General features: G+C 37.5%; 43 protein-coding genes and 1 pseudogene. 14 read left to right on the forward strand and 30 right to left on the reverse strand.

The features are described 5' to 3' along the window. The first annotated feature begins 184 nt into the window (after window positions 1–184). The gene (locus tag CSEC_RS00005; RefSeq protein WP_041016377.1) at window positions 185–658 is read left to right on the forward strand and encodes a hypothetical protein; all 474 of its coding nucleotides are present in this window, start codon (window positions 185–187) and stop codon (window positions 656–658) included. Between the two features lie 35 nt (window positions 659–693). Here CSEC_RS00005 and CSEC_RS00010 read toward each other — a convergent pair whose 3' ends face one another. The 9 genes from CSEC_RS00010 to CSEC_RS00050 form a co-directional block, all read right to left on the reverse strand. Beyond that, window positions 694–1791, reverse strand: a complete 1098-nt coding sequence (locus CSEC_RS00010) for a hypothetical protein (RefSeq protein WP_041016378.1) — start codon at window positions 1789–1791, stop codon at window positions 694–696. 144 nt (window positions 1792–1935) lie between these two features. After that, window positions 1936–3393, reverse strand: coding sequence for an aminomethyl-transferring glycine dehydrogenase subunit GcvPB (gene gcvPB / locus CSEC_RS00015; protein ID WP_041016379.1), 1458 nt, complete (start codon window positions 3391–3393; stop codon window positions 1936–1938). Between the two features lie 17 nt (window positions 3394–3410). Next, the gene (gcvPA, locus tag CSEC_RS00020; RefSeq protein WP_041016380.1) at window positions 3411–4754 is read right to left on the reverse strand and encodes an aminomethyl-transferring glycine dehydrogenase subunit GcvPA; all 1344 of its coding nucleotides are present in this window, start codon (window positions 4752–4754) and stop codon (window positions 3411–3413) included. A gap of 27 nt (window positions 4755–4781) precedes the next feature. After that, window positions 4782–5156 carry a glycine cleavage system protein GcvH gene (gcvH, locus tag CSEC_RS00025; RefSeq protein WP_041016381.1) on the reverse strand — a complete coding sequence of 125 codons (375 nt, stop codon included), beginning with the start codon at window positions 5154–5156 and terminating at the stop codon, window positions 4782–4784. After that, a complete protein-coding gene (gene gcvT / locus CSEC_RS00030; protein WP_041016382.1) occupies window positions 5156–6244 on the reverse strand; it encodes a glycine cleavage system aminomethyltransferase GcvT in 1089 nt (362 codons plus the stop codon). The genes gcvH and gcvT overlap by 1 nt, the downstream gene beginning before the upstream one ends. A gap of 202 nt (window positions 6245–6446) precedes the next feature. Further along, window positions 6447–6749 carry a putative quinol monooxygenase gene (locus tag CSEC_RS00035; protein WP_041016383.1) on the reverse strand — a complete coding sequence of 101 codons (303 nt, stop codon included), beginning with the start codon at window positions 6747–6749 and terminating at the stop codon, window positions 6447–6449. A 224-nt stretch (window positions 6750–6973) separates the two neighbouring features. After that, complete coding sequence (locus CSEC_RS00040) at window positions 6974–7657, reverse strand: DOMON domain-containing protein (protein ID WP_041016384.1); 684 nt, start codon at window positions 7655–7657, stop codon at window positions 6974–6976. Beyond that, window positions 7641–10010 carry a hypothetical protein gene (locus CSEC_RS00045; RefSeq protein ID WP_041016385.1) on the reverse strand — a complete coding sequence of 790 codons (2370 nt, stop codon included), beginning with the start codon at window positions 10008–10010 and terminating at the stop codon, window positions 7641–7643. Before CSEC_RS00045 ends, CSEC_RS00040 begins: the two co-directional genes overlap by 17 nt. A 248-nt stretch (window positions 10011–10258) precedes the next feature. Continuing rightward, window positions 10259–11365, reverse strand: a complete 1107-nt coding sequence (locus tag CSEC_RS00050; protein WP_041016386.1) for a LicD family protein — start codon at window positions 11363–11365, stop codon at window positions 10259–10261. A 191-nt stretch (window positions 11366–11556) separates the two neighbouring features. Here CSEC_RS00050 and CSEC_RS00055 point away from each other — a divergent pair, with 191 nt between their 5' ends. Together CSEC_RS00055 and CSEC_RS00060 are read left to right on the forward strand one after the other, a co-directional pair. Further along, the gene (locus CSEC_RS00055) at window positions 11557–12171 is read left to right on the forward strand and encodes a DUF8085 domain-containing protein (RefSeq protein WP_041016387.1); all 615 of its coding nucleotides are present in this window, start codon (window positions 11557–11559) and stop codon (window positions 12169–12171) included. 253 nt (window positions 12172–12424) lie between these two features. Then, complete coding sequence (locus CSEC_RS00060) at window positions 12425–13093, forward strand: hypothetical protein (RefSeq protein WP_154017585.1); 669 nt, start codon at window positions 12425–12427, stop codon at window positions 13091–13093. A gap of 40 nt (window positions 13094–13133) precedes the next feature. Here CSEC_RS00060 and CSEC_RS00065 read toward each other — a convergent pair whose 3' ends face one another. From CSEC_RS00065 to CSEC_RS00080, 4 genes are all read right to left on the reverse strand, one after another. After that, on the reverse strand, window positions 13134–13931 hold the full coding sequence (locus CSEC_RS00065; RefSeq protein ID WP_041016389.1) for a caspase family protein: 798 nt from the start codon (window positions 13929–13931) through the stop codon (window positions 13134–13136). Window positions 13932–13947: 16 nt separating this feature from the next. Beyond that, the gene (locus CSEC_RS00070; protein ID WP_041016390.1) at window positions 13948–14424 is read right to left on the reverse strand and encodes a hypothetical protein; all 477 of its coding nucleotides are present in this window, start codon (window positions 14422–14424) and stop codon (window positions 13948–13950) included. Window positions 14425–14518: 94 nt separating this feature from the next. Continuing rightward, window positions 14519–15280, reverse strand: a complete 762-nt coding sequence (locus CSEC_RS00075; RefSeq protein ID WP_041016391.1) for a caspase family protein — start codon at window positions 15278–15280, stop codon at window positions 14519–14521. Between the two features lie 171 nt (window positions 15281–15451). Beyond that, window positions 15452–16048, reverse strand: a complete 597-nt coding sequence (locus CSEC_RS00080) for an NADAR family protein (protein ID WP_053331641.1) — start codon at window positions 16046–16048, stop codon at window positions 15452–15454. Window positions 16049–16118: 70 nt separating this feature from the next. On the opposite strand from CSEC_RS00080, the gene CSEC_RS00085 reads away from it, so the two are divergent. Next, complete coding sequence (locus CSEC_RS00085; protein WP_041016392.1) at window positions 16119–17255, forward strand: glycosyltransferase family protein; 1137 nt, start codon at window positions 16119–16121, stop codon at window positions 17253–17255. Window positions 17256–17266: 11 nt separating this feature from the next. On the opposite strand, the gene CSEC_RS00090 is transcribed toward CSEC_RS00085, so the two are convergent. Both CSEC_RS00090 and CSEC_RS00095 read right to left on the reverse strand, forming a co-directional pair. After that, window positions 17267–17971, reverse strand: coding sequence for a lipoyl protein ligase domain-containing protein (locus CSEC_RS00090; protein WP_053331642.1), 705 nt, complete (start codon window positions 17969–17971; stop codon window positions 17267–17269). A gap of 8 nt (window positions 17972–17979) precedes the next feature. Continuing rightward, entirely contained in the window at window positions 17980–18669 is a 690-nt protein-coding gene (locus CSEC_RS00095) for a hypothetical protein (RefSeq protein ID WP_041016393.1), read from the reverse strand. A 214-nt stretch (window positions 18670–18883) separates the two neighbouring features. Between CSEC_RS00095 and rnc the strand changes: the two genes are divergently transcribed. Next, window positions 18884–19600 carry a ribonuclease III gene (gene rnc / locus CSEC_RS00100; protein ID WP_041016394.1) on the forward strand — a complete coding sequence of 239 codons (717 nt, stop codon included), beginning with the start codon at window positions 18884–18886 and terminating at the stop codon, window positions 19598–19600. 27 nt (window positions 19601–19627) lie between these two features. Here the strand turns inward: rnc and hemB are convergent, their stop codons facing one another. From hemB to hemC, 3 genes are read right to left on the reverse strand one after another with little or no spacing between them, the layout of a single operon-like run. Continuing rightward, entirely contained in the window at window positions 19628–20605 is a 978-nt protein-coding gene (gene hemB, locus CSEC_RS00105) for a porphobilinogen synthase (RefSeq protein WP_041016395.1), read from the reverse strand. Then, window positions 20602–21399 carry a uroporphyrinogen-III synthase gene (locus CSEC_RS00110; RefSeq protein ID WP_041016396.1) on the reverse strand — a complete coding sequence of 266 codons (798 nt, stop codon included), beginning with the start codon at window positions 21397–21399 and terminating at the stop codon, window positions 20602–20604. Before CSEC_RS00110 ends, hemB begins: the two co-directional genes overlap by 4 nt. Beyond that, entirely contained in the window at window positions 21396–22358 is a 963-nt protein-coding gene (hemC, locus tag CSEC_RS00115; RefSeq protein WP_053331643.1) for a hydroxymethylbilane synthase, read from the reverse strand. Before hemC ends, CSEC_RS00110 begins: the two co-directional genes overlap by 4 nt. A 213-nt stretch (window positions 22359–22571) precedes the next feature. Between hemC and radA the strand changes: the two genes are divergently transcribed. Beyond that, window positions 22572–23948 carry a DNA repair protein RadA gene (gene radA / locus CSEC_RS00120; protein WP_041016675.1) on the forward strand — a complete coding sequence of 459 codons (1377 nt, stop codon included), beginning with the start codon at window positions 22572–22574 and terminating at the stop codon, window positions 23946–23948. A 14-nt stretch (window positions 23949–23962) separates the two neighbouring features. Here radA and CSEC_RS00125 read toward each other — a convergent pair whose 3' ends face one another. Together CSEC_RS00125 and CSEC_RS00130 are read right to left on the reverse strand one after the other, a co-directional pair. After that, window positions 23963–24952, reverse strand: a complete 990-nt coding sequence (locus tag CSEC_RS00125; protein ID WP_237559181.1) for a M48 family metallopeptidase — start codon at window positions 24950–24952, stop codon at window positions 23963–23965. 66 nt (window positions 24953–25018) lie between these two features. Next, complete coding sequence (locus CSEC_RS00130) at window positions 25019–27238, reverse strand: PP2C family serine/threonine-protein phosphatase (protein ID WP_041016397.1); 2220 nt, start codon at window positions 27236–27238, stop codon at window positions 25019–25021. A gap of 207 nt (window positions 27239–27445) precedes the next feature. Here CSEC_RS00130 and CSEC_RS00135 point away from each other — a divergent pair, with 207 nt between their 5' ends. The 5 genes from CSEC_RS00135 (at window position 27446) to CSEC_RS00155 (ending at window position 31111) form a co-directional block, all read left to right on the forward strand. Continuing rightward, on the forward strand, window positions 27446–28060 hold the full coding sequence (locus tag CSEC_RS00135; RefSeq protein ID WP_041016398.1) for a Fe-Mn family superoxide dismutase: 615 nt from the start codon (window positions 27446–27448) through the stop codon (window positions 28058–28060). Between the two features lie 197 nt (window positions 28061–28257). After that, window positions 28258–29112, forward strand: a complete 855-nt coding sequence (gene accD, locus CSEC_RS00140) for an acetyl-CoA carboxylase, carboxyltransferase subunit beta (protein WP_041016399.1) — start codon at window positions 28258–28260, stop codon at window positions 29110–29112. A 95-nt stretch (window positions 29113–29207) separates the two neighbouring features. Next, window positions 29208–29669, forward strand: a complete 462-nt coding sequence (dut, locus tag CSEC_RS00145) for a dUTP diphosphatase (protein ID WP_041016400.1) — start codon at window positions 29208–29210, stop codon at window positions 29667–29669. Between the two features lie 188 nt (window positions 29670–29857). Next, complete coding sequence (locus tag CSEC_RS00150) at window positions 29858–30307, forward strand: PTS sugar transporter subunit IIA (protein WP_041016401.1); 450 nt, start codon at window positions 29858–29860, stop codon at window positions 30305–30307. A gap of 120 nt (window positions 30308–30427) precedes the next feature. Next, entirely contained in the window at window positions 30428–31111 is a 684-nt protein-coding gene (locus tag CSEC_RS00155; RefSeq protein WP_041016402.1) for a PTS sugar transporter subunit IIA, read from the forward strand. 365 nt (window positions 31112–31476) lie between these two features. On the opposite strand, the pseudogene CSEC_RS00160 reads toward CSEC_RS00155, so the two are convergent. Both CSEC_RS00160 and CSEC_RS00165 read right to left on the reverse strand, forming a co-directional pair. Further along, window positions 31477–33909: pseudogene (locus CSEC_RS00160) on the reverse strand (ATP-dependent Clp protease ATP-binding subunit); the annotation flags it as partial. 493 nt (window positions 33910–34402) lie between these two features. Beyond that, window positions 34403–35272 (reverse strand): hypothetical protein, encoded by an 870-nt coding sequence (locus CSEC_RS00165; protein WP_041016404.1) that lies wholly within the window; start codon window positions 35270–35272, stop codon window positions 34403–34405. Between the two features lie 305 nt (window positions 35273–35577). Here CSEC_RS00165 and CSEC_RS00170 point away from each other — a divergent pair, with 305 nt between their 5' ends. Beyond that, a complete protein-coding gene (locus tag CSEC_RS00170) occupies window positions 35578–36600 on the forward strand; it encodes a glycosyltransferase family 4 protein (RefSeq protein ID WP_161780933.1) in 1023 nt (340 codons plus the stop codon). Between the two features lie 279 nt (window positions 36601–36879). Here CSEC_RS00170 and hemG read toward each other — a convergent pair whose 3' ends face one another. Genes hemG through tkt form a run of 3 tightly spaced genes read right to left on the reverse strand, consistent with a single transcriptional unit; the run spans window position 36880 to window position 41323 of the window. Beyond that, window positions 36880–38265 (reverse strand): protoporphyrinogen oxidase, encoded by a 1386-nt coding sequence (hemG, locus tag CSEC_RS00175; RefSeq protein WP_041016406.1) that lies wholly within the window; start codon window positions 38263–38265, stop codon window positions 36880–36882. After that, window positions 38262–39275, reverse strand: a complete 1014-nt coding sequence (hemE, locus tag CSEC_RS00180) for a uroporphyrinogen decarboxylase (protein WP_041016407.1) — start codon at window positions 39273–39275, stop codon at window positions 38262–38264. The genes hemG and hemE overlap by 4 nt, the downstream gene beginning before the upstream one ends. 8 nt (window positions 39276–39283) lie before the next feature. After that, window positions 39284–41323, reverse strand: a complete 2040-nt coding sequence (gene tkt / locus CSEC_RS00185) for a transketolase (protein WP_079977911.1) — start codon at window positions 41321–41323, stop codon at window positions 39284–39286. A 438-nt stretch (window positions 41324–41761) separates the two neighbouring features. On the opposite strand from tkt, the gene CSEC_RS00190 reads away from it, so the two are divergent. Both CSEC_RS00190 and CSEC_RS00195 read left to right on the forward strand, forming a co-directional pair. Beyond that, window positions 41762–42835, forward strand: coding sequence for a hypothetical protein (locus CSEC_RS00190; RefSeq protein ID WP_041016408.1), 1074 nt, complete (start codon window positions 41762–41764; stop codon window positions 42833–42835). Between the two features lie 206 nt (window positions 42836–43041). After that, the gene (locus CSEC_RS00195) at window positions 43042–44208 is read left to right on the forward strand and encodes a glycosyltransferase family protein (protein WP_041016409.1); all 1167 of its coding nucleotides are present in this window, start codon (window positions 43042–43044) and stop codon (window positions 44206–44208) included. Between the two features lie 291 nt (window positions 44209–44499). Here CSEC_RS00195 and CSEC_RS00205 read toward each other — a convergent pair whose 3' ends face one another. The 5 genes from CSEC_RS00205 to CSEC_RS00225 all read right to left on the reverse strand — a co-directional run bounded on the left by CSEC_RS00205 (window position 44500) and on the right by CSEC_RS00225 (window position 49808). After that, entirely contained in the window at window positions 44500–45198 is a 699-nt protein-coding gene (locus tag CSEC_RS00205) for a hypothetical protein (RefSeq protein WP_041016411.1), read from the reverse strand. A gap of 204 nt (window positions 45199–45402) precedes the next feature. Further along, window positions 45403–46095, reverse strand: a complete 693-nt coding sequence (locus CSEC_RS00210; RefSeq protein ID WP_041016412.1) for a hypothetical protein — start codon at window positions 46093–46095, stop codon at window positions 45403–45405. A 15-nt stretch (window positions 46096–46110) separates the two neighbouring features. After that, window positions 46111–46557 carry a biopolymer transporter ExbD gene (locus CSEC_RS00215; RefSeq protein ID WP_041016413.1) on the reverse strand — a complete coding sequence of 149 codons (447 nt, stop codon included), beginning with the start codon at window positions 46555–46557 and terminating at the stop codon, window positions 46111–46113. Between the two features lies 1 nt (window position 46558). Beyond that, window positions 46559–47203: a MotA/TolQ/ExbB proton channel family protein gene (locus CSEC_RS00220; protein WP_041016414.1), complete on the reverse strand. Its 645-nt coding sequence runs from the start codon at window positions 47201–47203 to the stop codon at window positions 46559–46561. Then, window positions 47181–49808, reverse strand: coding sequence for a tetratricopeptide repeat protein (locus CSEC_RS00225; protein ID WP_041016415.1), 2628 nt, complete (start codon window positions 49806–49808; stop codon window positions 47181–47183). The genes CSEC_RS00220 and CSEC_RS00225 overlap by 23 nt, the downstream gene beginning before the upstream one ends. Window positions 49809–50189: the final 381 nt, after the last annotated feature.

Below are 50189 nucleotides of genomic sequence, written 5' to 3' on the forward strand. Positions count from 1 at the left end.
GTTCTCTGTAAGGGCTTTTTTTTTCCCTAAATCTCCTCTTTTTTTTGCTTATAATTATTACTATCACGCTAATAATCAAATTCCTATATTTGTTTTCTAAGATTAAAGTTTTCCTTTTGCATTGGAATGCTTAAATGTTTAAATTGTCCGGAAATTGTATCCAATTTAACAGGGGAGACTGACAATGAATGTTGATAATAATGTAATGGGAAAAATTTGGATGCTATCGCTAAATGCCTCAATGAGATTACCGGCTTATGCCATGAATGCGACAGCTCTTGCATTAACTGCTGAAGCGGTCTTAAGATTTTTAGAAGCTTTACCAATCCGACCTGCCTTAGAATATAACACAAGTCCGGGAAGCCTAGCTGGTAGAGTTAAAGATTGGGCTCGTCCTATTACCGAGTCTTATGTGATGAAAAATGTTTCTCTTAGACCTTTTGGAGAAAAGAATGATACAGGCGAGTATAAAATACCGAACGCTACTATCGTTATCAGCGCAGGCGTTGGTTTAGCTCTAAGCGCTGCTTTATGTGAAATTTTAAGAGTTTCAATTGGCGAGCCGTCCCAACTTATGAATAGAGTGCTTGAGTTTGTAAGCCCTTTTCGTATAGGAGAAGGCGCTTTAAAAACTACCGAGCTTCTCTTTAAAAAATAGAGAAAAGGGCCAAGTCAAAAGACTTGGCCTTAAATTTAAACTTTAATAAAGGCTGCTTTTGTTTGCCCAAGAAGAGCTGTTACCATCTGTCTTGGCTGATTTCTAAATCTTTGAAATAAAAGTTCCATACCATCTGCTTGGCGGACGGCGACTTTTTCAACTTTTAGGCCATTAGCATTAGAATGCTGAGAAATGACCGTTTCTTTACCCGTTTGAGGGTATTTTTGAGCCGTTTCTTGGCGCTCCGGGGCAGGTTTTGGCTTATTGGATTCTTCATCAGCAAGAAATTTTGCTAAAGCTTCATCTTGTAAAAACTGCTCTGTTAAACGCTCATTTTCTAAGCTTTCTAGTAAATCTTCAAAAGTTATTCCAACCTCCTGTTGGGCCAACTCTCTAGCTATAGTTGAATCGGAGACATCGTCCTTATTCCCCGTTTCTAGAAAAGGGAGCGCCGTAGGCTGAGTCTCCTTTTCTTTTACATTTTCTGTATGGCTTCTTCTTGAAGGAAGACGTCTTGTCCCTTCTTGAATTTGCGGTCTTCCTTTTTGAAGAATTTCAGGTTTTCGTGTTTTTGGCTTATTTAACACTGATAAAAGAGAGAGTTTCTCAACTTCGTTTGTCTGAACGCTTTCTTCCGCCGCCGGAATCTGCAGCTCTTTTTTCTCTGCAATAGAGGGTTTAGGAGCCTCATCTTTTTTTAGTTCTATGGTAGGGGGCGAGGATAAATCAGGCTCAGGGTTAGGGTCTTTATTAGCGGTTAAATCAGCTGCTTTGTCAGTATCTTCTTTAGAAGGCAATGGGGGTTGAGGGGGATCTCCTGGGTTTTCGTCTTTAGTGCCATCCGGTTTTTTCAACTTGTTGGCAATAAATATCCCGAGAAAGACAGTTCCAATGGCAGCTGCAATAGAGGCTATCGCTGCACAAGTGTACCTCGCCGGTTTGGAATTCCAAATGGCTTGGGCTGTATTTTTAAGAAAGTTAAAAATAGCCATAGCTGCTTTTATAATAAAATCTTTCACAGCCACAACTGCGACTTTAATACCATTCCAGGTTACTGAAGCCGCATTCGCGATATTTTCTCCAAGTCCTGGCGACGAGGTTGCCGGAACCGAGGGGGCAGCGGGTGACGTCATACCTTCTCCTTAGTTTAGTTTTGAGAGCTTTAAAATATTTACTATTTTAAGCCATCTTGAATTAAATAATTAAGTTCAAGTAAGTCTATCTGGCAAATATTAATAACTCATAAGGATCTTTTAAATTTTTATAATTAAAAAAAACTATTGGATGGTGTGTTTGAGAATAGGGTTTCTGGCCGCCCGAACCTCATCTAAACGTCTAACAGGTGTGTTTAAAGGGGCATTTCGCAATAGGTCCGGATTATTTTTGGCCTCTTCGACAATCTTTTCCATAATTTGAATAAAAGCATCGAGGGTGGATTTGGATTCCGTTTCAGTCGGCTCGATTAAAAGAGATTCTTTAATAATCAGAGGGAAATAAATGGTTGGAGCATAAATACCATAATCGAGCATCCTTTTAGCTATATCTAAAGCTTTTATCCTAGAGTCTAAAAAGCGGTCGGCTTGCAGTACAAATTCGTGCATGCAGAATCGATCTTTAAAGGGATCTTTGAAAAGAGGGGATATTTTTGTTTTTAAATAATTAGCATTTAAAACCGCATTTTCTGAAACCTTTCGAAGACCATAAAAGCCGTGAATAATAAAATAAAGATAGGCTTTTACAAAAACGCCAAAATTTCCATTAAAAAATGAAATTTGACCCATACTCGTCTTGCTTTCCCGGATCAAATGAAACAGGCCATCTTCTTTTTTTTGAACCCAAGGCAACGGTAAATAAGGGCTTAAGCTTTCTTTACATAAGATAGGGCCGGAGCCAGGGCCGCCTCCGCCATGAGGTGTTGAAAAAGTTTTATGTAAATTTAGATGCATCACATCAAATCCCATAAGGCCGGGTTTCACAATTTCCATAATGGCATTTAAATTTGCCCCATCGTAGTAAAGAAGGCCGCCCTTTTCATGAATAATTTCTGCGATAGATAGAATTCTACGGCTGAATAACCCGAGAGTGTTTGGGTTGGTAAGCATAAGTCCAGCAGTTTTTGAACTTGTTTTATTCCTTAAGTCGTCTAAATTAATGTCTCCATCTTCATCACTTTCAATGGAAATGGTTTTATACCCTGCCATGGCAGCTGTAGCGGGATTGGTTCCATGAGCGCTGTCCGGTATGATAATTTCATTTCGAAAAGATTCATTTCTTTCTTCAAAATATTTTTTTATCATCAAAATTCCGGTTAACTCGCCTTGGGCGCCGGCGCTAGGAGATAAGCTTCCTTGATCCATCCCCGATAGCTCGCATAAAAGACGAATAAGTTCATGCATGATGAAAAGAGACCCTTGTACCGTTTCATCCGGCGCCAAAGGATGGCAGTTAGCAAAACCGCTAAAGGAGGCGCACTCCTCATTAATCCTTGGATTAAATTTCATAGTGCAGCTCCCAAGCGGGTAAAAATGGGTATCGATCCCCATATTGTCCTTGGCAAGCTGACTAAAATGCCTTGTGATCGAGAGCTCGGAAGCTTCAGGTAAATGAATTTCTTCTTTTCTTCTAAAGGTAGGAGGCAATTCAATTTGAGAAATAGGCGTTTCTTCTTTAGGCAAACTCCAAGCTTTTTGCCCCGGAATGCTTTTCTCAAAGAGTGTCTTTCTTAAATTGGCCATAACTTGGATCACTTGTGTTATTTAAAAAGATTTTTAGCTTTAAAAAGGTAGTTTTCAAGTTGTGTTAGATTTTTTTTCTCCGTCACATTGACAAGCCACCCTTTTTTTGTTCCCTTATAAAGAGAGCTAATAGAGGCTCCAGGAATAATTTTCTCTGCCATAAAATGTTCAATTACCTTTTTGTCTTCTATGGGAAAAAGAACCGGAAATTCATTAAAGTAGACGCCTTCAGTTGGAAGCGTTAGTCCCGAAATATGAGATAATTGATTTTTTAGATAATTGGCCTTTTTAAAATTTGTTTCAGCAAGCTTTTTAAGGCCTTCTTTACCATACCATAGCAAGGTTAATAAACTTGCTAAAGCATTTAACGATTGGCTCGTACATATGTTAGAGGTGGCTTTTTCCCGTCTAATATGCTGCTCTCTTGCTTGAAGAGTTAAGATAAAACCCCTTTTTCCCTCGCTATCGACTGTTTCACCGACTATTCTTGCAGGCATCTGCCTTATTAAATCTTGTGTGCAAGCCATGTAGCCGGCGTAAGGTCCCCCGAATTGAGGGGGGATTCCAAGTGGCTGCATCTCCCCTGCCGCGATATCGGCTCCAACTTCTTTAGCTGAAGAAAATAGACCGTAAGCTATAGGGTTAGAAAGATGTATCGCTAGGCTCTCGAATCGTTTCGCTTCCTCAAAAATGCCTTTAGCGTCTTCTAACCGTCCAAAAAAATTGGGGCTTTGAATAATAACGCCGGCAATCGTTTCATTTATTTCTTTCCTGAAAGTTTCTAAGTCGCACTTTCCCATATTGTCGCAAGGGATTGTTTTAATTTTAAAGCCTTGCGAGAGCACATACTGACAAATGACCGCTTGAACAAGCGGGTGAATCGATTCAAATAAAATGAGAGTGTCTCGAGATTTTTTGACGCGAAGCGCCATTAAAGCGCTTTCTCCGGCAGCTGTAGCCCCATCATAAACAGAAGCATTAGCTGCATCAAGCCCGGTTAAAGCTGCAATCGAAGACTGGAATTCAAACAAAGCTTGCAGCATTCCTTGAGAGGCTTCTGCTTGATAAGGCGTGTAGCTTGTCAAAAACTCAGACTTTTGACAGATAGCCCGAACAAAAGAGGGGATATAATGGTCATAGCTGCCGGCTCCCAAATAACTATCAAATGAGGGGTAGCTATTTTTATCGGCTAATTTTTGCATCCAGACTTTGGCTTCAAGCTCAGATAATCCATCATCAAGCCCTCTTTTTTTTAACAAGAGTTTTTTAGGAATATCTTCAAAAAGATCTTCTATAGATTGGATACCGATGGCTTTTGCCATCTCCTCACGTTCTTTATCCGTGTTCGAAATATAATCCATTTTCTTTTTCTATTAAAAATTTAAGTCTTAAGGTTTTTTATGGCTGATTAAACGCTCATAGCCCTCTGCATCAAGAAGGGTCTTTAATTCCTCTAAATTAGAAAGTTCTATTTTAAACAACCAACCCTCCTTTTCAGGAGATGTATTAATCAATTCGGCTTTCTCTTTTAAGTTTTGATTCACTTCGATAATTTTTCCGCTTAATGGAGTGTAAACATCAGCGGCAGCTTTTGTCGATTCTAGCACGGCAATTTCAGACCCTGCTTGCACACTTTTTCCAACTTCCGGCAATTCCACATAAACAATGTCCCCGAGTTCTTGCTGAGCAAAATTACTCACTCCAATTGTCGCGCTTCGGCCATGAGCTTCTACCCATTCGTGTGTGATTGTGTAATATTTCATTAAAAGGATCCTCCCTTGATTGAAGATTTAACAAAAGGCAAGCGGACGACTTTGCCTGAAATTTCCTTATCTTTGACTTTAGCTTTGCAGAGGGTGCCTATGGGAAATTTTTGTGAAAATAATCCGATGGCTATAGGACAGTTTAAAGTCGGAGAAAAATTACCTGAGGTTACGACACCCACTTCTTTATTATCAAAATAAAGAGGGGTGCCTTCCCTTGAAATCCGACCTTCTTCAAAAAGAATTCCTTGTTCGTAGCGTTTGCTAAGAGACCGGTTAAGGGCAGCCAATGCATCTTTTCCAATAAAATCATGTTTGTCTAGATGCACAGTCCAGGAAGAGACGCTTTCAATCGGGGCAATCGTTTCACTAAGTTCATGACCATATAAGGCATACCCCATTTCTAATCGTAGAGTGTCCCTTGCTCCAAGTCCAATCGGTTTAATTCTTGAATCAAGGGAAAGAATTTGTTCGAAGACTCGCGGTATAAGAGAAACTGGGGCCACAATTTCGTAGCCAAGCGCACCTGTGTAGCCGGTTCTTGAGAGCAAAATGGGTTTCTTCTCATAATTTTCCATAGTGAATTGAAATGGCTCTAACCTAAGAATCGAGGGGAATAATTTTGATAAGGCCTCCCTTGAAAGGGGGCCTTGAAGGGCGAGAGTTCCTAACTCCTGAAATAGGGGACTAACAGTTACTTTGAAAGCCTTCTTATGGCGCAAAAGATGCTCTAAATCTTTCTCTTTGCAAGAAGCATTGACTATCAAATAGAAGTGATTTTCAGATAATTTAAAAATAAGAAGGTCATCCACTGTGCCCCCTTTTTCATTGGCGAATAGGGTATAGATGGCTGTATTCTCAAGTTTATCAGAAAGAGGAGTGACTGATAAATAATCAAGAAATTTTAGAGCTTCCTCTCCTTTAACTTCGATCACACCCATGTGGGTCACATCAAAAAGACCTGCTTTGTCTCGAACTTGCTTATGTTCTTCTAAGACGCTTGTATAAAAAAGAGGCATGTCAAAGCCATGGAATGAAAAAAAATGAGCTCCCAATGCTTTATGGCTGTCATAAAGAACAGTTTTCATTTTGTTAAATCTCCAAAAAACGGCTTTTTCTTTTATAGCCTAAAGCAAAAGATTTGTCTTTAAAATCTTTAAAACTTGGATGGAAAAAAGATTTTTTCGGGGATGAAAAATGAATGCAAATCTTCTTTGGAAGCAGTTGTTGCCGGGTTAAGAAATCAAAAGCCACCTTGCTTTAAGTAAGACGGCTTTTGATGAAAACTTCTTATTTAGGGAGTTTATCTGCTAACACATCAACTTTTTGAATGGAAGGTGGTTTCGAAAATAGGTCTTTTGCTTTAGCCATCAGGGCTTTAGCAACATCTCCTGTTAAATGAGCCTCTCTTCCTGAATCGCTTGGAAAAGCATCAAATATTCCGAAGGTAGTCGGCCCAAGACGGATGGCGAACCATGCTGTGGTCTCAGTTTCTTTTTGGACAGTAGGCAAGGCGCTTTTAAGAAAATCCTCAACTTCTTTAACTTTCTCAGGTTTAGCTTCTAATATTACCAATAAAGCAACTTTAACCATTTTATTACTCCTACCTTAAATGCTTTGATTAGGTTATCCTATGCTTTCAAAATTTATCAAAAAATCTGCACAAAAGCAGCTCATTTTTCAATCAAAGCGAATTTCGAAAGAAGTCCGGTATTTTTAAATATTAAAAATGAAGGGAAGTTTTATCCCTTGGTAAAGAGTATCTTGAGTGAGGTATATGGCAGCTTTTGAAAAAATTGACGGCGAGTTGCTGCAACTTATTGATGTTCTCGTGTTTGAGATTGTTTAAGGGTCAAGCTACTCCAAAGGGAAGGCTGATCTTCAACTTTAAACTCATCTGAAAGAACTGTAAAGTGCTGAGAGGCTTCTTGGGGTCTATTGATCCGGTAGGTAAAACCTATTCTATCAAATTCAACAGGGTCAAAACCATAAAGACAATGGGAAGGAATAAAAATTTCGAGGGTATAATTTTTTTTGGTCGTGTGGATTTTCAAAGACAATTCGTTATGGTCTGCAATAGGATGGCTTTCTTCTCCTCGAAATCTTGTGATTTCGCCTGCTTTTCTTCCGTCCACAAGTTCCGGTAAAAAGAAAAAGTGATGGCAAAAACGTGTGGCATAGCCGGTTGTTTTTAAGTCTCGTGTGTCGATGAAAACTTCAAAGCTATCGCCCTCTCTTATTTCAGGATAGAAAACTCTCTCCACCGGTTTTTGAACTTCTACTCGAAGCGCAATCCCTTCCAAATTATATCCAAGCCCTATAGAGGCAAAAGTCTCTTCTCCGGTTAAAAAATCCGGACTTGGCAAAGTAAATTTCTTCCCTTCTTTAGAAGTTAAAGAAGGGAGATTTTTTCCGCTTAAAAAAGGGACTTCATAAGAAACTTCAAAAAAATTCGCGGGGGAGAGCTCAAAATAGCTCTCATCATCATCCCTTGTAAGCATTAAGGGCGACCTCTGTTTTATCATTCTCGGATTCTAGAAAAAGGGATTCTAGAGATTGCTTTTCTTTAATTTGATGAAGAAAAACCTCAAAAAAGTTTCTGAGCGCCTCATTTCCAATTAACTCTTGAACTGAAAGGGCAGTTTCAATAGATCCTGTTGCCGTATTTGGATTAATAGCTCCTCCAATGACAAAGAAATAAGGACCCTCTGATGCTTGAAAAAAGACTTTTGAAGGGGAGGATTGAGATTCTTGCAAATCCTTATGTTCCGGAATGCCGGGATTTCTTCTATCTCTTTTAAAGGAGGTTTTGACAATTTTAAATTGACTTTCCAACCGATTGGGGTTTTCAGAAGAGGGTTCTTCAAAATTTTGAAATTGTCCGGATTTAAACTCTTCTAAAGATTGTTTCATGTAACTTAAGAATCTATAAGGATATAGCGCTTTAACTTCTTTTGGTAAGCCTTTATATTCATCGCCTAAGCCCGTTACCTCTTTTTGAATTAAAGATAAGACTTTCGCAAAATAACTATCCGCTACTTTAAATTCCACCTCAGCTAAACTTTTCCAATTGCCATCTTCTCCCTTATAGGTTTTAGGATCTGTTTCACGGATTTTTTCGTAATGGCTTTTAAGTTTTTTATTTAAGATAGTTTCTAAAACCCCTTTTTCTTTCGCTTCATTGAAGGTAAGAATTTGAGGGTCATGAGATTTATCCAATAACCGTATTTGAAAGTGCTTTTTCTTATCTTTTGACTGCAAAGATGCGGTAGCTGAAGTTTCTTTTGTTTTTAGGGCATCGATGGCTTCTTTAAGGGCTTTAGCCTCGATTTGAGGAAACTCAGAGCTTTCTCCCAACATATTGATATGAAGCGTTAATGGATTGAATTCAAGGCTTGCAAAAGTTTCCTCCACCCACTCAGGATGGTTTTTCAAAATTTCTTTCTTTGCGTAATAATCCACTCGTGATCGTGTTTCAGAAGATAGCTCATCAAGGGCTGCAACTCTCTCTTCTTGAGAAGTTGGTTTTTTTAAGCCAAGTTCAGGAAATTCTTTTACAAGAAGAGGCCAATTTTCCGATTGGGACTCCCAATTCCAAGTATCTTTTAGAGTAATTTTTCCCATTAAATTTAGAGTGTCCACTTCAGCATACTCTACTTTAACTTCCGTTTCGACAAGAGCTGGAGCTTCTTTTGCAACTTCCAAAGGCGTTTTAAACGTGTCTTTCAATAATAAATTTTGGGATTTTGGATCTATTTTCTGTATTTGGGATAGATAAATTTCAAAAAGCTCAAATTCTTTTGGAGTATCAAATTTAAGTTCTTTTTTCAAAGTAAAGAGCTCGCCTTCCGTTCCTTCCGTCGCATACTCTGTAAATGAATTAAAAGGAAGAGAGGAGACAAACACCGATCTTGAAACATTGTTGATATAACGACGGAAAAGAAGAACTTTTTGCCATAATTTTACGGCTTGGTTTTTGTCTAAACCAAGGCGGCGAAGCTCTTCTTGAAAGTAATCATCGACATTTTTAGCAGGATGAGTCCCTTGCTTTTGAGCTTCCTTGAAACTTTCAGCTGCGTTTTTTTTAAGTTCTGCGAGGGCTTCCTCTTTGGAAACATGGTAGCCGGCTTTTAAGGCGGCATCACTTGCGTTTAGGATGACTGCGCTGATAAGTTTGATAAAGCGGGGTCCAAACCAATCGTCAAAGGTATGATAATTGAAAAGAGCAAGGTCTTGGTATTCTAAATCTCTATCAGGTTTAACCCAGCTGTATTGAGCTTGCTGATAGCGTAAAAATTGTTTAAAAAAAGCGTAAGGGAATTCTCTTTCCCTATTGTATAACGAAACTCTAGCCTTAAAAGATTCTTCCGAAAGCGGGTCATCATTTTTTTTAAGGGTACGGTAATTTTGCGCCATATCCTTTGCAAAATAGTTCCAGGTATTCTCGACACTAATAAAAGGCGCTTCCTTATGGGTATAGAGATTGAAATGTTTTTCTTTGGCAGCTCTTGATTCCAAATCTGCCTTCAAAGGTTCTTTAAAATTTTCAAGCAAGACATACGCTAAACCAGTCTTCAAGAAATCATTCGCGATAACCCCATCATTTAAAAAATTAGGGCCGCCATAACCTTGGTACCTTAGAGAATCCGTTTTATCAGTAGAAATGAAAAGGGCCATTTCATTTAAGTCTCTATGCTTAACTGTGGTTCCGCTTGTTGTTTTAAACACAGGCTCGTCATAATTTTGCATGGAATCGATAACGCCTGCTGTTCCAAAGAAGGAAAATGAAATAATGATAACAACTGTCACAACTAAATAAATGTACTGTTGATATTTGCGGAAATGATGAAGCATTGGAACAAAAACCCCTTCTACAGAACTTTGATGATTTTGACCTAAAAAACCTTAAACAACATTAAAAAATCTTCTTTTAAACTGCCCGTAAATGACTAAAAGGCATCGAGAATAAGATTCAGGAAATTCTCGTTAAAATTAATTTTTAATTTATTTAGGTTTAAAAAACCTTTTAAAGAAAATGCTAGCAGAAGAAATTTAAAGATGGAAGGGTTTTATCTAACCTTCATTCTCATAAAGAACAAAAACTATGTAGCCGACCAGTAAGGATGGTTTAAATCTTTAATATAGGATTGTGTTTTTGGATCGTAGATCATATTAGGCTCAATATTTTCCCCGTATCTTTTTTTTAGGAATTCTTCAGTTTTATTGGGGAGCATGACACTTATGCCGTCAAAGGTACCTCTTCTTAGGGGAAAGACTAAATCAAAGCTGATCGGTTCTTTATAAATCCGTTCTTTCTCTTTCCATTCCTTAGTAAGAAAAATATTATCTTCATTGGAGAGAATATATTTTAAAGTTCGATTTTCGTAGTCGATGATATATGTATAAATATCAATAAGGGAAGCTGATTCTTTCACATAAACTTTTAGATAGGAATCTTGCTTGCCCCTTGAAGACCAGTCATCGACAAGATAAAGATTGGGGTCGAGATTTGCTTTTAAAACCCGTTTAACATTTTCAAAGTCAGGGTTTAAAATGGCGATATCCACATCATTATCCCAAGGAATAACCCCTCCATAGCGATAAGCCCCTAAACAAGTGCCGCAATCAACAAAATAGAAAATATTCTCTTTTTCCAGGATGGCAACAATTTCTTTTAAAGCTTCCTTTTCTTTTTTTAAGTGATTTTCATCGCCGGGTCTTCTTTCGCAATAATCCTTGGTTAAAACAAGCGTTTCATCCTTAAATTCAGGCATTCCGATTTCACGATAATAAGCCTCATTTGAATGAAGATCTCTACATTCAAGACATCTTTTTATTTCTTGAAATTGACTTCTTTGATCCTGAAATAAGAACGAAAGGGCATTTAAAAAAACACCTTCATAAAAGGTTTTAGGCAAAAGAAATAAAAAAGCCGTTAACTTCAGCTCAAACCCGTCCTCATAATTGAATCTTTCTTTAAAGGTATAGCGTTCTTTTACATCTTCAGGTGTTTTTAAACCTTTTTTTCCATCAATAATATAATGATAAGGGCTTAAGAGATGCGCCCCCATTTGATGGAAGGCATTTCCGTCTTCTATGTAGATGCTAAGAAAGGGGTTTTCAACTGTTTTCAAATAAAAATGCACGAAAGGAAGGCCGAAAACTAAAAAAAAGGATGCGACAAGAGTGATTGCTTTATCAACGGTCATAGGTCTACAATGCTTTCCATTTTAAGGTTCTTTTCAATCAAGAGTTTCAAAAAAAATCTAAGAACTCAAACAGCCAATAGTTATCTTGCATGCCACATTCTTGATCTTTTGCAAAGTTATTTCGTAAAACATTCTTTTAAAATATTCCATATTCGTTATGATCCATTTTTTTACCTATAAAGGAAAAGTATATGAGATCGACTTTTAATTTATTTGCTTTGGGATGTGGAGTATTTTTCTTTAGCGCCGGTGTTTTAAACGCCAAAAATTCGGATTCTTTCGGCGATGAAACTTCGTTTCTTGCCTATAATGAAAAAGGCATTGCCAAGTCAGAAGAGCCGAGAAAAAAAGCCAAAATGATACGGCCCTATTGGATAGAAACAAGCCAAGAGCAAATCGATGGCATCCGATTTATTGTCCTTACTCTTGGCAAGGAGCCTTTGCTAAAATTAAAAAAATTAGAAAATGATTTAAACAGGGCTGCCGATAAATTTGAAAGAGTCCACCCGTTAAATGTTTGGAGAATTATTTTTTCAAACAATGAAACGATTAGCGCCCTTCACAATATAAAGAACCGAAAGTTAATCTGGAAAAAATTCATGAAGGGGATGGGCGAGAGCTTTGATGAAGCCCGCGATTTTAATGACCTTAAAGATGAGTATATTCACGATTTTGCAAACAGATTGTCGCTCCCGGAGCCTGAAATTAAAAAGTTATTGCTCTCTGAAAATTGGAATGGCTTCGTGGAATACCTTTTGGCAAGCTTTAAAGCGCCTCAAGAAACTTCCGGCAAATACAATCAATAAAAGAGAATGAATTCTTAAAAAGTGCTTTTTTGCAGTTGTCTTTTTTCTATCCTGCAAAGATAAAATTAGCTAGAGTATGAGCTTTATCAAAATTTGAGAAAAATAGTCCCTTTTCATGAGTTTAAAATTTTCTAAAGGCTTTTTTCTTTTTTTTACTCTCGTGTTTTTCTTTGGTTTTATAAGTGATGCCTATTCATTCTCGTTCTCTCTAAGAGAAGGGCATTCGGTAACCTTATCATGTCAAGCTTATTGGATGAGACGGACAAGAGAAGGAGGCAGCGAGCAGTCCGGTGTATTGAAGGGATTTTGGACAGAATATGAAAGATTTGCAAGGGAGCGCCTTTACTGGTCTGTTCATTTTTATAACGCCAAAGGAATCCTGGATGGCCATACAGGTTCTGATGCAAGGTTAAAGTCCAATAAAAAGGAAAGTGAAGTGGAAGGCAGGATTGGCTACTGCTTTACTTTGAAGAGATACCCAAATTTTTGTATTGCGCCTTTTATCGGGTTTGGAGCTTTTACAGGAAACAATCAATTCATAGAGCCCTCTCCTCTTGAATTTACGATGGAGACGCACTTTTTATTTACAGGCCTTGGCTTTAAAAGCCAATACTCTTTCACTCCTTATATTTCTCTTGGCCTTCAGATAGAGGTTAAAATCCCTTATGATGTCCATTGTAAAATCAAAAATTTTGATGAACTTGAAAATGTCACTCAATTTATCAAAGAAAAAGCCGGGGTAGAAGTAGAGCTTCCTTTCCAGGTTAAATTGCCAAAAAGAAGCTGCTTTCAGATTGGAGCTGCGGTTGTCCCATTTTATAGGTATAGGAAATATGGGGCGCAATCAAACTATCCCTTTGACTATCCTAAAACTAGTTTTCAGATAGCCGGAGCCCGAATGGAGCTTAAAGCCTTTTTTTAAAAAAAATTAAGGATTATTCTGAGCTTTCTTTCTTGTTTTTTTAAGAAGAGGATACTTTTATTTCATATTGGGGCGTCTGCCCTAATTTTTTCATATGGACCCTGAGAGAGGATTGAGAGAGGATAACTTCCCAATCAGCAGGCTCTGATTTTTTGACTTGTTCGTTAAAAATTTTAATGAACTCTTGAGTGTAGATGCCGCCGCCGATAGCCGTGCCCCAAGCATAGTCTCCAGGAATAGAACTTGAAATAACAATAGAGCCCTTGGTTTCCAAAAATAGCTTTCTATAATTTTGCTCGATCCAGCTCTGTTTTCCACCCTTATAATGAATCTGCTTTTCCATAGGCAGCGGGGCTAACTTATCCGGAATGATATTATTGCAGCAGTCCGCCATAGAAAACATCAATTGCGCTTTCTTTCTTTTTAAGATATCAATGATTTCTTGATAATCAAGCCCTCTTTGCAAAGGGGTTAAAAAAAGATAAGGCCACTGATTAGCTCCTTTTGAAGGTGTTCTATAACCATGGCCCGAGAAAAAGAAAAAAACGATGTCGTCTGAATTTGATGAGATCTTTTCAATTTGATCTGAAATGTTTTCTGTAATATTAGGGGCTAAAAAATAGTGCTGGTCAATTTTAAGATGGGTTTTATCGCCAATCTCTTTTAAAAAGGATTGAATTTGGCTAAAGTCTTTTTGGACAGAGTCACTGATGTGAATGGCTTTGGTATCGCAAACCAAAATCGCATGGATGACTCTCGCATGAAGTTTTGGACTTTGATAAAAAAGAAAAACAAAAAGACTTAGGGCTAAGGCCAGTTTTTTTTTTGAGTACAGCACTATTAATCCTTAAAGCTTAATTCTTATTTGAGAGTGCTTTAAAATCTTCATTCACAGGATCAATATCCAAAATGAAATTTTTTCTTGGTGTTGTAATTTTGATCTGCTTGCAATAGGAGCTATAGAGAACAACGACATCCTCTTTTCCTTTAAATCTCCACCCTTCAGTCGGCAAAAATAAGCAGGATTTGGTCCGATCAAATATATAGCTGTCATCTTCTAGGAGAACTTCTTTCAAACGATTGGAAACATCATTTGATAAGGCGGCTTCTTCAACTGTGCTAAAGCCATTTTTTCCGTCCGGTTTTATTTGCAAAGTCAAAATATTGCTCGAGGATTGCAAATAGAAAACCGTATCCTTGCCGATTCTATCTTCTAGCTTGGCAACTTTTCTCGGAGTGAAAGAAGAGTCCTCTCTTGAGCAGCTCGTGATAAAAAAACAAGCGGCAAGAACAAGAGCTGCAAGGCTTATTTTAAATAGCGGTGTTGTCATATTAATTTACCTATGGTTATTAAAGTGATTAGATCAAAACCTTCATATAATGGTCTTATAAATAACAAGCAAGTTGAAGAGTTAAAATATAATTTTAATTCAGGGGTATGATTTCGTATTGAGGCTTTTGCATATCCTCAAGTTCAGCTTTTGTTTTTGCTAAAATCAAATACCAGTCAGGCTCTTGATTAGAAGATAAAGCAAGGTCAATATTTTTAAGCAGCGTGCTCGAGAAAAATCCCCCTACATAATCGTTACAGTAAGAAAAATAGGTAGGGCTTGAGCCGGAAGCCATAATAAAAAGAGATTGATTTAAGAATAGTTTTTTTAGATTTTCTTTTTCATGTTTTGTAGAGGATAGAGCTTTTGTTTTGAGAAGGATAGGCGCCCACTCATCAGGTATGACGTTATTGCAAGCGTCGGCAATCGAAAGAAGAAAAAATGGTTTTTTATTGAGGAAAACTTCTGTTAGGGCATGATGGCTGATCCCTCTCCATTCATTCTTAAGGGCGATATTTGGCCAAGGAGTTTCAGTCGAATCAGATCTATAGCCATGGCCGGAATAGTAAATGAAAACGAGGTCGTCTTCATTAACTTCAACTTTTGATAAAATTTCAATGAGCGTGTCAGACTGGAAAGCGTCATCTTTAATAATCGTTTTTTTAAGTGTAATCTCTAGCTTTTTGGCAAGAGCATCTACTTTTTTCTCCATTCGTTTAAGATCCAATTGGACAGAATTGCCGATGGAGTCATCTAAAGTATCGCCTATCAAGACTGCAATAAATTCCTGTGATTGAAGAGGGTGAAAAAAGAAATTAAGAAAAGTTAGAAGATATAGTAAATAGTAGTTTTTCATAATCTATGTCTTTTATTTATAATTTTTAATATTTTATAATTTAGTTGCTTAATTTACAGTAAATAAATTTGTGCGGGTTAGTTTAATTTTAGACTTCTTTCGAAATTTCATTCGATTATTTAAAAGACTCTTCTTAACATTTTTTTTACTAAATTTTTCAATCATATGCAGTTATATGCTTTCATTTCGGATGTCTTTTCGTATTTTCATTAACAGACGTCCTAGCTGATTTTTGCCTTTTCCATCGAATCCCCGACCCCAGTAACTATCAATTTTAGAGTCTTCTACAAGTCTTGCATCTTCTGTCTCGAGTAATTTATTTTGAAGATCTTTATGTCTTGTAAATTTATCTTTTAAAACTGCGAGCATGATTTTATCTTTTAAACTGCTACCTGTCTCATCGGCTTTATGCCAACTTGGAATCACAAAACTTCGATACTTTTCAGCAAGTTCGGCAGCAAGCCTTGGAGTTGGGGCGCTAACTACATGATAATAAGCTCGATTTACTTTTGGAATAAGAGACGGGTCGCTAGGGGTGTAATTAAATTTTTGAGCTTGATAGGCGTGTTCTGCGGTCTTATAAAAAGTTCCTTTATACCAAGCATCCCTTGGATAAAAATTGCTGAACTCAAAATTTTCAGGATGAGACTTTCTATCGTAAAAGTAAACTCGAGTATGGCCTTTTGAAAATTGAGGAGGATTCACTTTTGAATGAGAGGAAAGAAAAATATTTAGAAAAGTGAAGTATAAAATAATTTTATAAAGCATGAATTCCCTATACTCAGAATTTGAATCAATTTAAGCAACCGAATGTGAATTTTGTATAAGGAATTTGTAAATGAATCCCATACAACGTATCGATTTTTTAATGCCGGCCACAAGTCAGTATGAAGTGATTCATCATTTTACTCATGCCCTTTTTAAAGCAGGTGTAGAGGCCGGCTACACAACACGTTTACTTTACGGCGAAGATAGAGTGGAAGTCCCTTATAAGACCCCTCCTGACCTAACGATCTGTTTTAATGGAGCGCCTTCTCTTGCTGATGGCAGATGGTTAAGCGATGTGATAAATGTGCCGCATATTTCCTGGCTGCTAGACCCTCCCTATCGATTTTGGGACAAGACAAGAAGTGAAAAGATTTGGATCGCTTGCGATGATCAATTCGGCTGCCGAATGTTAAATAATGCCCATATGGAACGAAACCTTTTTTTGCCTCATGCTTCAGATAAAGATTTTCTCTTTCCTTTTAGTAAGTCAAAAAAATATGAAATTGTCCTCCTTGCCACTTACATTGATGCGGAGGGCAGACGAAAAAAATGGAGGGAGCGATTTGGAAACTTTATTTTTGAAGGCATGGAAAAAGCCATTTTTTCTTTTACCAATAATCTGAGGCCTTCGTTTATTGAAGTGCTCTATGAAAATATTAGGTTAAATCCAAAGCCGCTTCAAGAAGAGGAAGCAAGGCAAATTTTTGAAGAGTTTGAACTGTACATCAAAGGAATGGAAAGGATCAATCTGGTTAGAAGCTTGAATCCCCTTAAAATAGATATTTTTGGGGGAACGATAGATGAAAAAACTTGGGAGAATGAATTTGGAGATGCAAAAAATGTAACCTTGCATCGAGAGGTGAACTTTAAAGAGGCTCTTGAGATAATGAAAAATAGTAAGATTCTTTTAAATACTAGCATAAAAAATAGGGCCGGAGCGCATGAGAGGATTTTTTATGGCTTTAGCGCAGGATGCTTGGTGGCAACTTCTGAAAATCCTTATTTAAAAGAAATTCTTGGGGAGTTGCCTCTTTATTTCGATTTTACAAACAAAGATGGCTTTAAAGAAACTCTTTTAGAAGCCTTAAAAAGGCCTGCGGATCAGCAAAGTAGAATTGAGAAAGCTCAAAAGATTATCCAAAAAGAACATACTTGGGGCAATCGTCTGGAAAAAATTGTTAAAACTATTGAAGGAAGTAATGAATGACCTTCTCGCTTTTAGGAATTGAAAAAAGCTTCTTTCAAGGTCTCTTTTAAAAGAGTTTTAAACTCCAATCGATCTTTCGGGGTGAGGCTTAAAAAAAGGGAACTTGAGTTTGTTTGTATAGCCTTTTTTAATGTTTCATCTTCAAACACCCTATGATGCCAATCCATCCAAGGGGGGAGAATATTTATAGTCGCTTGATGGAGCATTCCGAACTTAACTCTTCTCTCCGCTGCCCCTCCAATTTTCCTGCCATCAAAAAAAAGATCAAACTTTGTCGGCTTGGCCATACAGAAGTTTTTAAAAAATTTTAGAGCTTCATCTTCTTTGGCAAAGAGTTCGAGGGCTGATTTTTTTGTTATTTTTTTAAGACTATCAAGAACAAGTCCGTTGATTTTATTATAGCTTTCAAGAGGGTTTTGGCTATAGAAACCATGGGTTTCAGGAATGGCTATTGAAAAAGTAAAATCTTGGCCATGAAGTAAAAATCCTCCTCCCGTCGGCCTTTTAGCGATATCTACATTAAGCTCGTTTAAGGTTTGTTCTGAAAGGAGTTCAAAAGGTTTAATAAAATAGCCATAAGTGGCTGATTTTTCCGAAAATTCGTAGAAATGAAGGGACGGTTTTTTTGTTTCAGAAACCTTTTCAAGCATTTCCGAATCAAAGGCCATATTTTGGGCAGCAAGATTTAGACCTCTATCGTAGGCAAGCCACTCCATTTTTTCCCCTATCGGATTAATATGGGATGGTCTTCGTCAGAGAGCTTGTCTCCAAAATTATATCCTTTTTGCTTAAGGTGATGAGTGAGCTCATCCGCTTCTTTATGCACATAAACAGACTTTGGATTCGCATAATTAAGCAAAAGGTAGGAAGCTCCTTCTAAATTTGGGTCTTGAAGCGCTCTTTCGTCAAATTGATACGTTTTAGAAATAAAAACGAGGTTCCCTTTAATTCCTGTAAAGGGCGATTGTATGAGATGCTCAACTCCAAGTTCTGCCGGTTTCTCCACTTTAGAATCTAAACAAATCAAAACACCGATTTCAATTCCCTGAATAGAAAAAGAAGATTCAAAAGGGGATTTCAATTTAGTTAGATTTTCCCTTAAGAAAAGCTGATCCAAGCCATAGCGAAGAATTCTTGATTTAGAAAGCTCGGCTGCAAGGGTGGCAATTGATCTTTTAAAAAGAATTCGGCTTAGAGCCTTAGAGTCTTGGCTTAAGTTACGCCCTTTTTGGAAAAGTTGAAGAGGCGATAGAGCTTGCAAACCCTTATCTGTAACATTAAAACGTCTTTTTAATTCAATCTGGAGGGCTTCGTTTAAGACTTTTAAATCTTTTTCGCTTAAGCAACCTTCAAATTCAACGGCGCCTATAGTTTCAAAAAAATGCCGTTGTTCCTTAGTGATTGCAAATTCCATATAACCGGTACATTTTATTTTAGAAATGAGGAAAAATTATCACTTTTTTGTCTATTTAAAGCAAAGCAATAAACTTTTTAACTTAGGGCTTTTCAAAACCATCTTATTCATAAAAAGATTTTTTTTCATTTTTTAAAAATTATTCTATTATATTTTTTTGTGAAATTTTTTATTTTATTGGATCAAAGATAAAGTTTAGCTATGATGAACTCTTATGACACCGCATGAAATTTTAAAAACAAAAATTCCTGATATAGAACGGAAACTCGAGTACCATTTTAAGGACCCGGATTTGCTTTTTCTAGCTTTTGTTCATAGGTCGTATGTCAATGAATTTAAGCAAGTCTCAGAGCATAACGAGCGCCTTGAGTTTTTAGGAGATGCAGTCTTAGGCCTTATTGTTTCAGAGCATTTATTTCGAAATTTCCCAAATATTCCAGAAGGCAAGCTTTCAGCTTTAAGGTCAAGGCTTGTCGAGGCTTCCTCCTGTATGGAATATGTAAAAAAATTAGCGATGAATCCGTATTTGCTTCTTGGAAAAGGAGAGAGAACAAACGATGGCAAGGGTCGTGAATCGATTTTAGCAGACCTTTTTGAAGCCATTATTGGCGCAATTTTTTTAGATGGAGGCCTTGATGCGGTAAGAATCTTTTTTTTCGGACATTTTCTGGATGATATCGAAGGGAGGCTTAATAACCCTGAATCCAATTGGAAAGCAATCCTTCAAGACTACTGCCAAAAAAAATATCAGAAAACCCCCGTGTATGAAGTTCTTGAAGAAACAGGGCCTGACCATCACAAGGCTTTTCGTATTGCCGTCCTAACCAATGACTCAATTGCAGGCATTGGCGAGGGAATGTCCAAAAAAGAGGCGCAGCAAAAAGCGGCCTTTGATGCTCTTCAAAAAATAGATCCCGACACCTACAGTTAAGGATCCAAAAGATTAAAAAGTCTTTTCTTAAGGGATAACCTTGGCTATTTCATCGGCGTAATAGCTAATGATAAGGTCTGCGCCTGCCCTTTTCATAGAAATAAGCGTTTCTCTAAAAGCTTCCCTCTCATCTGCAAGCATCCCTTGAGAGAAAGCCGCCTTTATCATGGCATACTCACCTGATGTGTTGTAAGCAACCAAAGGGAGCAGTGTTTCTTCTTTTATGGTTTTAATGATGTCAAGATAGGAAAGTGCAGGTTTTACAATTAGGAAATCAGCTCCTTCTTCAACATCTAAAAGCGCTTCTCTAAGGGCTTCATTTTTTTGGGTAGGGGGTAATTGGTGGGCTTTTCTATCTCCTTTAAAATTGTGGATAGAGCCTCCGGCTTCTCTAAAAGGCCCATAGAACTGGGAGGCATATTTCACAGCATAAGACATCACAGAAACCATTTCAAAATGATGGGTATCAAGTACGCTTCTTATCGCTTGAATCATCCCATCCATCATGCCTGAAGGAGCTATAATGTCAGCTCCGCTTTCAGCATAGGAAAGAGCTGTTTTTTCTAAAATTTTTAAAGTCTTGTCATTATCAATACGATGATTATTAAGAAGCCCGCAATGGCCGTGCGAGGTGTATTCGCAAAGACAGCAATCGGCTATGACAACTATTTGAGGAAAGGATTCTTTTATTAGCCGAATAGCGCTTTGTATAATGCCCTTCGGTTCGAAACTTGAGCTTCCCATTTCATCCTTATGATTTGGGATCCCAAATAAAATAACAGACCCGATTCCGATTTGGCATATCCTTTCAACCTCTTTATGAAGTGTTTTCAAGCTATGCTGATAAAACCCGGGCATCAAGTTAATCGCTTTTTTTTCACTTAGGCCTTCATGAATAAAAATCGGAAATATTAAATTCGATTTGGTGAGACTGGTCTCGGCTAAAATATTTCTAAAATGAGGGGTTTGTCTATATCTTTGCATTCTAATTGTTGGAAAAGTCATAAAATCGTCTCATTTAGTGTTTTTTTGATTAGATAGTTTTCAATGCAATGGATTAAAGCAGTTTCAGTGGCTTCAAGCGAAACAAATATGTTTTCCTTTAAATATTCTTGCACTTTAGAAGCTGTTAGATTCCCTATGCAAAAAGCAATAATGCGCTCTTGATGATAACTTTCGTCATTAAAGAAATGATGGGCCGTTGAGGGGCTTGTAAAAACGACCAAATCACCATCCTTAATAGAAATTTTTTCTGTTTTGGGTTTGACCGATCTATAAATTTTTAATAGTTCCACGTAAGCCCCTTTTTGAGTTAATTCTTTAAAAAGAAGCTCTCTTGGTGCTTCTGCGCAAGGGATTAAAATGCGGGAATTGGAAAGATCTTGATCAAATAGCTCCAAAATGCCCTCAGAGCAAAATTTTGAAGGAATTTTATCTATGGGCAGCCCATGGGATTTTAGAACTTCTTCCGTCTTGGAACCGACAGCAATGATTTGCAAGCGGGAAAGCGCATCTGTATTAAGACCTCTTTCCTTTAGGGCCTCAATAAAAATCGGGATGGCATTTGAACTTGTAAAAATAATCTTATTAAATTCATTAAGATAAGGTTGAGTGATTTTTTTTGCGTTTTCTTTTTGGGGGATAATCTCAATGAGAGGCCGGATAATGACTTCTCCCCCTAATTTTTCAAGTTTGCCGGCTATGCTTTGGCATTGATGACGGGCCCTAAGAAGAAGGATTCTAAAAGGTTTTCGAAGGGGAGTTTCGATTTCGGCAACAAGGGAGTCTTTTTTTTTCATGTTGATTTACGCCAATTTAAGAAGAGTTCGCTTAAAACTTTTGCAGCGTCAAGTCTCTCTTCTATGGGAAAGCAAAGGGTTTCTTCAATATAACGATCCATTTTTTCACTCGCTAAAAACCCAAATAGCTTTATATGTTCTTTACCTTCTAGATAGGCATAAAGACCAAGCGGCGCACTGCAATCAAAATGAACCCTTTCTAAAAATGAAAGCTCGGTCTTTGATTTTATAGCTTGGTTTTTGTCATTTATTGAGTCGCATAAACCTTCAATAAAAAAATCTTCGACACGAGTTTCCAAAGCGATTACGCCTTGACCTGGGGCCGGACAAAAAGTAAAAGGATCGAATCGATAGGAAATCAAATTTTGAAGGCCAAGACGGAGAAGGCCTGCTTCAGACAAAATAAGACCGTCAAAAGTCTCGTTTTCAAGCTTTTCAATTCGTGTCAGAACATTTCCTCTGATATCCAAAGTTTGAAGATCAGGTCTAATTTTTTTTAAAAGAGCCCTTCGTCTCATACTTCCTGTCGCAATCCTTGAACCTAAAGGAAGCTCATCTAAAGAATCTAATTTTTTTTTAGTGAGAAGAACATCATTTACTGCTTCCGCTTGTAAAAAAGCTGAAAGTTTAAGCTCCGGCATAAGAGAGGAGGTAATGTCTTTAAGGCTGTGAACCGCAATATCAATCCGATTTTCCAATAAGGCCCATTCAAGCTCTTTTATAAAGACATTTTTTCCACCTATCTCGGATAGGGGGCTTGTGAGGTCAAGGTCTCCTTTTGTAGAAATTGGGATAATAAGAAATTCCAAATCAGGATAAGCGATTCTTAGTTTTTCTTTGACAATATGGCTTTGTGCCAAAGCAAGCTTTGATCCCCTTGTTCCTAAACGAACGGTTTTCATTCCCTTTTTTATCCCTATTTTTTTTAAAACCCAAGTTCCCGGCGTATGACAGTTCATATACAAATTATTTTCTCCCCAGGAGCCTTGCAAAACCTAAGTACGTCATATTTAAATATGGCGGACAAAAGAATTTGAATATGAGCCATTAGCTGTAGCAACTTGGGTTTAAAGCGCCTATAATATAAGATTTATCTTTTCGAAACTACGAGCTTCCTTTAAAAAAAGAAATTATTGATAAGGGATGCTTTTTTTAAAATAAAAAGGTTCCAAGTGGCAGTCAAAATCAAATCCAAAATTATTTTTTCTTGTTCAGATTGCGGGGCTACCCAAAATAAATGGTCCGGCCAATGCTCGACTTGCCACAATTGGAATACCTTAAAAGAAGAGGTGGAGCTCGTAAATCCTGTTAACCGGTTTTTAACTGAAGTTCCTAAATCTAAACCTGTTACTTTAAAAGAAGTCGATCCTAAGGAAGTGCATCGGATTCAAACAAATGTTCAGGAACTCGACCGGCTATTTGGAGGCGGGGTCACTCTTGCTTCCCTAACTTTAATTGGAGGGGATCCCGGGATTGGTAAATCGACCTTGCTCTTGCAATTATCTAATATTATGGCAAAAAAACCATTAAAAGTTCTTTACGTATCAGGAGAAGAGTCTGTTGATCAAATCGCCATGCGCGCAAGAAGACTAAACGTTGATTCTGAAAACCTTTTTTTGCTTGCGGAGACCAACTACAATCAGATCGTCACCCATGTGCAAACTTTAAATCCCGATGTTTTAATTATTGATTCCATTCAAGTGATATACAAAACAGATGTCGCCTCTTCTCCAGGTTCGCCTACACAGATAAGGGAAACCGCCTCTGACCTTATGCACTTATCAAAAGGGAGGGGAATGACGACTTTTATTATCGGCCATGTGACAAAAGGCGGAGAAATAGCAGGCCCTAAGCTTTTAGAGCATCTTGTCGATACGGTTTTATATTTTGAGGGAGATAAGCAGCAAAATTTAAGAATTATAAGAGTCGTAAAAAATCGATTTGGCCCAACCGATGAAATTGCAGTCTTTCAAATGCTAAAAGGAGGCCTTGCAGAAGTTTCTTGCCCATCCAAACTCTTTTTAGAAGAACGCATCTTAAAATCTCCGGGTTCGGTTGTTTCGTCTGCCATGGAGGGCACTCGAACCATTCTTCTTGAAGTGCAAGCGCTTGTTACGGAAACGGCTTTTGCAACTCCTTCAAGGCGTTTTTCCGGCCTTGACAATAATCGGGTTTCTTTACTTCTTGCTGTTTTAGAAAAAAAATTAAAATTACCGCTTTTTAAATGCGATGTTTTTGCTTCGGTTGCAGGCGGCATGAAAGTATTTGAGCCGGCTTTAGATCTGGCTCTCATTCTTGCCATAGCAGCCTCATTTAAAAATAAAGCGATTGACTCAAGCACACTTGTGGCAGGAGAAGTGGGTCTTGCAGGGGAGGTCCGCGCGATTCAAAGGATTGAAAGCCGCGTAAAAGAAGCCATCCAAATGGGTTTTAAAAAAATGATAATTCCCAAAAGAAATGTAAAAGGCGTTTCTCAAGATAATCAAAAAGGCATTACACTAGTTGGCGTTGAAACACTGGATGAGGCGATTCAAGCGGCTTTTAATTAGATTTTTTGGTGGAGTTACCAAGCGCCTTCAAGCTGCATTTTCTCATTATTTTTTTCCGCAGTTTTTTCGGTAAGAAGGGGATGGGTTTTAAGGTATTCTTTAATTTGCTCTATCCTTAAATCAGGGTCCGGGTGCGTTTGAAAGATTTCGGGGACTTGGCCGCTGCCTCCGCCGCTACTTTCTTTAAGCACTTGCATCACTTTTATTAGCGATTTTGGATCAAATCCGCCTTGTGCTAAAAGCTTTAATCCCCAAATATCGGCTTCCGATTCATCTTGGCGGCTATACCTAAGCTGTATAATTTGATCGACCATGCGAGCGATTTGGGTGGGGTCCATCGAACCCCCGCTCCCGCCAACACCTGTTCCAAAGGCGATAGTCAAAAATTGACCCAATTGTTTGGTTGCAAGCTGTTCGGCTGTATGCCGCTCGATCACATGACCCATTTCATGCCCCAAAACACCGGCAAGTTCAGCTTCGTTTTGCAACTTCTTATAGAGGCCTAGGGTAATGAAAATTTGGCCCCCGGGCAACGCAAAAGCATTGACCGTTTGATCATCGGCAAGTAAATGAAACTTAAATTGCCAAGGGCTATTTTTAGCTATGCTATGTTGTACGAGGTATTGCCCTACTTTAGAGACTTGCTGGGCTCTAGGGTCGCTTTCAGGCAACTCACCCCCCATTTCATAAGCCATTTGAGGGGCCGATTGCAAACCTAGTGAAATTTCTTGGTCCGGGGAGAGAGAGACATGCTGCTTTTCACCTGTGACAGGATTTTCTTGGACTTGGCTCCAGTACATAAAAAGGCCAACGATCGCAATTCCAAAAGCCATAATAAGGCGCCACTTAAGTCCGCTTCCGGGGCTTCCTCCATAGGGGCCTTGTCCTCCGCCCCTGCCTCTGCTATAAGGATCCTGATCCGCATAGGGATCTTGATTTGAATAAGAATAAGGATTGCGATTTCTATATGGATCACGATTTCCCGATGGATCAAAAAGCCCCATATTCCCCCTAAACTCCCTAAGCATTTATTAAAATTACATATAACAAATTGTTTTAATTTGTATAAATTAATCTTTCGTCTTCAGGTTAATGACGGCAATCCCGAAATGATCGGTAAGACCAATGAATCCCTCGCTTGGAGGCATTCCCTGTAATTCATTTGCAGAAATGGAAGTGCCGTCTTCGATCGGTATTTTTGCAACTTTTTCATGCCATTCCCTTTGCTTTTTAGTTAGGGTAAACAAGAACCGAATCATATCATGGACAAAATGCCTTTTATCTACTTCTTTCGTAAACCCATCATTTAGCTTTCTTTGCATATAAAATTCTTCGATCAGGCTGCAAGTTAGATTGTTATCAACCCAATCTTCGGGAGCTTCAAAAAGACACTCGGCTTCAGAAGGAGAAAGCTTATCTTTTAGATATTCAAGGGCTTCTGAAAGAGAAATCCCCAAGTTTTTAGGCCTTAGGTTATCGTGAACGCCATTTGTCATCAGGATAAGAGAGTCTCCTTCTTTTGCAAGGAAATGCAAAAGAGTCAAGTTGGCAATTTCAGTATTCTCTTTTGACATCAAAAAGCCGCCGGGGTTTTTTGAGTAGCTGTTGACTTTTCTTAAACGGTCATCTAAGAGGGAATGAAGTTTCTTGTTTTCCTTATCGAAATGATAGGCTTTAAAATCACCTAAATTGCACAAAGAAATAATCCAGTCGGTTGTTTTCTCTGATTGGTAAGCTAATAAGCCGCATAGAGTTGTACCCATCATTAATTCTTTTTCTTCAAGAGCTTTCACGGCAGAATCAAAACCTTCTAAAAGTAATGCCGGCGCTTCACTTGAATAGAGGATGCCTTTCCCTTTTTGAATTTTCTCTAAAAGGTGTTTCTCTAAAGATAGACAGGCTTGATTTGCAGTTAAAAAGGAAGTTTTTCCCCAACCGCTGCCGTCTGCCCCGCAAAAAATAATGGCATTTTCACCATTTGACCCTGCGAGATACGTGAGCTGTACGACATCCGCTACTGGATCTCCTTGTCTTACAAACTCCTCTTCTTGATTAAAGGCTCTTGGGTAAAGAGAACCAATTCCAAGACAGGAAAAGTCATTACCTTTAATAGAAAACCCGTCTTCAGCCGGATCCTTTGATGGGTCTAAAAACCCATCTTCGGGAGCGAATTTAATTTCTTCTTCTATAGTTTGAAATCGATAGGGTATGGGAAAATCTAAGTCCTGAACAACCGAAGAAGCCGCTTTAGCAAGGTTTTTAAAGGAGTTAAAATCATTTAGAAATTGAAAGTTCCGGTTTCGCTTAGCTTCGGTTAAGTAGCCTTCTTTTAAAGTTAATTGCGTGCTTCCCTCTGCCCTGATCTTGGAAAGATTAAAAAAGAAGGGCAAGAAGTTTTGCTTATTGGTTAATCGGTTATATAAATCCAGGGGGTCTTGAAAGAGATCTTCATATTTATCGTAATCGTCGTAGGAAAAACAATCCCCTTCAATCATGGCCTCTAAAATGGGCATAGGAGGTGAAAATTTAGAAAGTGTCAAATGGCCTTGCAATTTGTTTAATCTTTTGAAAACATCTAAAGGGATGATTGAGAAAATTTTCTGATCAACCGCCTCATGTCTTGATAACCTTAAATCATTTAATGCCTGCAAGAAGAGAAAAGCATTTCTTGGATGAGCCAGTTTTTCTCTCATTTTTTGAGGAAGCGATTGAAAGATTTTATCTCTGCAAAGTTTTTCCATTAGGAAAAGAGGAGGAAGCTCCAAAAGAGTTTCTATTTTTAAGTATTTGTAATGCTCTTCTTTTAATTTTTTAAATTTATCTAGAATAATAGCTAAATGCACGACACTAAAGTTCCGGCATTTCTTTTTTAAGTGTGTAAGATCTCTTAGTTTAAGCTTATCGACCTGGCTAATAGATAGTTTTTTTATATTCTTTTTACTTAGGTGGGTCGGGATTTCAGCCTCTTTTTCCTTTTCTTCTTCCTCTTTTGTGCCTAGACTAAAATGAGTCTCTTCCAATTTTTTATAATCTTCTCGAGAGCCCTTTTCATTTTTAGTCCTTATAATAAGGTGGGCTACAATTTGTATTGTGTTGTAAGAGATTGGGCTTACGCTATGCTGAATGGTTAAATGGGGAAGCGGAAGAGTTTCTTCCGGAGGCGAGTAAATCGAACTAAGGACTGGAGCTGAGGAAAGGGGGACGGGAATGGTGCAGCTTCTTCTTCGATAATTTGGAATTTCAGGCTTCTCTATATATCTTCTTGTTTGTGAGGGACTTGCTTCTTGCATATAACCTCCAAAAGGAAAAAAAATTAAATTTTTATCTGTAAAATTAAAACTTTATTTTAATGTTCAAGCTATTAAAAAATAGATGTTTGTGAAAATATATGCTTTTTTATGAAGCCGAGTTGCCGGCTTAATGACCTTGATGTTTTCCTAACTTCTACTCATAATTGCAATTAAGATGTTTGTCAACTTTCATCGAAGGAGTTATCAATGGCAAAAAAATACGAATTGCCCAAATTACCTTACGAGTTAAATGCACTTGAGCCCGTAATCAGTTCGCAAATTATGGATTTGCACTACAATAAGCACCATTTAGCTTATGTTAATAATTTGAATGCAGCCCTTGAAAAATATGAAGAAGCCCAAAACAAGGGCGATCTTGATGGAATGATTTCAGCTCAAGGAGCTATTAAATTCAATGGCGGCGGTCATATTAACCACTCCATTTTTTGGACAAATTTAGCCCCGATCAGCCAAGGCGGGGGAGAGCCCCCAAAAGGCGCTCTTTTAGAGGCGATCAATAAAGAATTTGGATCTTTGGACGCTTTTATCCAAGAATTTTCCGCTCAAACAGGCGCGATTCAAGGTTCCGGCTGGGGATGGCTTGGATACAATAAAAAAAGAAAGCGTCTTGAAATTGCCGTGTGCCCAAACCAAGACCCTTTGGTTTTACAGAACTTGATTCCTCTTCTTGGGATCGATGTTTGGGAACATGCTTACTATTTGCAATATAAAAATGTAAGGCCCGATTATCTTAAAAACATTTGGAAAATCATCAATTGGAAAAATGTTGAAGAACGTTATGCAAAAGCCCAAAGTGCTTAACGCTTTCTTTTGCTGAAACAATTTGAACGAATTTCAAGTTGTTTCAGCCGAAAAATCAAAGTTGAGTTAAGATTGTAATAAACTAAAAAAAAAGATAATATTAATTTCGTCTACAATTTTTAAGAAACTTTTTTGAAGAAAGTTACTTTATTACACTAATGAAAAAAGCGTTCACTTTTAGATAAAGGTTAATATTAATGGGGCTTTTCTCTAGGGATAAACCTAAAATAAAAATTCAAACGTCTAAAAAAGACAGCTTTAGCGGTTGGCTTAAATGCACTAATTGTAACGAATTGATTCATGCCAATGAACTAGAGAAGAATTTCAGCTGTTGCCCAAAATGTGACTACCATTACCGTATAACTGTTGAACAAAGAATTGATCTTTTAACCGATCCCGGAACTTTTGAAGTCTTTTACGAAGAGCTAAAATCTACCGACCCACTCAATTTTGTCGATACTGAAAACTATCCCGAGCGTCTAAAAAAGGCGACTGAAAATACAGGCCATACTGAAGCTGTGCGTGTCGGCAGAGGAGAAATGAACGGTCTTCCCTTTGCTCTAGCTGTCATGGACTTTAATTTTATGGGCGGCTCCATGGGTTCTGTTGTTGGGGAGAGAATCACTCGCTTAATTGAATTTGCCCTTGAAAATCGACTCCCTGTCATTATTGTATCCACCTCCGGCGGGGCAAGGATGCAAGAATCTATTTTTTCTTTAATGCAGATGGCTAAGACAAGCTCTGCGTTAGCCAGACTTTCTGAGAAAAAAATCCCTTTCATATCTGTTGTGACTAACCCGACAACAGGCGGGGTTACAGCTTCTTTTGCCTCCCTTGGCGATGTGATTTTAGCTGAGCCTAATGCCCTTATTTGTTTTGCAGGACCAAGAGTTATCGAACAAACTATTGGACAGAAATTGCCACCCGGAGCGCAAAAATCAGAGTTTCTTTTAGAGCATGGAATGATAGACGATATAGTGAGACGACCTGACCTCAAATCAAAGCTATTCACGATTCTTTCATGTTTTAGTGCTAAACCTGAACATGAATAGACCTCGAAAGAATTAATATTTCCCATCCCTCATTTTTTCCTTTAAAAAAAATGAAGAGAGACTCATAAACTTACTTTCCCTATTAGGATTTTTGTATGAATAAAGAAAATAAATTTGAATCGATAGTGATTCCCGTTTTGGCAGAAAAAAATGTGGAGCTTCCTTTTTATGGCAGCGAAGGGGCCGCCGGGGCCGATGTCCGAGCGTTTATTAACGAAGACATTCTTATTAATCCAGGGGATACTCACCTTGTCCCAACAGGTCTTCGGTTTGAAATTCCTGAAGGGTACGAGATACAGGTAAGACCAAGAAGCGGCCTTGCCTTTAATCATGGGGTTACTGTTTTAAATGCTCCCGGAACCATCGATCACGACTATCGAGGGGAACTAAAAGTAATATTAATTAATCACGGAAAAGAAACTTTTGCGGTTAAAAATGGCATGCGCATTGCTCAGTTAATAGTAGCTCCTGTTTTAAGGGCTCGCTTTATTGAAACGAGCAATCTTTCGCCATCCTCAAGAGGTAATAACGGTTTTGGGAGCACCGGTGTCAACTAGTCGGTACTATTGAAATTGGCCTTAAGTCTTATTTTGCTTTGCAGTTTATTTTTAGCAAATTAAGAAGAGCGAACCTGGATCATATATAAAATAAATTTTTCATTTCTTGCTATTTTATAGCTTGGAAGCTATTGAAAAAGGAATCGCTTGAGGTCAAAATTTTTTTTGCGATGAATTAGATTGGATATATGAAAAAAATTTTCCATTACCTGCAACCTGAGCTTGTTGTTTTTTTAGAAGCGCCCTCTAGAGATGAAGTCTTAAAAGAGCTTGTCGATCTTGCTTATCGAAATGGCAAGCTGCAAGATAAAGAAGCTTTTTATGAAGCCATTATAGAAAGGGAAAAAATCGTTTCAACCGGAATCGGTATGGGTGTTGCCATACCGCATGCAAAGCTGCCTTCTTACGATGATTTTTTTATTGCGGTCGCATGTTTAAAAACCGGGGTGGATTGGAATGCGCTTGATGGCACTTTAGTTAGGCTAATTTTTATGATTGGCGGCCCCGATGATAAACAAACAGAGTATTTGCAACTTCTTTCCGGGCTTACAATGGCGATAAAAGATGAGGAAAGACGTAAAAAAGTCTTGAACTCTGGCTCGCCTCAAGAGATAATCGAACTTTTTAAAGGATTTTAAAAAAAAGGTTTGTAAACCTTACCCTGTTGTTTGATATAATCCGAGGACAAGGTATAGATTCTTTTAAAAATACTAGAATTTAAAAGAGTTAGGACTCGCTTTGCAGGAAAGGAAAAAAGCATGGACTTGCAGATAAAAGATGTGGCTGAATTGCTAAATGTCACTGAGAATGCCATTAAGGATTGGGTAACAGCGGGCCAAATTCCCTATTACCGCATAGATAGTGATTTTCGATTTAGCCGGATCGAAATTGAAGATTGGGTGATTAGAAGTCAAAAAAATGACTTTCACTTACGAAATGTGGATGATGAAGCAAAAGGGCGAGGAAACCGTCAATTCAGCTTATATCGAGCCATTCATAAAGGCGGAGTCCTTCATTCCATTCCCGGAAAAAGCAAAGAAGAGGTCATTAGGAATGCTATGGCCATTATAGCTAAGGATTTGGCCTTAGACAAAGACATCCTGACAGACCTTCTTTTAGATAGAGAAAATCTTCAACCGACAGCCATCGGTTCAGGAATTGGGCTGCCCCATACCCGTGAAGCCTTTATAAAAAACTCTTTTGATTCTGTATACGTAGTTTTCCCGGAAAGAGCCATTTCAGATTATGGCGCTTTGGATGGAAAGCCGGTTCATTCTCTATTTTTCCTATTTGCTGCAAGTGATAAAAACCATCTTCATCTCCTTGCAAAAATCGCTCATTTTTGCGCGCAGCAACATTTAAAACAGTTGATTGAAAAAAAGCCTAACAAGATTTCTTTGCTTGAAGAAATTAAGCAGTGGGAAAGTCATATTAACACTTAAGTGTTAGAAACTTTTTAATGGGCTTCTTTCAAAACTCCTTGCTGATTGTAGAACAGCTATTTTAATAAGCTTATGGAGTTTTGATGAAGTCTAATAGGATAAAAAAAAACTCCAGCTAAGCACATTTTCATGCTTTTCTGGAGTTTGAATCGTTCAATGGTTCAAAAAAAGGGTAATTAGCTTTTTTCCTTTTTTTCTTCTTCTTCTAGCTCTTCTTCTTCTACTGTGGAATTAGCTTCTTCTTTGCCATTACGCTTTTTTTGTTTTTTCTTTGGCTTTTCTTTTTTAATTTCGAAGACATCATCGTCAATAAAACTTAAAACACCTTCATTTACAACTACTTTTGAATGGCGTCCCTTATTTGGTTCGTGAAGAAGTTTTTCTGCGAGAGGGTCTTCAAGATACTGCTCGATTGTTCTTCTTAAAGGCCTTGCCCCCATTTCAGGCTGGAACCCTTTATCTACAAGGAAATTTTTAGCAGAATCATCTAATTCAATGAAAATCTGACGCTCTTCCAATCGTTTTTTAAGTTTTTTAACTTCAATATCAATAACTTTTAAGAGCTGATCTTTTTGCAAAGGATGGAAGATAATGATGTCGTTTAAACGATTCAAAAACTCAGGCTTAAAGTGTTTCTTAACAGCTCCTTCGATTTTATCTTTGATGCTTGCGTAATCAAGGCCCTCCATCTTAGCTCCAAATCCGACTTCAGTGCTTTTTCGAATCAGGTCGGCTCCCAAATTGGAAGTCATAATGATAACGGTATTTTTAAAATCGACTTTTCGGCCGAAAGAATCGGTTAGCCGGCCTTCTTCTAAAATTTGTAAGAGAAGGTCCATCACATCAGGGTGAGCTTTTTCAATTTCATCAAATAAAACGACGGCATAGGGTCTTTGCCTTACTTGCTCTGTTAACTGACCGCCTTCTTCATGGCCGACATATCCCGGAGGAGAGCCTGTCATTCGACTGACGGCGAATTTTTCCATATATTCAGACATATCGACTTGGATGAGAGCATCTTCGCCTCCAAATAAATGAATGGCTAAAAGCCTTGCAAGAAGGGTTTTTCCAACTCCAGTGGGTCCTAAAAATAGAAACGCTCCTATCGGACGTTTAGGATCTTTAATGTCTGCACGGCTTCTTCTTATAGCTCGGCAAACAGTGGCAACCGCATCATCTTGTCCGAGGATATTTTCTTTTAGCAATTCTTCCATTTTTAAGACTTTTTGAGTTTCCCCTTCAGTCAAACGATGAATAGGAATGCCTGTTTGTTTTGCCACAACAGAAGCTACATCTTCTTCATCAACAATGACTTCATGTTCTTGCTTATCGCTTTCCCATTCAGTGCGGATTTTTTGTAGATTTTCCCTTAAGCTTTTTTCTTTATCCCGAAGTTTAGCTGCTTTTTCATATTCCTGTTTGCTTATGGCATTTTCTTTGGCTACGCGGACCTCTTCAATTTCCATCTCGAATTTGCTGATGTCTTGAGGTTGATGCATCATGGAAATGCGCATTTTTGCGCCTGCTTCATCGATAAGATCAATCGCTTTATCAGGTAAAAAACGGCCATGGACGTAGCGATCTGAAAGGACTGTGGCTGCGCGAAGCGCTTGATCGGTATAAATACAGTTGTGGTGTTCTTCATACTTCGCTTTTAAGCCCCGAAGAATTTCAACGGTTTCTTCAACAGAAGGCGGTTGAACCATAATCTTTTGGAAACGCCTTTCCAAGGCAGCATCTTTTTCAATATGCTTTCTATACTCATCGATTGTTGTAGCTCCGATACATTGTATCTCGCCTCGAGAAAGAGCCGGTTTTAAAATATTTGAGGCATCGATTGCGCCTTCTGCGGCTCCGGCGCCTACAATTGTGTGAAGCTCATCTATAAAAAGAAGGATATTGCCATTTTTTTTGATCTCATCCATAACAGCTTTGATGCGCTCTTCAAATTGACCGCGATACTTAGTTCCGGCTATCATGAGGGCAAGATCTAACGTGATAAGCTTTTTCTTCATCAGGATGTCCGGCACTTCGCCTTTTACAATAGCTTGCGCAAGACCCTCAACAATAGCTGTCTTTCCAACACCTGCTTCTCCGACAAGAACCGGGTTATTCTTTCTTCTTCGGCAAAGAATCAATATTAATCGTTCGACTTCTTCTTTTCGACCGATGACAGGATCCATTTTTCCTTCACGGCACATCTCGGTTAGATCATACCCATAAGCTCTTAAAGCTGGCATTTTATCCTGATTTCCGCCGCCAATGCCTGCTTTCTCAAAAGGTTTAGAGGTCTGGCTTGAGCGGGATTGAGGGGAATCGCTAGGATTCTGAGCTCCACCTAAGGGAGGAAGTTGCAAGTTAAAAGTTTCAAGCTCTTTGAGGACTTCTTTTCTGACTTCTTTTAAATTGACATTCAAATTTTCAAGAACTTGAGCTGCCACTCCATCGGTTTGCCTTAAAAGGCCGAGGAGCAAGTGCTCGGTGCCGACATAATTATGATTGAGATTGGCAGCTTCTTCATTTGCGTATTCAAAAACTTTTTTAACTTTTCCGGTTAACGCAGGGTCGCCATACACTTGTATTTCAGGGCCATAGCCCACAAGTTTTTCCACTTCGCTTCGAACAGTTTCAAAGTCAATGTTCAAATTGCGAAGAACATTAACAGCGACACCTTGCCCGAGCTTTAATAGACCGAGAAGGATATGCTCCGTTCCGAGATAATTGTGATTGAGACGCTGCGCTTCTTTTTTAGCGAGTTTAATCACTTGCTTTGCGCGGTTTGTGAATTTATCGAACATATGGATGGCTCAACTTTTATCAATTTGAAATCTTCTCAAATTGAAAATGATTGATCAAAAAAACCGATTAAAACCTATAACCGGACGATTTACTTCTCTATCTAGAATCGTACCAAAAAACCTATTATACCGAAACAACTTCAAAAAATGGCATTTGGCTTAAAGCATTTGAAGTATCATAAATGGCATAAATATACTAAACATTTAGCTAACCTGATGAATATTCATTAGAGAAAGCTTTTCGATCTTCAGTTTTTAAGTGGTACCAGTGTAATTCTTTAGCAATTTATTTTAGGATAAAAAATCGAGCTTAAGAAATATCTTTAAAAGCCCCATACAAATTATCTTTTATTCCATATATCTTTCAAAGTGTTTTTTAGACTTTCCTTTCTCTTTAATCCGATAAGAATTTTTTGGAGCAAAAGAGAAAAATGGGAAGGTAAAAAAAAGGGGAGCTTAAAGCTCCCCCTAATCGACATCTGTTCAACAATTCTTAGAAGAACCAGTTAAATCCAACTGTGATTGGTAGTTGGAACAAAGGACCAGTGTGTCCAGGAGAGAGAACTTCTGCAAGGATATCTGGTGTTGTAACCGGAGATGGAATAAGAATTGATTCGTTAGGTTTAAAGCAACCTGACCATAAAGCTTCAACCATGAATACAAATGAGAAGCAGTTGCTGAATTTAGCTTCAAAACCTAACTGAGCACCGATAGAAGGCACTGTTTGGCGTTTGTAAACTGTAAAGCTATCTTCAAATTCAATCACAAGAGGTGGAACAATGCTTGTGAAGGTGAAATCGACATCGTATTTAACTTTGTCGTAAAATTTAGCACCAAGCTTAGCGCCTAGGAATGGCCATACTCGGCATCCACATAAATCACAGCCTGTAAAATGGTATCTAGCTCCAGCATAAAGTGCCCAATCAGAATAGTTGTCGAAACCGAAACTAGCTGTTAATGGGAAACCTGGAACAAAGTCGAAATCAACTTCATGTGTTTTTCCACTGGCATGTGTATATGCTCCTTCAAAGAACAATTCCACGTGATCGCTGAATGCATATCCAAGCTCTGCTGAAATTGTCCAAGGAGTATCGAATGCGTCATTAAATTTTACAACTGAGAATTCATCTAGAACCCCAATAGGAGCCACAGGCCCTATTATGAGGTTATCGCCGCGATCTGTAAACCAAGTTGGGGCTACACCGCCGCGAATGCCGACGCCGAAGCTACAAGGTGTTAATGGACCCTCGTAACAGCAGCCGTCGTAACCATAGCTATACCAGTCAGCTTGGGCTTCCGACTTGAGCCCAAAAAGCATTCCGATGCCCATGGTGAAGAGGACAAATTTTTGAATGAGTTTCATTTGGAAGACCCTCCATTTTTTAAGGAATTGGCTATCGAAACCACATATACAAACATCTTATAATTTATTCAAATCTTTACTTTGCAAAAAACAAAAATAATTTCTTTTTTTATAGCATTTTGTGAAGCTATTTTGCCATAAGAAATCAATATTTAATTTTGCTATATCATCTTATTTTTTAATAACTTATAAAGGTAATTTTTAGTTCGCGGTTGCTATAAAAAAATAGCAATTTTTTTAGCAAAAAAAAAATTAAAAAAAATATAATTTGCTATCACTTTTTATAAAAAAAAATGGATTTTGCCATGAAAATATTGCAAATAGCCCCGCCCGTTTTCAAAATTCCGCCGGATGGCTATGGCGGCACTGAAAGAATTATTTACTATTTGACGGAAGAGCTTGTAAAGCAAGGTCATGAAGTATCAATTTTAGCAAGCGTTGATTCCAAAACAAACGCCAAACTTATACCTTATTCTGATAGCTTGAGGGGTAAAAATGACTCGAGAAGCCTTTTTAGAGCCTATAATAACTTATTCGAAATAATAGCTGACGTATCAAAAAATTATGATATCCTCCATTTTCACTTAAGCAACTTAAATCAATTCTTATTCACAGCACGAATTAAAGCCCCTTTTTTAACAACGATCCATGATCCTTTAAGCGATGAAAAAGTTAAATGGATCATGGAAAAAATGCCGAAAGCGTTTCTTTCCGCAATTTCAAATAGCCAAAAAGAGAGCTATAAAGGCTTGAACTGGATAGGGGTGCAGCATCATGGCTTGCCAAAAGATCTATTTGATTTTTCTGAAAATACCGATGGATATTTACTTTATCTTGGGAAGCTTGCAGAAGAAAAAGGATTTGATGACATCTTAAGGCTTGCTTACATGTCCAAAAAAAAATTTAAGGTAGCAGCTAAAAAAGATGATAAGCCTTTTTCAAAGCAATCCATAAAAATTATGAAACAACTAACTGGGATTGAGTATTTTGAAGAAGTGGGAGGGGATTTAAAGAAAAGCCTTCTTGCTAAAGCTGATGGCTTGATTCTTCCGATTCGATGGAATGAGCCTTTTGGTCTTGTGGCTATTGAAGCCCTAGCTTCCGGCACTCCTGTGATTGCAAGAAAAAAAGGCGCTTTACCTGAAATTATAAACGAAGCTCAAAACGGCTTTTTTTTCACAACTCTTCATGAAGCTTTAGAAAGAATCGACAGACTTCCTGAAATAAAAAGGGAAAATTGCAGAAAAAGTTTTGAAGAAAATTTTACGGTTGAAAAGATGACAGCCGGATATATACGGTTTTATTTAAAGATTTTGGAGCAAAGCTGACTTAACGAACCACTCTCGCGTATAGAGTCATTTTAGAGGAGACTTCTTTCGAAATTTAAGAGATTCTAAATCGGTAACTGTATCCATACTATAAACATCTCTTGTAGTCATAATATATGGGGATCATTTTTGAGGCCGAAAATTTTTGAGATTTCTTCGTGAGGGTCTTTAAATGCAATGACTTGTTCTATCTAATTGCCATGTTCGAAGGATATCAAAAAATCACTTGGTTAACTGTAGCGCTTGCCTAACGGATTAGGGGCGATAATCAAGGCTTAATTACACCTTTAAGCTTTCACTTAATTTTTTGGCATTTGAGATGCAGTCATTAATAGAAACGCCTCCAATTCCGCTGCCGCTAAAAATGAATCCCGGAAAATGATTTGCTATTTTTTCTTGAAGCTCATGGATTCTATCCAAGTGTCCTAATTGATATTGGGCAATTGCTTCTTTAGCTCTAAAGATAAGAGATTCTTCAAAAGGCTCATCAATATCAAGATGCTTTTTTAAAGCTTTTTTTGCGATCGAAAGCAGCTCCTTTTGATCTAAATTTAGAAGATTCGGTTGACGCATTCCGCCTAACATGAAAGTGATGCGTGTTTCTTCAGGAGCTCTATTTTGCGATGGAAAGGCAATGGAATCAAAAACCGCGCCCAATACCGATTCATTTTTTTCCGTTTCAGGAACAAGGTATCCAAAGCCCTCTGACTTAAGAATCTTTTTTTTCCAACCTAAGCAGATTAGAGCAAAAGAAGCATAGCTTGTATCAAAAGCTTGAGAGTCGAGAAGATCCTTATAATCGTTTGGCAAAAGAGATCTATTTTCAAAAAGAGGTAATGTCGAAATGACAGTGTCTTTTTTAAAAACGGATCCTTCTTTTGTCTTTAAAAAGAAATGGCCATCCCTTCTTTCAATCGTTGCAATTGAGGAATTTAGATGGCAATCCACCTTTTTTTGAATAGCTTCATAAAGGGTTTTAGGAAGCATTTCAACGCCTTTGTCAAAAGAAAATAAAGCGCTTTTTCGTGTTTTGGTTAATAGATCGTTCTCCAAAGTAACATCTTGTTTTTCCTTATTGAAAAGCAAACCTAATACTAAAGACGGGTATTTTTTTTCTAAATCCGAAAATCTAGATAAACATGCCTTTAATGAAAGCTCATTTGCTTTTCCCCCAAAAATACCTGTGACAAAAGGATCGACATATTGTCTTGTAAAATCTCTTCCGAAGCGTCTTAAAAAAAAGGCTTCTATCGATTCTTCTTCATGGCTCCCTTTTCTTGCAAAGAGATCATTCAAGAGAGCTTTAACGATTAATCTACCTGATTTTGTAAATAAGAGTTCAAAAATACTTTTAGGAATAGGGTCTAATTTTCCCTCTTTTAATAGGTATCGTCTTTGAGAGGGCAGACTTGCAAAAATAAGGTTTTCCTTAAGTCCAAGTTCTAAAGCGAGCGAAAGCGTTTCAAGCCCTTTTCCTTGAGCCCTTAAGTTCCTTGGGCCCACTTCAAATTGATATCCCTTACTATGGATAGTTCTAATCCAACCGCCCATGCGATTTGATTTCTCAAAAAGGGAAATATGAAGGTTATTATGATATTTTTTTTTAAGAAAATAAGCCAAGGCAAGCCCGCTTATTCCTCCACCCAAAATGGCAACTGATTTCATTTTCTGATCGCTTCTAGTAGAGAGTAAATGGCTTCCACCTTAGTTTCTTTTAAAACACCGTGTCCTAAATTAAAAATAAAGCCTGGATCATGAGCCATTTCATGGGTTATTTTTTTAGCATTTTCTTGTATAATCTCTTTATTCTCAAGCAAGGTTAAGGGGTCTAAATTTCCTTGCAGACATACTTTGTTTCCAAAAACCTTTCGGGCTTCTTTTAAAGAAACGCTAGCATCTAGGCTTACGGCTTGGGATCTTAATTCTACTTGTTCCCGGCTGTAATTTATTCCACCTTTGCAAAAAAGAATGATGGGCTTATTTAAGGGACGCAATTCTTCAAGTATGTAATGGGTATGTTTCAAAATGGATTTATATTTTGTGGGGGGGACTATCTGAGCCCAAGTGTCAAAGATTTGCAAAGCATCGCACCCCGCATCGGCTTGCCATTTTAATAAATCAATGACCGCCGATGAAAGAATCTTAAGCAAGTGATCAAAGTGTTCCGGATGCTCTTCCATCCACTTCAAAGTTAATTTAAAATCAGAGCTTGATTTACCCTCAATAATATAAGAGGCTAGGGTCAATGGGGCTCCCGCAAACCCGATTAATGGGACCGGGTTCTCATTTTTTGTAATCTCGATCGCTTTTTTTAAGTTCTGAAGTAAATCACAAGCTTTACTTAAAGATATTTTTTTTATGTCTTCCGGTTTCTCAAGCCTTTTTTTTAGATAAGGGCCTTGCAATTCTTTAAAAGAAAAGGGATAGCCGATTAAATCGCCGGCTACCAATATATCCGAGAAGATAATCGCTGCGTCCATTTGAAAACGCTGTATTGGCTGAAGGGTCACAATAGATGCAATTTCCGGATCTTTTTGCATTTCCTCAAAAGAAAATTTCTTTCGAAAAGCTTGATATTCAGGTAAATAGCGTCCCGCTTGCCGCATTAGCCAAACAGGGATTTGCGTGGTTTTATTTTGGCAGTTAAGAGCCTCAAGAAAAAGGGAATGCTTCATTTTCTTCCTTAGAGAATTCGTTTTAAAATAGAAGGCACTGTAAATCCGAATTCTTCGGCTAATTTTTCGTAAGGCGCTGAAAGCCCATAAGATTTCATGCAAATAGCCGTTCCATCTATCCCAATATATTTATGCCATCCGAGATCAACGCCGGCTTCAATGCTTACTCTTTTTCCTATGTCGCCGCCGAGCAGGCTATTTTTATAAGCCGTATCTTGAGAATCAAATATCTGAGTGCAAGGCATTGAAATGACACGAACTCCTTTTCCCATTTTTTCAAGTTCTTCAGAAACTTTTAGGGCAAGTTCCACTTCTGAGCCTGTAGCAATGAGTGTAAAATCAGCTTTTTTCTTTTCTTTTTTTAAAATATAAGCTCCTCTTCCCATTCCTTCATTATAAGGTACATCTGTTTCAGAAAGAGTGGGTAAGTTTTGTCTCGATAGAGAAAAAGCTGTCGGGCCATGATACTTCAAGGCAGCCATCCAAGCCATTTTAACTTCATTAGCATCAGCCGGTCTTATAAAATGCAAGTTCGGAATGGCTCTTAAAGCAGCATAATGTTCAATAGGTTGGTGAGTCGGACCATCTTCACCTAAGAAGATAGAATCATGGGTAAAATGATAAATCACTCTTAGCTTCATTAATGAGGCGAGTCTAATGGCATTTCTCATATAGTCTGAAAAAGTTAAGAAAGTGCCGATAAAGGGTAAAATCATCCCGGTTTCCGTAAGCCCGGAAGCAATAGTTGCCATCCCGAATTCACGGACCCCATACTTAATATTGCGCCCTTTAAACGAGCCTCTTGATACCACAGGATACGCTGTGATCATTGTCATATCCGACACGGAAAGATCCGCCGACCCTCCGTAAAGCTCAGGCATAACTTTTGCAAGCTCTTGAATCACAGCATGAGATGCGTTTCTTCCTGCTATTGGAGATTTGATAGGTAGTGCTTTTAATTCATTTTCCAAATTTTCAGGAATGAATCTTTCCTTCATTTTTTTGTATTCATCATACAAATCCGGAAAAGCTTCGGACCATTTTTTAAATTGATCATTCCAATTCTTTTCCAGTTTCTCTTCATCTTTCAATTTATTTTTAAAAAATTCGAGTGCGGAGGGGTAAACATAAAAAGATTCTAAAGGTAAACCAAGGGCTTCTTTTGTGAGTTTAAGCTCTTCGGCTCCTAAAGGAGAGCCGTGGACTTTGCTTGTTCCGGCTTTGTTCGGGGATCCTTTGCCGATAATAGTATGTGCTATGATTAAGACCGGTCTATCCTGCCCTTTATTAATTAATGTGAAAACACTATGAATTTCATCGAAATCATGGCCATTTATTTCGTATACTTTCCATCCATAGGACTCATACCGTTCTTTGACATTATCACTAAAGCTTTCACTAATCGGTCCATCTAAACAGACTTTGTTGGCATCGTAAATGGCTACCAAATTATTGATTTGCAAGTTACCGGAAAAAGATGAGACTTCAGAGGATACCCCCTCCATCATATCGCCATCTCCCATTAAGCAATAAACTTTCGCATCAAAAATTTTATATGAATCCTTATTAAATTTATTTTCAAGTAGCTTAATCCCAAGCGCTTGCCCAACAGCATTTCCGATTCCCTGACCTAAGGGACCGGTTGTGGTTTCAACACCATCTGTGTCTCCATATTCAGGGTGCCCCGGGGTTTTAGAATGTAATTGTCTAAAATTTTTTATATCTTCAAGGCTTAAGTTAAATCCCGATAAAAAAAGAAGGGAGTAGAGCCACATGGAGCCGTGACCTGCAGAAAGAACGAAGCGGTCCCTGTTGGCCCAGCTGGAATTTTTGGGGTTATGCTTTAAGACCATGCCAAAAAGATAAGCTCCAATCTCGGCGCATCCTAAAGGAAGCCCGGGGTGGCCGGAATTTGCTTTTTGAACGGCGTCCATGGATAAAATTCGAATAGAGGCGGCAATGTCAGCTAAAGTCTTTTTTAAATCGGAAGAAAGTGCCTTCTTTTCTGCTTCATTTTTATTTTTTTCCTCGAAATTCAAAGAAGTCATAGTCGCAAGTCCTTGTTTTGTTCTTTCTTTTTATTTAATCTATCATTGTAAGAGGAAGATTAAACCTAAAGTCCTTTTTTTTTAATTATTTAATGAGTTTAAGGGTTGTTCAACCTTTTTCCAAGAAAAAATAATTTCTCAAAATTAGCCAACGTGACAAAGAATTGAATCTATTGTTTATGCCAAAACCCTTCAGTAAAAGGAATTGGTAAATGTCTAAAAATTTCATAATAGACTTCTTTCGAAAATAGCTTTGATTGGAAAGATGGGCTGGTTTTGTGCAAATTTTTTGATAAATTTTGAAGGCATAAAATGACCAATGCGCGAAAAATTTAGGAAAAAAGATTCCAATAACCGCAGTTTAACAATTGAATGAAGTTTCGAAAGAAGTCTAATAATAATATCTCACAAATTTAAACTTTGAGTATGGGGGCTTAAATGGTCGGGACAATAAATCCAATAAAAGTGATTTGCCTTGCAAATCCAACAGATAGAAGTGAAATGGGTTTTCTTGATACCTTGGCTTTTATGATCCATCAAGTTCATGGGGTTTATCGCTTTGTGGTTAAAGCGGATAACTATAACAATAACTTTATTGAAACCATATCAGGCGATTGCATTGAAGCAAAATTCGGAGATCAAAAAATTGTTCAAATAGCGTCTCAAGCGGTCGCAATTTCAGCAACCATTGCAGAAGCCGCCAAGGAAAAAACGAAGTTGCAAAAGACTTGCGAGGCAACTTTTGATGCTATGACAACCCCATATCTCTTGCCGCCAAAAACAAAATGGGAAAAACAAAAAGGGCTTTCTTGGCTTTCGCCCTCTACACTTAATTTTCTAAAAAAATTAGGACAAACCTTCATTAATAGAATAAAAAGAATTGTTCTTTCCATTTTTGAACTTTTTAAAAGGTTATTTATTTTTAGTATGAAGCTTATGGATATAAAGGATGCTTTTTCTTTTACAGAGCATTTCGCACGTGAACGGGTAAGGGAATTCGTTTTAAATTTTAAAAAATGTCTGACGGCTCTTCAAGAAAATAAACAATTTCTATTGTCTTGCTTAAAAGCTAAAGAACCCTTTATCGCGCAAATTTTAAAACAGTTCGGTTCGGTGTTTACAGTCGATCACTTGATGAAAGCTGTTATAAAATCGATTGAATCTGTCGAGACTATTACGAAAGGTTTAAAAAAAGCAAATGAGGTGGTGAAAGATGTTTTAGGGATAGCCGCCGTTGGGATTTTTAACACTATGGGGATTCTTCCTTGGATATCAAATGAATGGGTGGCTCCCATGGCTTCTTCTTCTGAAGAAGCCAATAAATACAAAGATTTTCGCTTTCCTCCCAAAGATTGGGTTCAAATTCCGATTAAAGAAAAGGAAACGGCCTCCAATACTCTCTTATTTGCGGCTGCAAAAGAGGATAAGGCTCTTGATCTTTTGGATGAAACTCGAATTAAGCTTAACAAGATACAAAAATCTCCTATTGATCCTAAAAAAATTTTAAAGTAGACAATACCCATATTAAAAACCCAAGTGATCGACTTATAATGAGTTCAAATTGGAAATATTTTATCTTTAAGAAACTTGCAAAATGAGTTTCCCATATTTTTTAATATGATGGCCTTATGTTAAGCCCAAGGCACGAGTTCCTTAGGGAAAAGAACTCGAATCTAAAGCCAATATAAGTCGATAGCTTGGGTCTAAAGTGTTTTAAAATGATTGAGCGTATCCTTTTTTTAACAAATTATAATCAGTATGATTCTAAAAGACATTTCGCCAAATACTTTGCGGAGGCGCTCCGTTTCTTTGGAATAGACACCCTTGAACTGGATGTAAATCAAGGAAAACTCAATCGAAGTCATTTAGAAAAAATAGAAACGTTTAATCCAACGCTCACAGCTTCTTTCCATAGTTTTATCCCCATCAGCGGTCAGAAGTTTCTTTGGGATATGCTAAAAAAGCCTCACTTAGCAATCCTTGTGGATCCTGTTCTCTATTCTTTGGCGATGATCAAAAGTCCTTTAGTTACCATTTCTTGCGTCGATTTATTCGATGTCGAAAACCTTCTATCTTTTGGCTTTAAAAAAACATTTTTTCTGCCTCATGCGGTACCAAAGTCTTTAGCAGAAGAGCCTTTAAGAGAAAAAATTTATGACGTTACCTTTATCGGAAGTTGTTATGATTATGAAACTTTAAGAAAAAGTTGGGAGAAAAAATTACCCGAAGGGGCGAAAGAAGCTCTTTCTCTTAGCATTGAACTTGTGATGAATGACAATGCAACCCCTTTGCAAGTAGCTCTTGTCAAAAGCTGGAACCATCTTGGCCTATCCCCGCAGGGAGTCAATTTTGAAGAGCTTTTTAACTATTTAGACCTTTATACAAGAGGGCTTGATCGAATTAAGCTCATTCGAGCTATACCTGAAGAGGTCAAAGTTCATGTCTTCGGAGCTAATGCGGAAGGCGATTTTTTACCAAAAAATAGTTGGGAGCATTATCTTGGGGATAAAAAGAATGTTATCCTCCATTCACCGGTATCTTTTTTAGATTCTCTCAACGTCTTAAGGGCAAGTAAAATATCATTAAATAGCTTTCCATTTTTTAAAAACGGCACTCATGAAAGGCTTTTTACCGGCAGTGCTCTTGGATCTTTGGTGGCCACTTCCGATAACTTATGGGTGCGAAGAAATTTTATTGATGACGAAGATATCCTTATTGTGCCTCCGAAAGGTTGGGATCAGGCGGGGAAAAGAATCATGGATGTTTTAAAAGACACCAAAAAAAGAGAAGAGATGGCCTTAAGGGGAAGAGAGAAAACCTTAAAGTTTCATACCTGGCATAATCGAGCGGAAACCCTTATTCAAGAAATGAATCAATTCCTTTAAAAAAGTTATCCGCTCTATTTTCGCTCATCATTAAGCAATCCGCATTCAGGACAACGTGTCAGGTTTTTTCTTAAGTCTATGAGATACCGGAAATGACAAAATTCACAGTGTTTAACCTGGTTTTTCACTAAAATTTTTTCGGCCTTTCCCTTTTGCAAATAGAACAAGCCCCAAAGTAAACCGACAAAAGTAAAAGTGACTCCAAAGTAAATGAGTATTAATTTATCGATAGAGACTTCAATCATCGTATGCAGTCCTTTGGAAATCGAAAATCCATGTTAAAAAGAGTTTCTAAAAGTAGACAAAAGATTTTTTTTCATTCCTTAGACGTTTCATTTCGTTGGTTCTTTTTTTAAAGGCTTCCTCATGATTTTTAGAATTTTTTGACACGTGCTGCTTTTCAGACCTTGACTTTCGTTGGCGAAGAGTGTGTTTTTTCCAAAAAGCTCCTTCTTGAAGAATGGATTTATCCCTTCGTGTGTCGTCTTCTTTGGTTGTTTCTACCTCAATTTCGCACCGAAGCACATATTTGTTTACAAGTTCGCTTAATTCTTCCGATTCTTCACTATTTTCCGGTTTATATTTAGTTCGAGTATGAATTTCTTGGTCTTCGTCAAGGCCTGTCGACTCTTTATTTTTTCGCGTTAAGTGAAACCCTTTTTTTTCTTTAAAACTTCTTGTTTGAATTCTTTGAATGCGGAGATTTTGTTCTTTTTCTGATGTTTTTGGAAGGGTGGTGGAGATGTGGTTGCCTTTTCTAGGTTGAAAAATAGACGCAAATTGAAACTCAGTTTTTCGAGATGTTTTTAAAGCAGGCATTTTCCTATCCGCTTTAAAAACATGCTTGCTTCCTGTTTTAGGTGAAATTTTTTTAGAAACCTCACCCACCTTAGCATGAGCAATGTAAAGAATGGTTTTTAGGTAATTAAGACAAACCGTTTGTTCATATTGAGGCGAAACATACTTTGGTTGATGTATACTAATACTCATAAAAGACCTTGATTGCTTAAATTATAAATTTTTTTTGGCTAAGCTATTGATACTCTATACCATGTTTAAATTTACCTAAACAACTTCTAAATGATTAAAACCCCCTGTTTAGACCAAGTCCTTAGACCCGTCCCAATAGAGGGATGATAGTTTTTTTGATCCCGTCGGCGAAGTTTATATCGATATGTCGAAACGCTTGAGTTTTTATTTTAGGCTTCTTTGAATAATTTCAATGACGCCTTGAATAAAAGGCTCGTTTTTTTCTGTTTCAAACTTCAGGGAGCGGAGGAATAAGATAAGAGGCTGAATGTCATCTTCCGGATTTAAATTTTCGATGTCGTAAGAAAATATCTTTCCGGTATCTGAAGAAACATCAACATGAAAAACATATTCTTTTTGTAAGATAACATCTTCAAGAGAGGCTTCTAAATATTCTACAGGCACGCTTTCAATTAGAGAAAAAGCAGCTAAACTACCGCTTATATGAAAATCATTTTTTAGATAGGTCCGTTTATTATTGTGGAGAAGGAAGCGGCTATTTTTTGATAGCAAGTCAGCCGGATCTAAGGGAGTAATTTGGATTTTTGGCAAGATATGAAAGTCAAATTGAGGGAAGAGAAAAGAGTCAAGTGGCATTTCTCTTAAAAAAATAAGCTCGTCGATTGGTTTTTTTGATTTATTTTGGAGAAAACTCTCTTTTAACAGGATTTGAAGCTTGGTCGTTTTTTTTAAAGCCTCATAAAGCTTTGCGTTCTTTTCGGGTACTCTTAAAGATAAGAAAAAAAGGGCATGGATTAAAAAAGCCGCTAAAAAAAAGAAGAATAGTTTTTCACGGTTCCTTAAAGAAGAAGCATAAATGAAAGGAAAAGAAATTCTATGATTTTCTAAAAGTTCCATTTTTAAAGCCTTGGATTAAAAATAGTCGTAGGAATTTTCATCAGGTGTAAAAACAAGTCTTACCTGACTTGCTAACTCTTCTATAATTGAATAAAGTTCCAAAAAAGAACCGTAGCTGACATTTTTATCGACGCTTAAAACAAGAGTCGGCTCTTTTCCCCCATTTTTATTTTTTATCGCTTCAATGAGTTGAAGAAGTTCTTGTTTGACCGATTTCAAATCGGCAATTACTTTTTTAGATCCCAAATAAATAACATTTTGACGGTCCATTACGACGGCAAGTTGAGTGGATAAAGGAATGGCATCTTTATCAAGTTTCGGATTTTCGATGTTTAGAGTCTTAAAAGGTAAAATATCGGAGGTTATGATAAAAAAAATCAGAAGCAAAAAAATCACATCCACAAGAGGTGTCAAATCGATTAAACTTAAGGAAGTTTTTAAAGTTGTTTTAAAGGGCTTCATTTTATTGATTTTCCAACATAATATTGACGACTTCAGAAGAAGTTGCTTCAAGCTCTAAAACTAAGTTTTCGATTCGGGCTACCAAGTAGTGATAAGCAAGAGTGGTAGGAATTGCGACAGCAAGCCCTGCAGCTGTGGTTATGAGGGCAAACTCTAAGGCTTCTCCAATTTTTGTGGCATTTATATCAACAAGACCGCTTAGGCGCATTTCAGAAAACGCTTGAATAAATCCAATAACGGTTCCAAGAAGACCGATCAAAGGAGCAATATGGGCTACAAGCGAGAGTATTTTTGTATTTTTTTCAAGGCTTGCAATTTCAATTCTTGCTTGGAGCTCCATCGCTTGTTCTATAACCTCTCTTTCTTTATTAGCTTTTAGCAATCCTGCTTTGATCACAGAAGAGAAAGAACCTTCTTTTTTATCGCATAGCTTAATGGCTTCGCTTAAATCTTTCATTTCAAGAGCATTTTGAATCCCTTGGATAAAGGATTCGAACCCGTTCCTTAAAGATTTCAAACAATATAACCTCTCGAAAAAAAGGGCAAAGCTCACAATGGAACATGCGATAATTAATAAAAAAATGATGTTCAGACTGCTTATCCCTGCAAAAAGGGTCTCAAAATTATTGGTTAACGGCGGTTCCATAATATTTTTCCATATAAGATTTTGCTTTTTTAGACCATTCTCCTTCGTGCTTCATAATGGCTTTCAGCTGTTGAATAGAAAGCTCATCCCTTTTTTGAAGAGTATATATTTCAGCACGATGAAACATGGCTTTTAATCGAAGTTTAGATAAAGAATCTTCATTGACTGCAAGTGAAAGATGAAACATGGCTTCATCTAACTTTCCCATTTCTTTTAAAGAGAGGCTTTTTGAAATAAGAAAGAGTTGCTTTTCAGACCGCGCAAGCCATTTCATTACGTTGCATTCTTCTGATTTTTCAAATAAGTCCAAGGCCTCTTTAGGATTATTGTCTTCTAAAGCGAGCTCGGCAAGCTTCCAATAGGATTTGCTAATGAAATGATCCGCCTCCTCTTTTTTATTCTGACTAATGAGAGTAAATAAAATCTCTTTTGCTTTTTTAGTTTCTCCTGAAAGCTTATGGAGTTCGGAAAGGTAATATTGAACTTCAGTTCTTGCTTTCTCAAAATAGGGATCTTTCCTTTTGCTCACGAAGTCAAGGAGCTTTTCGAGCTCTTCGTAAGCATATTGAATAAAAATTTGCTTTTTGGTTCCTTTTGAATTAGAAGCGATCCTTTTTTGAAGAAGCGCTTTTGATAAGCCTGCCTGATAGTTTATACATTCATACTCTTTCGAAATTGAGGGTGATTTTTGACTTAAAGCTTCAAACTTCTGTTCAGCTAAATTATAATAATCAAGGGCTTTAGCTAAATTTTTTCTTTTTATCCAGTTGTTATCTTTAGACTTTCTATCTTTTGTAGAATCTTTCCCAAGCAAATAATAGGCAATTATACATAAAGGGCTATCCGAGTACTTTTCAGGAAAAAGCTTTAGATGTTTTACAGCCTCTTTTTCCCCCATTAAATAGTCTTGAAGAGAAAAACTATAAAAGGATGCTTTTTCTGAAAGTTCGTGATTCGGATATCTTTCTCTAAAATCCTTAAATCTTGCAAGGCTTAGCTTTTCATTTCCGAGTTTTTGTTCGCAAATTGCACATAAATATTCTGCCCTTACTTTTTTATTAGTCTCTTTAAAGGGAAGAGAAAAGACTTCTAGCGCTTTTTCATAATTTTTATTTTTTATCCAAGACAAACCTAAAAGGAAACAAAAGTCCTCTGCATGCGGGTTTTTTTCTATTATCGTTTTCAAATCCAATGAAAGACCCTCTTTTAGGTGAGTCTTGATTTGTTCAAAACAATTCAGGTTATCCATTAAATTTTGGGAACAGGCCTTTTTACTTGAAGTTATGAGATCGAGGGCTTCAAATGAGGGGTCATATAAAGAAATCGCTAAAAGATAAGAATAGGCACTCTCTAATATTTTTAGAGGGTCTTTTTTAATGTTGTCGTTTTCAGAAAGCTTAAGGCACATCAAAAATGCCTCTTTAGAGGATTCCAAACTTTTAGTTTGGGAGGCTTCTTCCCCATCATAAAGTCCTTTTTGATAGTCATTATAGCCTTTATAAAACCAGAGTTTAATAAGATCAGTCCGAGATTTCTCAGATTCAATCAATCTTGTTAAAGAAAGGGAGCGCTCTTCAAGAGAGTTTGATGCCAATGCCTCTAAAATATCGGCTTCTCTTCGATTATGGTGGGAGATAATTAAGTTCGGCGCCCTCAATAGGGATTTGGCGGATTGGATAGACGATTTTGAACGTTTAAGAACCCCTTCAATAACAAATGCTTTTGCAAGATAAATTATTTCATTTTCGCTATGAGCGCCCCTTTTAAAAAAGTTTATTTTTAATTCATCAATTAGGCTTTGGCGTGTTTTCTCTGAAAAAGGCATTTCCGCCCCTTTTAAACAAAGCTTGTCATAAAGAATCAGGGCTGATTTCAAAAGGGGGTTTGTTGTTTCAGCATCAATACTTCTTTTAAATGCGGTTAAATTGTTTTCAAACTCCATAAAGTTTAAGAATTCATCAGAAAGAGCGGTTTGAATTTTTTTGAATAAATCCCCGCCATAGGCTTGTGAAAAAAGCTTATTACGGTCTTCCTCATTATCTATAAAATCCTGATTTTCAATATGAATCGCAGCCAGCATGAAAAAGACGGCTTCTTTTAGTTTCTGATCTTGAGAGCAATCCAGGATGTAAAAAAGAGGCTTTAGCGCTTTTTGATATTCCTGATTTTCAATCAGTAAATGCGCCCATTCAAAGCTTGCTTTAAACTCGATTTCGTTTTCAGGAAGCTTATTCGAAAAGAAATTGGCTAAAAGTTTTCTTGCTTCTTCTTTTTCACCCTCCATTTTAAGCGCCAAAGCGAAAAGATAAGCGGCTGAGGGATCCTGATCTTTAATTTCTTTTAAATTAAGTTTAGCCTCATATGGATTATTTAAAAAAAGGTGGAAACTTGCCAGTTTTAGATAAGTTTCATTTTTATATTGAGACTCTTTTAAATTTTCTAAAATGAGAAGAGAGTCCGTATAATTGCCTTCTCTAAAGAGATCATCGGATCTTGTTAAAGCAAGTTCATAATTTTTTCTCGGTTCAAGCGTGCTTGGAGCGGAATCTACTTTGTTTTCCGAGATGATAATGAAAAGAATGATTAGAACAATCCTTAAGAACATAAAGTCATGACTCGAAATTTAAAGTTTACTTAAGATGATAGCTTTTGGATTTTGTCACCAAAAATTGTTTTTGGGTAGTCCTTAAATACTTTCTATCAAACAAAAGATAAACAATTTATTTTGAGAGACATAAAAATATATTCAGTTCTCCATGGTTTGTTTTAACCTTAAAGCGAAAGGGGGTTTTGATTTTCAACAAACGCTCCAATCCAAGTTTTAAGAAGGTTGGAAGTTTGTTCGGCAGGTTTTAGTCTAACTCAGAAGAAGGCTTTGAACCTTCAAAATGGGAACAACTTTTTTAAAAAACCTTAAGTAATAACGAATTAAAAAAACACCTTTTTCATGATCAAAAAGCCTTTTGTTTTCTAAAGTCAAATCAAA

Source organism: Criblamydia sequanensis CRIB-18 (genome assembly GCF_000750955.1).
GTDB classification, from domain to species: Bacteria; Chlamydiota; Chlamydiia; order Chlamydiales; family Criblamydiaceae; genus Criblamydia; species Criblamydia sequanensis.

What these genes read in the sequence shown, in the direction of transcription:
- CSEC_RS00205 (WP_041016411.1), bottom strand. Translation starts at nt 45,198, where the DNA reads ATGAGTATTAGTATACATCAACCAAAGTATGTTTCGCCTCAATATGAA.
- CSEC_RS00040 (WP_041016384.1), bottom strand. Translation starts at nt 7,657, where the DNA reads ATGCTTACAAGGGATGATGATGAGAGCTATTTTGAGCTCTCCCCCGCG.
- hemC (WP_053331643.1), bottom strand. Translation starts at nt 22,358, where the DNA reads ATGAACTGTCATACGCCGGGAACTTGGGTTTTAAAAAAAATAGGGATA.
- CSEC_RS00095 (WP_041016393.1), bottom strand. Translation starts at nt 18,669, where the DNA reads ATGGAATTTGCAATCACTAAGGAACAACGGCATTTTTTTGAAACTATA.
- hemB (WP_041016395.1), bottom strand. Translation starts at nt 20,605, where the DNA reads ATGACTTTTCCAACAATTAGAATGCAAAGATATAGACAAACCCCTCAT.
- CSEC_RS00085 (WP_041016392.1), top strand. Translation starts at nt 16,119, where the DNA reads ATGAATCCCATACAACGTATCGATTTTTTAATGCCGGCCACAAGTCAG.
- rnc (WP_041016394.1), top strand. Translation starts at nt 18,884, where the DNA reads ATGACACCGCATGAAATTTTAAAAACAAAAATTCCTGATATAGAACGG.
- hemE (WP_041016407.1), bottom strand. Translation starts at nt 39,275, where the DNA reads ATGAAGCATTCCCTTTTTCTTGAGGCTCTTAACTGCCAAAATAAAACC.
- CSEC_RS00050 (WP_041016386.1), bottom strand. Translation starts at nt 11,365, where the DNA reads ATGACCGTTGATAAAGCAATCACTCTTGTCGCATCCTTTTTTTTAGTT.
- CSEC_RS00035 (WP_041016383.1), bottom strand. Translation starts at nt 6,749, where the DNA reads ATGGTTAAAGTTGCTTTATTGGTAATATTAGAAGCTAAACCTGAGAAA.
- dut (WP_041016400.1), top strand. Translation starts at nt 29,208, where the DNA reads ATGAATAAAGAAAATAAATTTGAATCGATAGTGATTCCCGTTTTGGCA.
- CSEC_RS00125 (WP_237559181.1), bottom strand. Translation starts at nt 24,952, where the DNA reads ATGGGGCTTTTTGATCCATCGGGAAATCGTGATCCATATAGAAATCGC.
- gcvT (WP_041016382.1), bottom strand. Translation starts at nt 6,244, where the DNA reads ATGAAAACTGTTCTTTATGACAGCCATAAAGCATTGGGAGCTCATTTT.
- CSEC_RS00080 (WP_053331641.1), bottom strand. Translation starts at nt 16,048, where the DNA reads ATGCTTTATAAAATTATTTTATACTTCACTTTTCTAAATATTTTTCTT.
- tkt (WP_079977911.1), bottom strand. Translation starts at nt 41,323, where the DNA reads ATGACTTCTTTGAATTTCGAGGAAAAAAATAAAAATGAAGCAGAAAAG.
- CSEC_RS00005 (WP_041016377.1), top strand. Translation starts at nt 185, where the DNA reads ATGAATGTTGATAATAATGTAATGGGAAAAATTTGGATGCTATCGCTA.
- CSEC_RS00195 (WP_041016409.1), top strand. Translation starts at nt 43,042, where the DNA reads ATGATTGAGCGTATCCTTTTTTTAACAAATTATAATCAGTATGATTCT.
- hemG (WP_041016406.1), bottom strand. Translation starts at nt 38,265, where the DNA reads ATGAAATCAGTTGCCATTTTGGGTGGAGGAATAAGCGGGCTTGCCTTG.
- accD (WP_041016399.1), top strand. Translation starts at nt 28,258, where the DNA reads ATGGGGCTTTTCTCTAGGGATAAACCTAAAATAAAAATTCAAACGTCT.
- CSEC_RS00070 (WP_041016390.1), bottom strand. Translation starts at nt 14,424, where the DNA reads ATGACAACACCGCTATTTAAAATAAGCCTTGCAGCTCTTGTTCTTGCC.
- CSEC_RS00075 (WP_041016391.1), bottom strand. Translation starts at nt 15,280, where the DNA reads ATGAAAAACTACTATTTACTATATCTTCTAACTTTTCTTAATTTCTTT.
- CSEC_RS00190 (WP_041016408.1), top strand. Translation starts at nt 41,762, where the DNA reads ATGGTCGGGACAATAAATCCAATAAAAGTGATTTGCCTTGCAAATCCA.
- CSEC_RS00150 (WP_041016401.1), top strand. Translation starts at nt 29,858, where the DNA reads ATGAAAAAAATTTTCCATTACCTGCAACCTGAGCTTGTTGTTTTTTTA.
- CSEC_RS00010 (WP_041016378.1), bottom strand. Translation starts at nt 1,791, where the DNA reads ATGACGTCACCCGCTGCCCCCTCGGTTCCGGCAACCTCGTCGCCAGGA.
- CSEC_RS00225 (WP_041016415.1), bottom strand. Translation starts at nt 49,808, where the DNA reads ATGTTCTTAAGGATTGTTCTAATCATTCTTTTCATTATCATCTCGGAA.
- CSEC_RS00055 (WP_041016387.1), top strand. Translation starts at nt 11,557, where the DNA reads ATGAGATCGACTTTTAATTTATTTGCTTTGGGATGTGGAGTATTTTTC.
- CSEC_RS00110 (WP_041016396.1), bottom strand. Translation starts at nt 21,399, where the DNA reads ATGAAAAAAAAAGACTCCCTTGTTGCCGAAATCGAAACTCCCCTTCGA.
- gcvH (WP_041016381.1), bottom strand. Translation starts at nt 5,156, where the DNA reads ATGAAATATTACACAATCACACACGAATGGGTAGAAGCTCATGGCCGA.
- gcvPB (WP_041016379.1), bottom strand. Translation starts at nt 3,393, where the DNA reads ATGGCCAATTTAAGAAAGACACTCTTTGAGAAAAGCATTCCGGGGCAA.
- CSEC_RS00210 (WP_041016412.1), bottom strand. Translation starts at nt 46,095, where the DNA reads ATGGAACTTTTAGAAAATCATAGAATTTCTTTTCCTTTCATTTATGCT.
- CSEC_RS00060 (WP_154017585.1), top strand. Translation starts at nt 12,425, where the DNA reads ATGAGACGGACAAGAGAAGGAGGCAGCGAGCAGTCCGGTGTATTGAAG.
- CSEC_RS00170 (WP_161780933.1), top strand. Translation starts at nt 35,578, where the DNA reads ATGAAAATATTGCAAATAGCCCCGCCCGTTTTCAAAATTCCGCCGGAT.
- CSEC_RS00045 (WP_041016385.1), bottom strand. Translation starts at nt 10,010, where the DNA reads ATGCTTCATCATTTCCGCAAATATCAACAGTACATTTATTTAGTTGTG.
- CSEC_RS00130 (WP_041016397.1), bottom strand. Translation starts at nt 27,238, where the DNA reads ATGCAAGAAGCAAGTCCCTCACAAACAAGAAGATATATAGAGAAGCCT.
- gcvPA (WP_041016380.1), bottom strand. Translation starts at nt 4,754, where the DNA reads ATGGATTATATTTCGAACACGGATAAAGAACGTGAGGAGATGGCAAAA.
- CSEC_RS00090 (WP_053331642.1), bottom strand. Translation starts at nt 17,971, where the DNA reads ATGGAGTGGCTTGCCTACGATAGAGGTCTAAATCTTGCTGCCCAAAAT.
- CSEC_RS00165 (WP_041016404.1), bottom strand. Translation starts at nt 35,272, where the DNA reads ATGAAACTCATTCAAAAATTTGTCCTCTTCACCATGGGCATCGGAATG.
- CSEC_RS00155 (WP_041016402.1), top strand. Translation starts at nt 30,428, where the DNA reads ATGGACTTGCAGATAAAAGATGTGGCTGAATTGCTAAATGTCACTGAG.
- CSEC_RS00215 (WP_041016413.1), bottom strand. Translation starts at nt 46,557, where the DNA reads ATGAAGCCCTTTAAAACAACTTTAAAAACTTCCTTAAGTTTAATCGAT.
- CSEC_RS00220 (WP_041016414.1), bottom strand. Translation starts at nt 47,203, where the DNA reads ATGGAACCGCCGTTAACCAATAATTTTGAGACCCTTTTTGCAGGGATA.
- CSEC_RS00135 (WP_041016398.1), top strand. Translation starts at nt 27,446, where the DNA reads ATGGCAAAAAAATACGAATTGCCCAAATTACCTTACGAGTTAAATGCA.